The organism is Sphingomonas sp. Leaf62 (assembly GCF_001421915.1).
Lineage (GTDB): Bacteria > Pseudomonadota > Alphaproteobacteria > Sphingomonadales > Sphingomonadaceae > Sphingomonas.
Genome location: NZ_LMLN01000012.1, coordinates 156,430 through 212,939 on the forward strand (window position 1 = coordinate 156,430; position 56,510 = coordinate 212,939).

The 56,510-nt window shown below is 69.1% G+C and carries 37 protein-coding genes and 1 CRISPR repeat array; of the genes, 13 read left to right on the forward strand and 24 right to left on the reverse strand.

What is annotated here, in order from left to right; all coding sequences use genetic code 11:
- Nucleotides 1–87 precede the first annotated feature (87 nt).
- Nucleotides 88–3,289: a CRISPR direct-repeat array (repeat unit 29 nt; unit sequence GGGTCGATCCCCGCGGGTGCGGGGGAGAC).
- A 67-nt stretch (nucleotides 3,290–3,356) separates the two neighbouring features.
- The 12 genes from cas2e to drmD all read right to left on the reverse strand — a co-directional run bounded on the left by cas2e (nucleotide 3,357) and on the right by drmD (nucleotide 21,737).
- Complete coding sequence (gene cas2e, locus ASE91_RS07680) at nucleotides 3,357–3,683, reverse strand: type I-E CRISPR-associated endoribonuclease Cas2e (RefSeq protein ID WP_055996414.1); 327 nt, start codon at nucleotides 3,681–3,683, stop codon at nucleotides 3,357–3,359.
- Nucleotides 3,684–3,687: 4 nt separating this feature from the next.
- Entirely contained in the window at nucleotides 3,688–4,608 is a 921-nt protein-coding gene (cas1e, locus tag ASE91_RS07685) for a type I-E CRISPR-associated endonuclease Cas1e (RefSeq protein WP_056624539.1), read from the reverse strand.
- Nucleotides 4,609–5,379, reverse strand: a complete 771-nt coding sequence (locus ASE91_RS07690; RefSeq protein WP_056624542.1) for a type I-E CRISPR-associated protein Cas6/Cse3/CasE — start codon at nucleotides 5,377–5,379, stop codon at nucleotides 4,609–4,611.
- Nucleotides 5,376–6,107, reverse strand: coding sequence for a type I-E CRISPR-associated protein Cas5/CasD (gene cas5e / locus ASE91_RS07695; protein ID WP_200911214.1), 732 nt, complete (start codon nucleotides 6,105–6,107; stop codon nucleotides 5,376–5,378). The genes ASE91_RS07690 and cas5e overlap by 4 nt, the downstream gene beginning before the upstream one ends.
- A complete protein-coding gene (gene cas7e, locus ASE91_RS07700; protein ID WP_056624547.1) occupies nucleotides 6,104–7,315 on the reverse strand; it encodes a type I-E CRISPR-associated protein Cas7/Cse4/CasC in 1,212 nt (403 codons plus the stop codon). The genes cas5e and cas7e overlap by 4 nt, the downstream gene beginning before the upstream one ends.
- Nucleotides 7,316–7,325: 10 nt before the next feature.
- The gene (casB, locus tag ASE91_RS07705) at nucleotides 7,326–7,865 is read right to left on the reverse strand and encodes a type I-E CRISPR-associated protein Cse2/CasB (protein ID WP_082453887.1); all 540 of its coding nucleotides are present in this window, start codon (nucleotides 7,863–7,865) and stop codon (nucleotides 7,326–7,328) included.
- A complete protein-coding gene (locus ASE91_RS07710) occupies nucleotides 7,855–9,345 on the reverse strand; it encodes a hypothetical protein (RefSeq protein ID WP_056624552.1) in 1,491 nt (496 codons plus the stop codon). Before ASE91_RS07710 ends, casB begins: the two co-directional genes overlap by 11 nt.
- Nucleotides 9,346–9,463: 118 nt before the next feature.
- Nucleotides 9,464–11,323: a DUF1998 domain-containing protein gene (gene drmB / locus ASE91_RS07715; protein ID WP_056624555.1), complete on the reverse strand. Its 1,860-nt coding sequence runs from the start codon at nucleotides 11,321–11,323 to the stop codon at nucleotides 9,464–9,466.
- A complete protein-coding gene (gene drmA / locus ASE91_RS07720) occupies nucleotides 11,320–14,769 on the reverse strand; it encodes a DISARM system helicase DrmA (RefSeq protein ID WP_056624557.1) in 3,450 nt (1,149 codons plus the stop codon). The genes drmB and drmA overlap by 4 nt, the downstream gene beginning before the upstream one ends.
- Entirely contained in the window at nucleotides 14,766–16,775 is a 2,010-nt protein-coding gene (locus tag ASE91_RS07725) for an Eco57I restriction-modification methylase domain-containing protein (protein ID WP_443024526.1), read from the reverse strand. Before ASE91_RS07725 ends, drmA begins: the two co-directional genes overlap by 4 nt.
- Complete coding sequence (locus ASE91_RS20940) at nucleotides 16,657–18,600, reverse strand: hypothetical protein (RefSeq protein WP_056624564.1); 1,944 nt, start codon at nucleotides 18,598–18,600, stop codon at nucleotides 16,657–16,659. Before ASE91_RS20940 ends, ASE91_RS07725 begins: the two co-directional genes overlap by 119 nt.
- A complete protein-coding gene (gene drmD, locus ASE91_RS07735) occupies nucleotides 18,597–21,737 on the reverse strand; it encodes a DISARM system SNF2-like helicase DrmD (RefSeq protein ID WP_056624566.1) in 3,141 nt (1,046 codons plus the stop codon). The genes ASE91_RS20940 and drmD overlap by 4 nt, the downstream gene beginning before the upstream one ends.
- Before the next feature lie 160 nt (nucleotides 21,738–21,897).
- Here drmD and ASE91_RS07740 point away from each other — a divergent pair, with 160 nt between their 5' ends.
- The 3 genes from ASE91_RS07740 (at nucleotide 21,898) to ASE91_RS07750 (ending at nucleotide 26,991) form a co-directional block, all read left to right on the forward strand.
- The gene (locus ASE91_RS07740; RefSeq protein ID WP_056624569.1) at nucleotides 21,898–24,390 is read left to right on the forward strand and encodes a CRISPR-associated helicase/endonuclease Cas3; all 2,493 of its coding nucleotides are present in this window, start codon (nucleotides 21,898–21,900) and stop codon (nucleotides 24,388–24,390) included.
- 97 nt (nucleotides 24,391–24,487) lie between these two features.
- Complete coding sequence (locus ASE91_RS07745; RefSeq protein WP_056624573.1) at nucleotides 24,488–25,981, forward strand: hypothetical protein; 1,494 nt, start codon at nucleotides 24,488–24,490, stop codon at nucleotides 25,979–25,981.
- Nucleotides 25,978–26,991, forward strand: a complete 1,014-nt coding sequence (locus ASE91_RS07750) for a serine hydrolase domain-containing protein (RefSeq protein ID WP_056624576.1) — start codon at nucleotides 25,978–25,980, stop codon at nucleotides 26,989–26,991. Before ASE91_RS07745 ends, ASE91_RS07750 begins: the two co-directional genes overlap by 4 nt.
- Nucleotides 26,992–27,466: 475 nt before the next feature.
- On the opposite strand, the gene ASE91_RS07755 is transcribed toward ASE91_RS07750, so the two are convergent.
- From ASE91_RS07755 to ASE91_RS07780, 6 genes are all read right to left on the reverse strand, one after another.
- Nucleotides 27,467–28,351: a LysR family transcriptional regulator gene (locus ASE91_RS07755; RefSeq protein WP_056624579.1), complete on the reverse strand. Its 885-nt coding sequence runs from the start codon at nucleotides 28,349–28,351 to the stop codon at nucleotides 27,467–27,469.
- Nucleotides 28,348–29,586, reverse strand: coding sequence for a dicarboxylate/amino acid:cation symporter (locus ASE91_RS07760; RefSeq protein WP_056624582.1), 1,239 nt, complete (start codon nucleotides 29,584–29,586; stop codon nucleotides 28,348–28,350). Before ASE91_RS07760 ends, ASE91_RS07755 begins: the two co-directional genes overlap by 4 nt.
- Entirely contained in the window at nucleotides 29,586–30,578 is a 993-nt protein-coding gene (gene dgcA, locus ASE91_RS07765) for an N-acetyl-D-Glu racemase DgcA (protein ID WP_056624584.1), read from the reverse strand. Before dgcA ends, ASE91_RS07760 begins: the two co-directional genes overlap by 1 nt.
- The gene (dgcN, locus tag ASE91_RS07770) at nucleotides 30,536–31,573 is read right to left on the reverse strand and encodes an N-acetyltransferase DgcN (RefSeq protein ID WP_056624587.1); all 1,038 of its coding nucleotides are present in this window, start codon (nucleotides 31,571–31,573) and stop codon (nucleotides 30,536–30,538) included. The genes dgcA and dgcN overlap by 43 nt, the downstream gene beginning before the upstream one ends.
- A 126-nt stretch (nucleotides 31,574–31,699) precedes the next feature.
- The gene (locus ASE91_RS07775) at nucleotides 31,700–33,289 is read right to left on the reverse strand and encodes an N-acyl-D-amino-acid deacylase family protein (RefSeq protein WP_056624589.1); all 1,590 of its coding nucleotides are present in this window, start codon (nucleotides 33,287–33,289) and stop codon (nucleotides 31,700–31,702) included.
- On the reverse strand, nucleotides 33,286–35,595 hold the full coding sequence (locus ASE91_RS07780) for a penicillin acylase family protein (RefSeq protein ID WP_056624592.1): 2,310 nt from the start codon (nucleotides 35,593–35,595) through the stop codon (nucleotides 33,286–33,288). Before ASE91_RS07780 ends, ASE91_RS07775 begins: the two co-directional genes overlap by 4 nt.
- A gap of 442 nt (nucleotides 35,596–36,037) precedes the next feature.
- On the opposite strand from ASE91_RS07780, the gene ASE91_RS07790 reads away from it, so the two are divergent.
- Nucleotides 36,038–39,079 (forward strand): TonB-dependent receptor plug domain-containing protein, encoded by a 3,042-nt coding sequence (locus tag ASE91_RS07790; RefSeq protein WP_056624598.1) that lies wholly within the window; start codon nucleotides 36,038–36,040, stop codon nucleotides 39,077–39,079.
- Between the two features lie 256 nt (nucleotides 39,080–39,335).
- Complete coding sequence (locus tag ASE91_RS07795; RefSeq protein ID WP_056624600.1) at nucleotides 39,336–42,314, forward strand: ligand-binding sensor domain-containing diguanylate cyclase; 2,979 nt, start codon at nucleotides 39,336–39,338, stop codon at nucleotides 42,312–42,314.
- Here the strand turns inward: ASE91_RS07795 and ASE91_RS07800 are convergent.
- The 3 genes from ASE91_RS07800 to ASE91_RS07810 all read right to left on the reverse strand — a co-directional run bounded on the left by ASE91_RS07800 (nucleotide 42,311) and on the right by ASE91_RS07810 (nucleotide 45,013).
- Complete coding sequence (locus tag ASE91_RS07800) at nucleotides 42,311–42,688, reverse strand: hypothetical protein (RefSeq protein WP_056624603.1); 378 nt, start codon at nucleotides 42,686–42,688, stop codon at nucleotides 42,311–42,313. The two genes, ASE91_RS07795 and ASE91_RS07800, sit on opposite strands and share 4 nt — an antisense overlap.
- Before the next feature lie 121 nt (nucleotides 42,689–42,809).
- Nucleotides 42,810–44,309, reverse strand: coding sequence for a flavin-containing monooxygenase (locus tag ASE91_RS07805; protein ID WP_056624606.1), 1,500 nt, complete (start codon nucleotides 44,307–44,309; stop codon nucleotides 42,810–42,812).
- Nucleotides 44,310–44,347: 38 nt separating this feature from the next.
- The gene (locus ASE91_RS07810) at nucleotides 44,348–45,013 is read right to left on the reverse strand and encodes a DUF4197 domain-containing protein (RefSeq protein ID WP_162233636.1); all 666 of its coding nucleotides are present in this window, start codon (nucleotides 45,011–45,013) and stop codon (nucleotides 44,348–44,350) included.
- Nucleotides 45,014–45,185: 172 nt separating this feature from the next.
- Between ASE91_RS07810 and ASE91_RS07815 the strand changes: the two genes are divergently transcribed.
- The 6 genes from ASE91_RS07815 to ASE91_RS07840 all read left to right on the forward strand — a co-directional run bounded on the left by ASE91_RS07815 (nucleotide 45,186) and on the right by ASE91_RS07840 (nucleotide 49,927).
- Nucleotides 45,186–46,133 carry a DnaJ C-terminal domain-containing protein gene (locus tag ASE91_RS07815; protein WP_055996340.1) on the forward strand — a complete coding sequence of 316 codons (948 nt, stop codon included), beginning with the start codon at nucleotides 45,186–45,188 and terminating at the stop codon, nucleotides 46,131–46,133.
- A 30-nt stretch (nucleotides 46,134–46,163) separates the two neighbouring features.
- On the forward strand, nucleotides 46,164–47,105 hold the full coding sequence (locus tag ASE91_RS07820; protein WP_055996337.1) for a YihY/virulence factor BrkB family protein: 942 nt from the start codon (nucleotides 46,164–46,166) through the stop codon (nucleotides 47,103–47,105).
- A complete protein-coding gene (gene fabI / locus ASE91_RS07825) occupies nucleotides 47,102–47,905 on the forward strand; it encodes an enoyl-ACP reductase FabI (RefSeq protein ID WP_055996334.1) in 804 nt (267 codons plus the stop codon). Before ASE91_RS07820 ends, fabI begins: the two co-directional genes overlap by 4 nt.
- Nucleotides 47,906–47,910: 5 nt before the next feature.
- Nucleotides 47,911–48,426 (forward strand): GNAT family N-acetyltransferase, encoded by a 516-nt coding sequence (locus ASE91_RS07830; protein ID WP_156357729.1) that lies wholly within the window; start codon nucleotides 47,911–47,913, stop codon nucleotides 48,424–48,426.
- Nucleotides 48,423–49,490 carry a chorismate synthase gene (gene aroC / locus ASE91_RS07835; protein WP_056624612.1) on the forward strand — a complete coding sequence of 356 codons (1,068 nt, stop codon included), beginning with the start codon at nucleotides 48,423–48,425 and terminating at the stop codon, nucleotides 49,488–49,490. Before ASE91_RS07830 ends, aroC begins: the two co-directional genes overlap by 4 nt.
- Nucleotides 49,491–49,618: 128 nt before the next feature.
- Nucleotides 49,619–49,927 (forward strand): hypothetical protein, encoded by a 309-nt coding sequence (locus ASE91_RS07840; protein WP_055996325.1) that lies wholly within the window; start codon nucleotides 49,619–49,621, stop codon nucleotides 49,925–49,927.
- 72 nt (nucleotides 49,928–49,999) lie between these two features.
- Here the strand turns inward: ASE91_RS07840 and ASE91_RS07845 are convergent, their stop codons facing one another.
- Complete coding sequence (locus ASE91_RS07845) at nucleotides 50,000–51,289, reverse strand: adenylosuccinate synthase (RefSeq protein WP_056624614.1); 1,290 nt, start codon at nucleotides 51,287–51,289, stop codon at nucleotides 50,000–50,002.
- A 38-nt stretch (nucleotides 51,290–51,327) separates the two neighbouring features.
- Entirely contained in the window at nucleotides 51,328–51,774 is a 447-nt protein-coding gene (locus tag ASE91_RS07850) for a hemerythrin domain-containing protein (protein WP_056624617.1), read from the reverse strand.
- 135 nt (nucleotides 51,775–51,909) lie between these two features.
- On the opposite strand from ASE91_RS07850, the gene ASE91_RS07855 reads away from it, so the two are divergent.
- Together ASE91_RS07855 and treF are read left to right on the forward strand one after the other, a co-directional pair.
- A complete protein-coding gene (locus ASE91_RS07855) occupies nucleotides 51,910–52,911 on the forward strand; it encodes a fumarylacetoacetate hydrolase family protein (protein WP_056624620.1) in 1,002 nt (333 codons plus the stop codon).
- Between the two features lies 1 nt (nucleotide 52,912).
- Nucleotides 52,913–54,475 carry an alpha,alpha-trehalase TreF gene (gene treF, locus ASE91_RS07860; RefSeq protein ID WP_056624622.1) on the forward strand — a complete coding sequence of 521 codons (1,563 nt, stop codon included), beginning with the start codon at nucleotides 52,913–52,915 and terminating at the stop codon, nucleotides 54,473–54,475.
- A gap of 375 nt (nucleotides 54,476–54,850) precedes the next feature.
- Here the strand turns inward: treF and ASE91_RS07865 are convergent, their stop codons facing one another.
- Entirely contained in the window at nucleotides 54,851–56,122 is a 1,272-nt protein-coding gene (locus ASE91_RS07865) for an Hsp70 family protein (protein WP_056624625.1), read from the reverse strand.
- Between the last annotated feature and the right edge of the window lie 388 nt (nucleotides 56,123–56,510).

Sequence of the window (56,510 nt, forward strand, 5' to 3'; positions counted from 1 at the left end):
CGCCAGAAAACGTCTACAGAGTCTGAATTGAACATTCCCGGGTGCGGAGGGAGACTCGAGCTTGAAAAAGCCCGACGCCTTGGCCGCGGGGCGATCCCCGCGGGTGCGGGGGAGACCTTGATCGCGGCCAGCCGATCACGTTCCGCCTGGGTCGATCCCCGAGGGTGCGGGGGAGACTACGCGAACGTGCTCGACCTTGGCGTCGACGAGGGTCGATCCCCGCGGGTGCGGGGGAGACGCCGATCCGAACTTCGGCGGCTTGGGCGGACTGGGTCGATCCCCGCGGGTGCGGGGGAGACATAACGCCGTAACCCGCGAATTGACGGTCAATGGGTCGATCCCCGCGGGTGCGGGGGAGACCATCGTGGTTCGTCGGACCATAAGGCGGCCGAGGGTCGATCCCCGCGGGTGCGGGGGAGACCGCCCGTCCCGGGCGCGAAACCCGTAGCGGCCGGGTCGATCCCCGCGGGTGCGGGGGAGACTCGGTCGATGACGTGCCGGCGACGGTGACTGCGGGTCGATCCCCGCGGGTGCGGGGGAGACGACGTTGCGATGCCCTCGACTTCAATCGGAAGGGGTCGATCCCCGCGGGTGCGGGGGAGACCCGATGACCCGCCAGTGCGCGAGGTCGGGCGGGGGTCGATCCCCGCGGGTGCGGGGGAGACGACCGGTCAGCGGTCGCCGCGCCGCTCCTGCCGGGTCGATCCCCGCGGGTGCGGGGGAGACGAACCGGATCGCCCCAGCGCCCTAGAGCCTGCGGGTCGATCCCCGCGGGTGCGGGGGAGACTTCCTGAGCATTACGGGCATGGCCCCGACCCGGGGTCGATCCCCGCGGGTGCGGGGGAGACGCGATAGCGGCTTCTATGCGAGGGCCAGCCATGGGTCGATCCCCGCGGGTGCGGGGGAGACATGCCGCGGACCTCGGGCATGTCGGGGAAGTCGGGTCGATCCCCGCGGGTGCGGGGGAGACCCCACACAGTACGCGCTCATGTCGCTCCATCGAGGTCGATCCCCGCGGGTGCGGGGGAGACTCGACCGGAACCGGCTTGGCTTCGCGCAGGCACGGTCGATCCCCGCGGGTGCGGGGGAGACAAGCGCTCTCGAAGACTTCCTCCGCGAGCGGCGGGTCGATCCCCGCGGGTGCGGGGGAGACACCTACCCCGGTGGCGGCGGCCCGCAGAGGTGGGGTCGATCCCCGCGGGTGCGGGGGAGACATGGCAGGAGAGTTCACGGGCTTTGGCTCGACGGGTCGATCCCCGCGGGTGCGGGGGAGACTACACTACGCCGCTTGTGTCTCACCAATCCCCGGGTCGATCCCCGCGGGTGCGGGGGAGACAACGCCCCGAAGCCGGTCAGGTACTGCCCCCCGGGTCGATCCCCGCGGGTGCGGGGGAGACTCGAACATCGGGAAGTTGAACTTGATGTTCATGGGTCGATCCCCGCGGGTGCGGGGGAGACGCGATGGCCTTCGATAGCCCCGTACTGGCCGAGGGTCGATCCCCGCGGGTGCGGGGGAGACTGGATGGCGGATGCGGTTACGGGGGCCGACAACGGTCGATCCCCGCGGGTGCGGGGGAGACCCGCACTCCGCTGTAGCGCCTGCCGGGGATGGAGGGTCGATCCCCGCGGGTGCGGGGGAGACATGCTCGACGCCTCGCCAGCCCAGCTACAGCAGGGTCGATCCCCGCGGGTGCGGGGGAGACCAGGCAATCCTTGAGGGCACCGTCCCTGTATCCGGTCGATCCCCGCGGGTGCGGGGGAGACAAAGCCTCCGCCCCGGTGAGGCTGGCGCGAATGGGTCGATCCCCGCGGGTGCGGGGGAGACGAGCTGGAGTTGCTGTTCACGTCGCGCGAGGAGGGTCGATCCCCGCGGGTGCGGGGGAGACCGGCCGTCGCGCCCGGCCTGGCCATTCGAACCGGGTCGATCCCCGCGGGTGCGGGGGAGACCAACTTTAGGAAGGCGGGACAGATGAAGAAAAGGGTCGATCCCCGCGGGTGCGGGGGAGACAGGTACATGCTTTGGAGACGATCATGCAGACGGGGTCGATCCCCGCGGGTGCGGGGGAGACCTGTCGCGCCTGCCTCCGAATGCTCACGCATGGGGTCGATCCCCGCGGGTGCGGGGGAGACGTTTCCTGACGTTTTCAAGCTGTCGGAAGGGCAGGTCGATCCCCGCGGGTGCGGGGGAGACCCGGTCGGCGACGACGCCTTCATCTGCGCCAGCGGTCGATCCCCGCGGGTGCGGGGGAGACATCGTAGGACCATTGTGGCCGCCCTTGATCTGGGGTCGATCCCCGCGGGTGCGGGGGAGACACGAACCCGAGCCTCCAAGAGTGGCTGATGGGGGGTCGATCCCCGCGGGTGCGGGGGAGACGCCCCAGCTGGGACACCAGCGTTGCCCGTACCGGGTCGATCCCCGCGGGTGCGGGGGAGACAGGTTCGAGGAGACAGCGGTCAGCGCTGTGCCGGGTCGATCCCCGCGGGTGCGGGGGAGACCCCGACCTGCCGACGGACCCGATCGACGTGATGGGTCGATCCCCGCGGGTGCGGGGGAGACCTGCACCAGCGCGACTTGCGCGGCTACAGCTAGGGTCGATCCCCGCGGGTGCGGGGGAGACGGGCTTACGCGCCGCCGGGCTGCTGAGGCGTCGGGTCGATCCCCGCGGGTGCGGGGGAGACGCGAACCCGAAACTTGGGATGCAGTTTGAACAGGGTCGATCCCCGCGGGTGCGGGGGAGACCAGAACGCCATCCGCAACGCGCTGGCGGGCAAGGGTCGATCCCCGCGGGTGCGGGGGAGACGCTTGGCCTGGCGGATATTGAGAATGGACATTGGGTCGATCCCCGCGGGTGCGGGGGAGACAAACGATCTGTTCGGGGCCGGTGATCGGGCGAAGGTCGATCCCCGCGGGTGCGGGGGAGACGAGCCATCGCCTACATAACCCGACGAGGTGAAAGGTCGATCCCCGCGGGTGCGGGGGAGACGGGGTCTTTTCGTACGCGATGATGCGACCGGTGGGTCGATCCCCGCGGGTGCGGGGGAGACGTACGCCGCCGTCGTCGTTGGCAGCGGTGCCGGGGTCGATCCCCGCGGGTGCGGGGGAGACTGCCCTTGTTGCGGTGATCGCTGGTCAATCTGGGGTCGATCCCCGCGGGTGCGGGGGAGACGATGACCTGCGCGAAGTCGATCAGTTCGTCCCGGGTCGATCCCCGCGGGTGCGGGGGAGACATGCGGTCGAGCAGTACAATCCGACGCACATCGGGTCGATCCCCGCGGGTGCGGGGGAGACTCTGCCGGTCAACTGCCTCGTTTCGTTCACAATGTCAAAGATCGCCTGTCGCGCACCCTTCAGAACCTTACCCCGGCGGTTCGGGGATCTGGCGTCCCGACAATGCGCGGCGGACCAGGAGGATGCCGTCATGTGCGACCACGTCCTTGGGCGGTTCGCCAAGGACCGACAGGCCGAGACCACCCGCCGATGCCGGTTCGGCCCAGCACATGACGATGCTGCCTCGGCGCAGGCGGGTGTGCCATTCCTCGACGACGGTCCAGATGCGGCCGCGCACGCCGGCACTCATGCGGGGCTGGGCGTAGACGCCGGGGGCGAGTTCGAGCATCGCTGAGCCGAGGAAGCCGCGATAGCGGTCCTCGACGTCGCGGGTGATGACGACGGTCAGCGGCACGGCGTCAGCCGGGATCGGACGATAGCGGCGTGACGGCGGACGGGCCGGGCGGCTCCGTCGCGCTGGCCGGCATCAACAATGCCTTGATGCGGTCGATCATGCCGGGGATCACGCTGCGCTGGCGGAAGAGCAGGGCGGCGCGTTTGCGGACCAGCCGTTCGATCGGCGCCGCCCCCCGTGCCCGCGCTTCGCGCACCGCGCCGAAGGCGATGTCGAGCAGCACGTCGTGGCGATACAGATCGCCGATATCGAGCACGAAGCTCTGCCCCGAATCCTCGTGGACGAATCCCAGTTGCGGGATCGCGCCGGTCGCGGCGACGGCGACCGCGGCGGCGGCGGTCATCGCCGATCCGGCATGGTTGATCGCCTGGTTGGCGAGGTCGCCGGCCTCCGGGTTTTCGCGGTCGTAGCGGCGACCGTTCCACACGATGCCGTGGCGTTCGGCGGCAAGGACATAGGCGCGCTTGATCCGCGCGCCCTCCTGTCCGCGTAGCACGGCGATGTCACGGGTCCGAACGATCTCGCCGAAGCGCATCGCGTACATGGCGCGTGCGGTTTCCATCCTCAGCTTCGGATCTGCCCAGCGGCGGACCTGCGCGCGGGCCAGCGCCGAACTGTCGGGCATGAGCGGCGGCGCGGTGTAGAAGCGCACCGCCCCGTCGCCGATCGCCGCCAAGGCGCAGCCATGGCGGGCGAGCAGGCGCAGCGCGTCATGGGTAACGCTCGACCCTGGCCCCAGCAACACGATCGAGATGGCATGATACGGAATCTGGTAATCGCCCGCGCCCAGCGCCCCGCCGCCCGCCGTCACGAACCGCAGGCAGCCATCCTCTACCTCCAGCCGTCCGCGATCCAGCCATACCAGCCCCTGCCGGTCGGCATGGGGAATCCGAGCCTTTTCAAGGCCGAGGCGGCCGGACAGCATCTACCGGGCCCGGGTCGGCGGGGCGAGCAGCAACATGCCATAGCCGAAGCCGGAATGCCGCCCGATCCCCTTGGCCAGCAACCCGGCAAAGGCCGCCGGATCGGCGATGGTCAGCGTTCCGCCGATCAGCGCGTCCGGCCCCTCGACCCGGTGGGTGCGGCGTCCTTCGCTGCGGTGCGTATTGCGCAAGGCGCGCGTGCGGCGGAACAGCCGGAGGTCGGCATGGTCCAGCGTCGCGGTACCGGCGAGGCGCGTTGTCAGCCAGTCGATATAGACCGCCGCCCGGTCGACGGTGTCGGGGTCGCCGCCCGCCCGTTCGATCCGTTCGCGCGCGGCGACATGGGCGTCGATCTCGCCCGCGTTGCGCTGCCATGCGTCCGATCGGCCGGCACGTTCTGCGCGAACCGTCTTGCCGAACCGTACGACCGGGCGCACCCGCACTTCGAAGCCGTAGCGCGCGCCTTCCCGCCAGGTCCCGGGCATCGGCTGTAGCTGCGGCTCACCGTCGAACACCGCCTGGATATCGGTATCGGCCGTTGGCAGTGCTGCGGCGTCGTCGAACGCAGTGCGATCCCGAACATAGCCCAGCAGATGCGGCCCCTTCCCATGGTCGGGCAGGAACCGGAACGGGCGCGGCGCGGCATCCCCGAACCGTGCGAGGAGCGCCGCATGCAGCGCATAGCCGAGATCCTCGTCGCTCAGCCGCCGCGCCACTGCGAACGCCGCCAGCGCACGGACATCAATGCCGGTACGGGCGAGGTACAGGGTCATGGCATGAACCCCGGCCAGTCGAACCGACCAACCATCACCCGACGCAGTCCGGCATGAACCCCGGCGGGCCAGTGGCGTTCGTCGGTCAGTTCCTCGGTCTGCGCATCCTGTGCAACGACGCCGCCGGTCGGTTCGCCGAACGGCCATTGCGCGCGGATTGCGGCGGGGTGGCGAAGCTCGATCTTCGCGAACCCCAGCGCCAGCGCGTCAGGAATGGTATCGGCCTCCACCTCGCCCAGCAACAGCGGGCGCGACGGGAGGAACGGCTTGCGGCCGAGGAATAGCGGGCGTTCGGGGCGGCGCAGTGCCTCCGCCAACGCATCGAGATCGGGCGCGGCGTCCGCCGGTTCCAGCCGACAGGCGATCAGGACGCGGGCATCGGCGTCCATGTCGCGATATCGGATATGCGGCGATTTATAGGTGTCGGCACCGCCCGCGCGCCCCTCCACCCGGCCGCGCGTGGTCCAGCCGCGATCATTGGCACCAAGCTGGGCGGTCTGGAACTCGCGCTCGCGCCGCCCCTCGACCACCCGCGCCGATCCGATCACCATCCGCGCCTGCAACGCGGCATGGGCATCGACGTCGAAGCGTTCCCAGCCCAGCGCATTGGCGAACAGCCCGGCGACCATCGACTTCGACGGAAAATCGCGCACCACGCCATAGGCATCGACCAGATCACCGCCGAAGCTCATCAACGGCGCGTCGCAATCGAGCAGCAGATGTTTCACGCAGTCGCATCCCGTACGACCGATCCGGCCCATGCCGCCAGTTCGCGCAGGGGGCCGTTGGCGATGCCGGTCAGGGCAAGGTCGGGCATAGCGGTATGGCGGCGAGCTTCGCCGGTTTCGTAAAGAGTATCATAGTCGGTAAGGTGCTTTGCCATCGCCTGAGCCGTGCGTTGACCGAGCGAGCCTTCGGGATCGTGATCGGTCGTGACCGCGTCGCGAAAGGCGTTGGCCAGCGTACGCGGCTGGCGGTCGCCGGCCTCGATCAACACCAGTTCGGCGCGGCTATAGGGCGCTGTCGACCCCTTTTTCGCGCCGGGTGAGATTTCAGCGACGAGGTGGACGAGATGCTCGACCACTTGCGCGGCCAGCGTCCGGTCGTGGTCGCCGGTCCAGTCCTTGCGGTCGCAGCCGGTCAAGTTCGATACCAGCAAGGGCACGTCGACCACGACATAACCGTAATACAATCCGGAGGTTAGTTCGGTGTCGAATACGCCCGCGGCCCCGGCATCGTCACCTTGTTCCCGGTCGCTGAGGTCGTCGACGACGGTGAAATAATCGGTTTCGGCCTGCATCGCATGGACGGTGAAGGCATGGGCGACATGGATCGCCGCATCGCGATTGGCGCGGGTGTCACTGGTCACCATCCGCCCGAACAGCGCGGCCTCCAGCGATGCCGCCAGCAAATTCTGGTCGCGCAACTGGTTCAGATTATTCTTCTGTTCCTTGACCCAGATCTCGGCCGCCGCCTTCACCCCGGCTGCGCTGGCGCTTTCGGCGAGCAGGCGTTCGGCCTCGGACGCCAGCCATGCCAGTTCGGGGCGACCGAACAGCAACGCCTGCCGCTGCTGCTTGTCCTTGGCGTTCTTGCCATAGAATTTGGTGATGAACGCTTCCTCGACCGCATCCACCATGTCCTTGTCGAAACGGGCGCGCAGCGGGCCGGTGACCTCGCGCTCGATCGCCTGTTTCGAGCGGACGCCCTCGATACCGTTCCGTTTCGCCAGTTCGTGCAGCGCGCGGGGATCGTCGGCCATGCGCCAGTGGCGCTTCAGGCATTGCGACGATACGCGGGTGCGGGTGGCGGTGCCGAAGGGCAGGCGCTTGGCAAGGCCGGCATCGTCGCGGTTGAGCAAGGCACCCGGCCATGCCGCGAGGAAATGGATCTGGATGAATTTCGGCACGATGCCGTCGGTTGCGGTGGTCGTCATGCGAATCCCTTCAGTTCGATTTGGCCTGCGCGGCGTAATAATGCCGCGCCATGCGCAGCCGGGCGCTGTCCGATTTGACCGGATCGCCGCCCAGCAGGTGATAGATGTCCCACAGATTCACCGGCTGGCGCCCCCGCGACAGGATGCGGATGGCGAGCGCCAACTGATCGACCAGCGCCTCGCCACGGCTGGCGAGCAGGCGCAGCAGCCGCTTTTCGGAAAAACCAGCCTCGAACAAGGCAGCGCCGACCCCGCGTTTCTCGTCATGCGGATACAGCGCGGCCGTACCCGACAACAGTCCGGCGAAATGGCCGATCAGGCGCAGTCGGGTCCAGTCCTGCTCGATGCGCGATTGTGGTACCTTCGCACCGAGCAAAGCCTTGATCGCAACCGCATCGGCCGCGGGCGATTTCGTCAGTTCCATCCGACGCAATGCCGCGCGGTCGCCGCTCGACATGCCGTGCAGCTGGCGTGAGATCGACCGCATCCAGTCGTCGGGCGGTGTCGCCGTTGCCGGGGCTGCGCCCGTGGCGGCGGGGTTACTCGCCATATTCGGCCTCCTCGACCCATTTCTTCATCTCGTAATGGAGCAGCGATCCGGCGCGGGCGCGGGCCGGAATCCGGCGGACCTCGGTACCGGGCGCGGCTTCGGCGGCGACGGCGAAGGTGTCGGTCGCGATGTCGCGCAGCGTCGTCCGCCAGGCCATGCGGTGATTGTCGTCGGTCGCGGTGACCTCTGCCCAGAACGGTCCGTCGAAGAAGATGCCGTCGACCGTTTCGTTGAACCGGTTCATCCAGCGTTCGATCTTTTTCTTGGCGGAATCATCGTCCAGCCGCGCCTTGTCAGGCCCGCCCTGTACCAGTGAGATCAACGCGCGGCTGAGGCGGCGGCTGGCCTGAAATCCCTCTTCGGCGCGCTTGCCGGCGACCTCGCCGATTCGGTCGATCGGCAGCGGGCGGCCCTCCGCGTCGCGCAGCGCGCCGGGGGTGCGGATCGTGCGGCGGTGCAGTCCTTCGGTCTTGCCCTGTCCGCGCACCAGTGCGGCGGCGACGATCGCCAACCCTTCCCGGTCGTCGGCGGGATCGGCCTTGGCGAGGCGGGGGAGGGTGATCTTCGCCTTGTCGAGCAGCGTCGCCATCTGTCGATAGCCGAAGCCCGCGCCGCTGGGGGTGTGGCTCGTCGATCCGTCCGCCTTCATCGGTGCCCATGGGTCGAGCGTCGCACCCTTCAGTTCGGAAGCCGCGACGCGGGCGCATTTCGACCCGGCGGCCAGCGCTTCGATACTTCCGGCGCTGCGCCGCAACCGTACCCGGCGGCAAATTTCGACGTAGAGTTCGTCGAGCCCGTCATAGGCCAGCGACAGGGTGCCGTCCCACGGCGCGGTCCATAGCAGCATGGTGCCGGCCCGCCGGTCGGGTCGCGCGCGGGCATCGGCGACCAGCCGCGCGACGTCGCGCCGGAACGCCCGCGCCGCACCGCCAAGCGGCCGGATGCCGAGGCTCATGCGCGACGCGAAGCCGCCGTTCATGCGCGAGATGCCGTAATTGCCGGCACCCAGAAACCCTTCGGTCGTCTGCAACGTCACCAATGCGAACAGCCAGTCCTCCTCGCTGGCACCGATCATGCGCTCCTGTTTCAGGTCGTGATTCTTCGCGGTCACCAGCATGTCGAGCGCGTCGGGCGTGGGGATGCGGTTCTTGTACGCGGCGCGGTCGGTCGGGGCGACCGTCGGTGGCTGGAGCAGCGCCGGCTTCGACCAGTCGTCGACGACCAGTTCCCATGCCTCGGGCACGTCGGGGGTCATGCCCATCAGCAGGTCGCGCCATGTCGCCTCACCCGTCGGCAGCGTGTCGGAACCGGCATGGATCAACGCCATCGCCGCGACCTGTACCGTGAACGCATGCCATGGCTCGCGCTGGTGCGGGCGCAGTGCCGGAAAGCTCCACGCGTGCCCGTCCGCCAGCGCCGCGAAGGCCGCGAACAGTGAACCGCACTGCACCCGGCCGTCTTCGTCCTCCCAACCGATCATGCCGCCCTCCCGGCGCCGAACATGGCCGATGGGGCCGGGCAGTCAAGCGCACGCGGATAATTGCCGCCGCATCGGTTCCATTCCTGTAGCGGCAGTAGCCTGTGGGACGGCGGCATGGTCATGCGCCGAACAATGCCGCCGCATCGGTCAGCACCGTGGGCGCGGTCAGCGCGCGGTCGAGGTACAGGTTGCGCGCTTCGCAACTCGTTTCGGCAACCAGCAGGCAGCTATGGCAGGCCGCGCCGCTCAGCGCGCGTTCGTCGGCATGGGCGTCGGGATCATGTTCGGCACAGATCGGATCGCCGCTGCACAATGCCAGCCGGTCGAGCGCGCGCTCGGCGATCGCCCCCAGACGCGGCAACACCGCGACCAGCCCGCCCAGCGTCCCCTGCGTACCGGTCGAGGCGGTGTAGAGCAGCAGGCCGAAGCGTTCGCCGTCTTCGTCAACGATCGCATACAGCCGTTCCTTCAGCGCGGTCGCGGGATAGCCGCAGTCGAGGGCGATCTCGGTCATCAGCGCGTGGCTGAAACCGTGCATCGCGTAATAGGCGAGGCCGGGAAAGCGCAGCTTGTCGCCATAGGCCTGACCGCTGCGCCAGCGGTCCCATCCGCTCAGCAACGCTTCGCCCCGCGCCGCCACCGCCGGGAGGGCCAGCCACGAACGGATCGCCTGTGGATCGAAGCGCAGGAAGATGCCTTCCCCCAGTTGCTCGACGGCGGGCAGCCATTCGAGATCGACGGCCAGCGCCGCGCCCTCGACCGCGATATAGAGTTCCTCCAGATCGCCGTCGATCGCGGTCGGCGCGGCTTCGAACCGGGTGAAGCCGTACAGGCAGGCGACCTCGCGCAGCCGGTGGACCGTGACCGCCGTGGCGATCGGTGACAGGCGCGGCCGATCGCCGTCCCATTCGGCGCGGGTCAGGGTGCGGGCGAACAGCCGGGCGTCGGGGGTGTCGCTGCCGATGGCGGGCAGGCCGGAGGCGAGCAGGTCGAATTCGGCGACCTTGGGGGCTTTGGCCAGGGTCTGATGGCCGGTGCTGCGCAGTTGCGCGACACGGGCGACGATGTCGGCATCGCTCCATCCGGCCAGCGCCGCGCGCAACGCCGGGTTGGCGCGGCGGGCGATCGCGATCTCCGCTTCGGTCGTTACCCAGTCGATCGCGTCCATATGCGCCTCGACCAGTCGGGTCAGTTCGTCCTCGCCGGCGGGCAGCGAGATGACGGTCAGCACCTGCGGGAAATAGGCATTGGTCGCGGTACGGGTCAGGAAGCGCAGATTTTCGCCGCAGTCCGCGTCGTCGGTCGGCAGCCATGGCCGACGACCCCGGCATTTGCCGAACCGGCCATCGGCCTGTGCATCGCGCAGCGACAGCGCCGCACCGCATCCGCAGACGATCCGGGTCGAGGCGGGATCGCCCGACGTCCCGCGCTCCTCCAGCCAGAGCGGTTGGACGCAGCGCCCGGGCAGGTCGACATGCACGGCATAGGCCCAGTCGATGTCCTGCAAATGCCCCTTGTGACAGCCAGCGACGAAGCGGATCGGCGTCACGGCCAGACGGCGCCCGTCATCGTCGATCAGCTCGGCCCGGCCGCGCGGGTTCAGGTCGCGCCAGCGGACCAGCCGGCGGCGGCGGACGTCGCCCGCGTCCTCGGCATCGCGGGCGACGAACCATGCGGGGAAAATGCGCGCCTCGATGCCCGGCGGTTCGCCGGGGCCAGTGCGATTCTCGTCATGCGCCGGCGGGGTGCGCAAGCTCAGGCGGACGCCATCGGCCAGCCGCCCGTTGCCGCGCAGCAGCGCCTCCAGCACTGCCGCCGCGCGCGGTTCGTGGATCGGACGCCAACTGCCGCGTTCGCGCATATGCCACAGGTCGAGGCCGCCGATGACCACCGACCGTGTCGGCAGGTCGACCATCGCGCCGGGACCGAAGCCCAGCACCAGTTGCGACTGGCGCAGCGTCACGGGTTTGCCGGTCATGCCATGTCTCCTGCGCCGCTCACCCGTTCGCCGGTCGGTCCGCGCGGCCGGACCAGCACCGCCGGTTCGACGTCGCGCATGCTCCATCCGGCCTGAAACCGCCGGTGTGCGGGCGACAGGTTGCCGAGCACGGGGTCGAGCGGAGGATGGAGCAGGCGTTGCGGGCGATCCTCGTAGCTGAACCTTCCGCCCGCGCCGGTCTGTTCGCCGGCGATCGCGATCCAGTCGTCGAGCAGCCCCTCGATCGTCACCCCCAGCCGGTCGCGGCCGCCATCGATTCCGGCGGGCGCGCGATCCACCAGATGCGCGACCACCGCCGCACGGGTGGCGGGTGCGCTCGCCAGCGCCGCGACTGCGTCGGAGGGTGTCAGCGCCGGATCGAGATGGCGGGCGATCGCCACCACCACCGCCGCCAGCGACCGGTCCAGCGCGCGCGCCGACCATGGCGTGACGCTGGTCGCCTCGACCGCGCGATAGAAGGTGTCGTGGAAATGGCTGAATTGTTCGAAATGCATGCGGTCGCGCGGGCGGTGGATGTTCAACACCGCCACGACCAGTCCGGGACGCGCCGGATTGCGGCCGACGCGGCTGGTCGCCTGGATATATTCCGCCGCGGTCTTGGGCTGGCCCTGCACCAGCATCAGTCCCAGCCGGTCGATGTCGAGACCGACCGAGATCATGTTGGTCGCCAGCGCCACATCGACCGGGTCCGGCCCGTCGAAGCCGGTTTCCAGCCGCCGTTTGGCCGCCGCGACCTGATCGGTCGACACGCGCGAGGTCAGTTCGACCGGTTCGCCCAGCAGCCGGTCGCCGAACGGCCGGTCGACCGGCTCGATCCGCCGTCGCTGCGTGCCATAGCCAGCCAGCCGGTTCGCGACCTCGTCCTCGACGATGCGACGCGCACCGCCCAGTTCGCGCAGCGCGTTGAAATAGCACAGCGCCGTGCGATAGGCATCGGCGTCGCCGCCGTCATCGGCCAAGCCCTGCGCCGCGCCGAGCAGGGTCACCAGCGCCTGGAGGAACACCAGCTTCGGCCCGCGCCCGGCGGCGGCGATGCCGACATACCAGCGCGCCGGATCGGTCGCGCTTTCGCGACAGGTGCGCGCGAAGAAACTGTCGCGGCGATTGATGCCGGGCGGGGGAAAGATGCGCGTTTCGCCGCGGTCGAACAGCGCGCGGATCTGGTCGCCGGCGCGGCGGACGGTGGCGGTCGACGCGATGATCTTCGGCCGGACCCGCTGTCCGTCGACGCTACGGCTGGCGAGGCGGTCGATCGCGGCTTCGTACAGACCAGCGACGGTGCCGAGCGGGCCGGAGATCAGATGCAGTTCGTCCTGCACGATCAGGTCGGGCGGGTCGAGCCGATGGCCGCCGTCCAGCGCGCGACCCCGGCCGGGTTCGGCCGCACCGTAAAAGCCGCTGTCGTCGGCACGGTCGACATGGCCGAAAAACGCCCCCGCCGCCCCGATCCATGGCAGCGCCGCGAATTTGTCGACGGTCGCGATCAGGAACGCGGGCAGGCGGCGATAGATCGCTTCGTCGACCGTCACCACCGGCAACGCCCGGTCGCCGGTGAAGGGGCAGGCCAGGTTGACGCAGCGCAGTTCGAGATTGGTCGGCGCATCGGCATGGGGCACGCAGCGGAAGCTTTGCGGGGTGAAGGCAGTGCCGCACCACGGACATGCCTTGATTGGGGCGGGCGCGCGGCTGTCGCGGCCGCTGGTATAGGCGCGGACGCGGCGGACGGCGGTGCCCTCGATTTTGTCGCCCTTGCGCCCCAGCCGGTTGGGGCTGGCGTCGGAGCCGACCCACAACCCGATCTCGATCGGCCAGTTGCCGAGCAGCGGACGGCCGCCGCCGTCGCGGTATTCGGCCCCGGTGCGCAGCAGTTCGAGCGCGCAGACCAGCCCCGCCGCCCGGCCCAGCTGGTCGAGCGTCAACAGCCGCAGCGTATAGCGCATGATGACCGATACGCCCGCGCCGAGCAGCCCGTCCCCCGACAGGCGACGCAGCGCGATGGTGAAGGCGGCAAGGCCCAGATACGCTTCGGTCTTGCCGCCGCCGGTCGGGAAGAACAGCAGGTCGGCGATCTCGCGGTCGGCATGGCGGCGGTCGGCCATGCCGGACAGGTTGAGCAGAAGGAAGGCGAGCTGGAACGGGCGCCATGCCGGGCGAACGTCGCCCGGCCGACGGGCGCGGGTCGCGTCGGCGACGGCGCGGTTGGCGATCTCGAACGCCTGTCGCACGCGCGCATCGGTCGCCAGCAGGTCGATGCCGGCGGCGATCCGGCCGCGCGCTTCGTGTTGCGCGGCGATCAGCGCGGCGGCGGTGCGGGCCCGTTGCGGTGCCCCGGTGATATCGGTGGTGGCAGCGGCGGCGTGCTGGCCCTCCGTCCAGCCGGCATAGGCGGCAGGCAGCGGTTGCAGCGCCGCCTGCAACGCCGCACCGTCGCCGCGTGCCAGTTCGGCGAGCCGGTCCATGCCGAACGGCACCGCATCGACCCCGGCGGCGACCGTGCGTTCCACCGAGGCCAGTGGCATATGGGTCGTGTGGACCTGGCGGACCGTGCCGTCGTCGTCCACGCAGTGTGCCGCCGCGCAGCCGAGCCCGGCGGCATAGGCGGCGCTGTCGCGATAATGGAGGTCGGCGAGCTGGTCGTCCCAATCGTTGCGGGCGATCCGCGACAGGTCGTGCTGCGCGACGAACCCCGCTTCGCAGCGGAGCGTCAGGCGGACCTGATAGGCATAGGCAAGGTCGCGATAGCGCGACGGCGGTTCGAGCCGTTTGTTGACCAGGAACACCGTCACGACCTGTACCGCGCGCGTCGTGCCATCGGGCAGTGTCAGCGCGAACGGTCGCGCCCGCACCGCCAGTTCCAGCGCGCCGCCGGGCCGGGCGGTCGCGGCGGTGCCGGGCAGGGGATGGTGGGCGATGCCGTGGTCGACCGATGGCAGGGGGAGTGCGATGCCATGGCTGCACGGCACCCGCCGCCAGCCGATCGGCTGGCCATGCGGTTCGCCGCCGCTGTCGAGCATATCGGGCGGCAGCGGCGGTTCGGGGACATAATCGCCCCAGTCGACGGTGACATCGATCGTGCGAACAGCGGCATCGACCATGGTCGACAGGCCGATACTGCTCGGCAGGTAGCGGCGACGCGTGGGTGGCGGATCGGGTTCGTCATGATCGCCCGCCGCCCCGCCGGCGCCGAATCCGGCATCGTCGAACAGATAGCGCTCGACATCGTCGGGTTCGGCATCGGCGGGAATTTCCGGCGCCACGGTCAATTCGCCCGAAGGCGCGATGTATCCCGCCAGATACCAGCGCGACGGGTTTTCACCGGGCGGCAGCCGTTCGGCGGCAAGGTTGGCATCGTCGCGTTCGCACGGGCCGATCAGATTGCGTCGCAGCCGCCGGACCAGTTCGGCGCGCACCCCGTCGGCATTCACAGCAGTCGCTCCATCGCCGCGCGTTCCTCGTTCAGTCGCAACAGTCGCCCCAGCACCGCGTCGCGAAACGGCGCGGGCCAGAACAGGCGGTCGTGGTACCGGTGGTCGTCCTCGCGATCGGTATCGAGCGGGACCGGTGCCGCTTCGGCGGCGAGATCGTCCCAGCCATAGGCGGCAAGGACCGCACGATCCAACGCCGCGTGCAGGTTGCGCAACGTCGCGATGTCGGGCGCGGTGTCGGCGGCGCGGTGGAACCGGTTGTAGGTCGGCGTCAGCCCCTCGCCACGCGCGACCATCATCGCCGCGCGGTGATCGTGACAGGCTTGCCCGACTGCTTCGAGCGCGGTGTCGGCGGCGTGGTCCGGGGGCAGCGGAAAGGTGTCGAAGCAGTCGGACGGGGTGTAGCGCAGCCGGTCTTCGAGCGTCGACGCGAAGAACCGGGTCCAGACTTCGTGAACGCGCGACTGCAGGACTGCGAACGAGGCGAAGGAGGGCAGGGCGAAGACCGCGAGGGTGTTGCCGAACAAACCACCCGTCGGCACGCGTGCCAGCGCCCAGTGCGGCGTGGCGGCGCAACTGGTGACCAGTACGAACGGCAGCCCGTGGATGGCTGCGTACAGGCCGGGCCGCGCCTCTTCGAACAGCCACCAGTGATCGCGGGTCCGCGGGCGCGACACCGTGTCGCGATAGGGTTTCACGACGTCCCGCACCAAAGCGACCAACGCGGGGTAGCGTTCGGTCGCCTGTGCCAGCGACAGGCCGGTCAGGTCGATCGCGTATCGGAAGGGCAGGTGCAACGGGTCGTTATAGACCTCTTCACCGCCGAGGAACGGCCGAACGGCTTGCCGCGCGTCCGGATGCGCCCGGAGCAATCGATCCATCGCCCCGAGCGTGTTGTCGGTGCTGGCCGGCTTGTCGTCGCGGAACAGGAAGCCGGCGCCATAGACCTTGCTGCCCTCGAACACCTTGCCCGCGTTGGCGCGCAACGACGCCGGCGACCCATCCAGATCACCCTCCATCAGATACGCCGAGATCCGCCGCACCGGTCGTCCGTCGAGCATCGGCGGACCGTCATCGTGCCCGCCGCGCCGGACGAAGACCTGCGCGACCACCACCGCCGCCTCACCCTCCCAGACATGGCGGCTGACGGCGCGGTAGATGACGCCGCCGTCGTGCAGGATCCGGGTCAGGCCGGTCTCGCGCGTATCGCCCTGCCGGATGGTGTTGGTCGCGATCAGCCCGAAGCTGCCGCCGGTGCGCAGCAGTCCGAACGCGCGGCGGAAGAAATGCGCCGACAGGTCGGCATTGCCATGCGCCCCGGCATGCAGCGTCTTGAGCCAGTCGGGATAGGCGGCGGCATGGCCGGCGGCGATGGTGTTCTTGCCGGCAAAGGGCGGATTGCCGATGATCGCGTCGAACCCCGGATCGGGGCGGGCGAACACATCCTCGAACGCCAGTTCCCAATGGAAGCTGGTGATGCCGATCGGTGACGCGCGCAATGCCGCCTGCCATTCAACGAGTTGTGCCCAGCTGGCCGCGCCGGGGGACAGCACGCATTGCTGCACCTCGGCCAGCCGCGCATCGCGGTCGCGTGCGCCGGTCCCGGTAAAGAACGACCACAGGACCGCATCGGCGACCAGTTGCGCGCGTTCGAGCGCGATGGTCGCGGCAAGGTGGCGACGTTCCTGCGCGGCATAGGGCGCGATTTCAGCCTCGCTGCGCATCAGGCGGCGCAATTCGGCGGCGGCGTCGATCCCGTCGCGCACGATCGCCTCGACGAAGCTGTGCTGCCCCGACACCTTGTTCCACGTCACCGCGACGATCTTGGGATTGGGCAGGCCGACCAGACTGTCGCCAGCGCGCAGCACTGCGTCGAGAAAGGTGAATTCATGCGCGCTCGCCAGCGTTTCCAGCCATAGCGACAGCTTGGCGAGATCGATCGCGAGCGGGTTGCGATCGACGCCGCGCAGGCAATGCTGCGCGACCAGCCGCTTGGCGTGGAGCAGTTCGTCCTCGTCGGTCGGGATCGTCGGGCGCTGCGCCGGCCAGCGGCTCCATGCCGCGACCAGCCGTTCGCCCAGTTGCCGGCATGCCTCGACCAGAAACGCGCCCGATCCGGCGGCGGGATCGCAGACCTTCAGGTCGAGGATGTCGGCCGGGCCGGCATCGGGTCCGATCCGGGCGAAAGCGGGGGCGAGCGCGTGGGCGACGATCGGGCGCGTCAGCGCGGCGGGGGTGTAATGGCTGCCGGTGCGGCGGCGTTCGTCGGTCGGTTGCAGGATCGGCGTTCCCGCCACGACCGGTTGCCCGCGCGGGCAGGCGCGACGGTCGACGATGGGGGAAAGGGCGGTGGCGAAGGGCATCGGCATCGGCCGCCGATCGGATCGCACGGGCGACGGGGGGCGCGAAACTCCCGCGTCCGGTCATGGTCTTCAGCCGCTTTTCGCGCTCGCTGCCGGAAACGCCCGCCAATGCATCGAGATCGACCCATACCGGCACGCGGTTGCCCTTGCCCGCGCGGATCGCCAGCGCTGTGCCACTCGCGCGCTCGACGGTAAAGCCCATCACCGTTTCGTACACCGATCCGATCTGTTCGACGCTGAGCGAGCGATAGGCGACGCGCTCGCCGCCCAGCATCAGCAGTCCGTCGAGCACGCGCAGCACACAGCCGTCGCCGACCGGCAGCACCGTTTCCGGATCGCCCGGCGCGTTGCGGCCGAGCAGGAAGGGAAAGGCCGCCTCGCTGAACAGCTTGCCGCCGCGCGCCTGCATGAATCCCGACGGATGGCCGCGATCGACCAGCCGGAACAGCGCGATCAGCCGCCCCCACGCACCGCGCCGGTCGTCGATCGTGTCGGGATAGAGCGCGGCATCCTCGCGCAGTCGCAGGTGCAGCGCGCCCAGCGCATAGCCCTGTTCATACAGTGCCGCCGCCGCGCCGCCGGGGGCCGACGGCATCAGCGCGCGATCCTCGGCATAGAGGATGAAGATCAGCCGCAGCAGCACCGTCAGCAGCGCTTCGTAGAGATGTTGCGGGCGGTCGCCGGCCAGCGCGCGGACCCGCTCGGGCGCGGCGGCGTCGAGACCGCGCAGCAGTTCGTGCAGGCTGGCCAGCACCTGCCCGGCGAGCCGCGCCGACACATCGGCCTGTGCGGCGCGGCTTTCGGCGAGGAGCGCGGGCAGGCGGTGCGAGGGCGGTCCGGTGAACAGCGCATGGGCGTCGAGCAACAGTTTCAGCCCGGCGAGCATCGCCCGCCCGCCGACGCTCCCCAGCGCGTCGAGCGGCCAGCTCATATGCCCCGACACCTCGCCGCGCGGCGCGACCACCAGCCGCAGGACGCGTTCGGTCGGGGCATCGTGCCGCCCCGTCTCGCGCAGGCCGATCAGCACGCCGGCCAGAATGCCGGTTTCGCGTAGCAGCCGTTCGAAGCGCTGTTGCGCGGTCGCTTCCCACCCGTCGAGCGTGGCGCGCCGGTCGAGGATCACGTCCTCGATCCGCACCAGCAATTGCGGCGCGCCGTCGGCGGTCAGCACGACGCCATGCGGTTCGAGCAGCGTGTCCTGTTCGGGAAAGGCGATGCGCAGCGTGTCGGGGATCGCCGGTCCGCCGGGTACGCCCGCCACCCGGTCGGCGGGCCAGCCGAGGATGTCGTGGAACAAGCGCCACGGATCGGCGTCCGCCAGCGCCTCAACCACTGCCGTGGAATCGCGGGCGTGCTGCGGTGCCGGCCATGCCCCGATGCGGGCAAGCGCGGCGGGGGCGACGACCAGCCCGACCGGCTGGAGATAGCCGATCCAATCGTGCAGCCCATGGGCATCGGCCCGGCTCATGCGGCGGGCCAGAGATAGACGAGACCGATCGGTTCGACGCGGGTGGCATGGATCGTCGCGGCACCGCGCAGTCGATCGGGCTCGCGCACGCGCTCCTCGGCGAGCCGGGCGGTGGCGCGTTCCCAAGAGCGGCGGTCGGCGGCGCGCTGTCGTGCCTCGGCCGGGTCGAGCAGCAACGTCAACTGCGCGTCGTCGGTGCCGCGTTCGCGTCCGATGCGGGCGAGCCGCGCGTCGAGCAGCGTCTCCAGCCCGCGCGCTTCCGCCGCCGCGCGCCGGGCGAGTTCGGTGGCGACCCGCTCGTGACGCGCCGCCGCCCGCGCCAGCAGCACCGGACGCAGCCCGGCGATGTCGCGGGCCGATCGTGCGGTCGCGTGGGTCGCGATGGCGGGGTCGGCATCCTCGGCGGTCTTCAGCGCGGCGATCAGGTCGTCAAGGACCCGTCCCTCCGCCTCGCGCCCCTCGGCCAGTATCCGCAACGGGCCATCGTCGCGCCACTCGGCGGCGACGCTCAGCACTTCCTCGTGCAGTCGCGCCGCCTTTTCCCCGTAGAGCGCCAGCCGGCCGATCAGGATCACGCGGGGTGCCGATGCGGCCGGCGTGCGGATCACACAGGCGCGCTCCAGCCCCTGCCGGAACCCCGCCGACAGGAACTGGCTAAGCAGGCGGCGGACGAGGCGGTGTTCGAGATGCAGTTGTACAACGTCGCCGGCATCGCGACCGTCGGGCAGGATCGCCGGCGCGAAGCTGACGCGCCGGACCCCGGCATCGGCGCGCCAGTCGCCGGGGCGTTCGCCGGGCCGGGCCGGGCGGGCGCGCAGCTCGTCGAGCAGGGGTGCCCAGCTGGCATCCTGCGCCATCCGCCCCTCGTCGAGCGCGAACACCGGCGTGGTGCCGATCGTTGCCGGGCGGTGCCAGCCGCCGCCCGACCGTGCCAGCGCCAGCCCGACCACCGACTGCAATTCGTCCGGATCGATGCCGACCCGCTCGCGCGCCTTGTCCAGTGCGGCGGCAAGGTCCGCCTGTTCGCGCCGCAGCCGTGCCAGCCGTGCATCGGCCCCGTCGTCCAGATCACGCACCGCCGCGCGCACGCGGTCGTCGGCCTCGGCATCGCGAATGCGTCCGGCCAGCGTCGCCGCCGCCGCGCGGTCGATGCCGCCGCCCGCCAGCCGGTCGGCGATCCGGTCGCCCAGTACCTGTCCGGCCGATCCCAGCTGCCGCCGGATCAATTCGGTCTTGCGCACCAGTGCGTCGAGCACAACGTCCTCGGGCCGCTGTGCATAGACGAAATAGCGGCAGGTGACGGTGGCGCTTGGTTGCAGCTTGCGGTCGATCCGCCCGTTGCGCTGTTCCAGCCGCGACGGGTTCCATGGCAGGTCGACATGGATCAGGTCGTGGCACTGCGTCTGCAGGTTGATGCCCTCGCGCGCGGCGTCGGTGCAGATCAGGATGCGCAGCGGATCGTCGGGATCGTTGAAGGCACGCTTCACCGCCTCACGCCGTTCGGTCGAGGTGACGCCGGTAAAGCTGTCGATCCGCCGCGCCTCGAGCGCATCGGTCGGGTCGAGCAGTACCGACAACTGCCGCTGCAACCAGCGGCGCGTATCCTCATATTCGGTGAACAGGATCAGCCGCCGGTCGCGCCACCGCCCGTCGTCGTCGAGCAGGTGCGACCGTGCCCAGTCGATAATCCACCGCACCCGCGCATCGGGGCCACCGCGCGCGGCGTCGGCGATGGCCAGCATCGCCAGCGCATGGTCGCGCTCGGCGGCGAGCGGGCCGGCCTCCACCGCGATCGCTGCCTCGCGCTCAGCGAGCAGGTCGAGTGCGGCGGCTTCGTCCTCGGCGCGCTCGGGCGCGTCGACCGCCTCGACCATTGCCCGGTCGAGCCCGTCGAGATGCACCCGCAACGTGCGCGCAAAGGCCGGGATGGAGGACAGCAACCGCTGCTGCAACCCGACGAAACCCAGCCGCGCCCGCGCCGCCTGTACGCCGGGCAGCGTCGCAATCCGCGCCTCGCGCAAGGCGCGATATTCGGCCAGCATTGCCGCCAGCACCAGTTCGGGCGCATCGGCGGGCAGGTCGCGCAAGCCGACCGGTTCGACCACCCGCTGCGGAAACGCCTCTCCCAGCGCGCGCAGGTCGCTTTTCAGCCGGCGCACCATCACCGGTTCGAGATCGGCGGGCCGCACCGGCACCCCGCGGGTGAAACGCTGCGGATCGAGCAGTTCGAGCAGCGTCGCGAAACTGTTGGGATGGCCGTTATGCGGCGTCGCCGACAGGAACAGCCGGTGTTCGAACCGGTCGGACAGGTCGCGCAACGACCGGGTGAACTGGCTTTCGATCGCATAGCGTCCGCCGCCCGCCGGTGCCGCATGATGCGCTTCGTCGAGGATCAGCAGCGAGCGCGCGCGAAACCCGCCGAGCAGGTCGCGCAGCCCGGCGACATAGGCTTCCTCCCCCAGCAACCGGTGCGACAGGATGAACCGCGACCCCGCCGCCCACGGGTTGGCACCGTAGCCGCGCCGCCGCCGCAGCGCCTCCAGATGCGCAGCGTCGACGATCTCGAACGCCAGCCCGAATTTGGTCTGCAACTCGTCGCGCCATTGCAGCGTCATCGCCGCCGGCGCCAGCACCACCGTATAGTCGACCCGCCGCCGCAGCAGCATCTCGCGCAGCACCAGCCCGGCCTCGACCGTCTTGCCGAGGCCGACATCGTCGGCGATCAGCAGGTTCACGCGCGGCAGGCGCAGCGCCTTGCGCAACGGCAGCAACTGATAGGGATCGAGGCGGATGCCGGCGCGGAACGGGGCCTGGAACAGGTCGCGCTCGGCGGCGGTCGCGGTGCGCCAGCGGACCGTGCGCAGATAGGCGGAAAAGCTCGCCGCATCGCCGCCGCCACGGGTCAGCGCGTCCCATGCCTCTTCGTCGTGCAGGCGTGCATCGACCTCGGCGCTCCACAGGATGCGCGCTTCCTCGCCGCTGGCATCGTCGTCGATACAGGCGAGCAGATGACCGTCGAGCGGCCCGTCGGGTTCGGCTTCGACCATCCACAGCCGCCCGCGTAGCGACACGAACTGGCCGACCCCCGGCGGTCCGGCGCGCGGGCGTCCGCGGCCGGTGGATTGCGTGTCGGCCATGCGGAGCGCCCCCTTTCCTGCCGCCAAGACTGCGGGCTGACGGGCGCGCTGCCAACGAAAGTTGCATCCGCTTTGCTGGCGGCTTCTATCCGTTTCGGATCATTTGGGGTCGGGCTATCGAGCGACTAGGGTGCAGTATGGGCGGGGGCAGGGAGCGGCGATGGTCTGGGCGAAGCTGAAGAAGGATGCCGAAGGCCGGGTGGCTGCGGCGCTGCCGCTGGTCGATCATTGCCTCGACGTGGGTGCGGCGATGGCGGCGGTGTTGCCGGCATGGACCCCGGCGCTGACGGCGGCGGCGGGACGGTCGCTCACCGATCAGGATATCGCGCGGCTGGTGGCGCTGGCGGCGCTGCACGATCTGGGCAAGGCCAATCGCGGGTTTCAGGCGCGGATCGACCCGAAGGCGGATCAGCGGATTGGCCATACCAAGCCGGTCGCGGCGCTGCTGTTGCAGTCGAAGCTGCGGCGGCATCCGGCGGCGGTCGCGATTGATTCGATCCGAATCGACTGGGGCGCGGAACAGCATTTCGCGGCGGTTATGGCGCATCATGGCAAGCCGCTGGCGGTGTTCCGTGACGATCCAAAGTTCGATGACTGGACGGGATACACGAAGCACTGGATGCCCGGTCCTGACGGTGACCCCGCCGCCGACGTCCTGCTACTGATCGACGCGGTGCGGGCGCGCTGGCCGCTGGCGTGGGGGGCGGGGGAGCGGCTGCCGTCCGCCCCGCGTTTCGTCGCGTTGTTCGCCGGGCTGGCGACGCTGGCCGACTGGCTGGGGTCGGATACGCAGCGCTTTCCGGTCGACGGGCCGCAGGGCGCGGAGCGGGTGACGGTACGGGCGGAAGCGGCGCTGGCGGCGGCCGAGGCGCGGGGGTTCCGCCCGCTCGATACCCCGCCGGGCGATTTCGTCGCCGCATTTGGCTATGCTCCGTTCGATTTCCAGCAGGCCGCCGCCGGCGATCTGGGACCGGTCGCGCTGATCGAGGCGGAGACGGGATCGGGCAAGACCGAGGCGGCGCTGTGGCGCTGGCTGGAATTGCGGCGGCAGGGGTTGGTCGACGGGTTGTTCTTCGCGCTGCCCACGCGGTCGGCAGCGGTGCAGTTGCAAGCGCGGGTCGATGCGATGCTCCGGCGCGTCTGGGGACCGGACGGCCCGCGCGCGGTGCTGGCGGTGCCGGGCTATCTGAAGGCCGGCGATGCGAGCGGGCAGGCGTTGCCGGGCTATGCGGTCCGCTGGGACGACGGGGCCAAGGGTGAGGAACGTTGGGCGGCGGAGCGCGCGAATCGCTTCCTCGCGGCGCGGGTCGCGGTGGGAACGATCGACCAGGCGCTGCTGGGGGCGCTGCCGGTCAAGCACGCGTTGTTCCGGTCGAGCGTGCTGGCGCGCAGCCTGCTGGTGGTCGACGAGGTCCATGCGTCGGACGCTTATATGACCGGGCTGCTCGACCGGTTGCTCGACCAGCATGGGGCGGCGGGCGGGCAGGCGTTGCTGTTGTCGGCGACGCTGGGCGCGGCGGCGCGGGCGAAGCTGTTGCGCCAGCCCTGCCCGTCGCCCGAAGCGGCGGAGGCGGTGCCCTATCCGGCGCTGTCGGGACGCGGGGTGCCGCCGCGTGCTGCCTGCGGAGCCACCGGGCGCGACAAGTGCGTGTCGATCCAGATGGCGCCGATTCTCGACGACGCGCAGGCGATCGCGATGCGGGCGGTCGAGGCGGCGCGCGCCGGGGCGGCGGTGCTGGTGGTGCGCAACAGCGTGGCCGGCGCGGTCGCCGTCGCGCAGGCGGTGGCGGCGATGGATCAGGCCCTTGCCTTTGCGGTAGCGGACGTGCCGACGGTCCATCACGGCCGGTTCGCCGCGCAGGACCGCCGGAAGCTGGACGATGCGGTGACGGCGGCGTTCGGGAAGGAGCGGACGGGCGGCGGCCGGGTGCTGGTGGGCACGCAGACGCTGGAACAGTCGCTCGACATCGATGCCGACCTGCTGATGACCGATTTGGCCCCGATCGACGTGCTGCTGCAACGCATCGGGCGGCTGCACCGCCATTCGGCGCGGGCGCGGGGCGGGTTCGTGGAGGCGCGCGCGATCGTGCTGCGGCCGGCGGATCGCGACCTGACGCCGCTGCTGAAAGGGCGGGCGCTGCACGGGCTGGGCGGGGGGAAGCGGGTGGCGCCCTATCCCGACCTGCTGCCGGTCGAGGCGACGCTGGCGCTGCTGGAGGCGATGCCGTCCATCGTCATCCCGCGCGACAACCGCCTGCTGGTCGAGCGCGCGCTGCATCCGGTGGTGCTCGATGCGCTGGCCGAGCGGCTGGGTACGGCATGGCGGAACCACCGTAGCGAACGCAGCGGCGGGGCGGCGGTCGATGCGCAGGCGGCGGGGCAGGTCGCGCTGGACCTGCGGCAGCGGTTCACCGAATTGCCGCCGTTCGACGGGGGAGAGGCGGTCGCCACGCGGCTGGGCGCGCGCGACCTGCTGGTCGACCTGCCCGAGCCGCTGGACGGGGCGTTCGGCGGGACGATCGACCGGATCGCGATCCCGGCGTGGATGGCGCAAGGAGCGAGTGGCGCAGAGGTCGAGCGGATCGATGGACGGCAGTTTGCGCTTGGCACGCACCGCTTCCGCTACGACCAATGGGGACTGGACCGCGCCTGAAGCAAAAACGGGGGGCGGGTATAACCGGCGACCATGGGCAGGTTGACGCGGCGTCCGGATCGCTTGAGGTTCGCGCTTTGTCACGACCGGAGCCGCCATGACCGCATCCGCCGCCGCTGCGGTTCCTTCCCCTCCGACGCTGCCGGGACGGCGGGCGATGCTGGTGTACGGGCTGCTCGGCTTTGCCGCCGGGTTGCCTTTCTACATGTTTTCGACGGTGCTGGTGCTGCGGTTGCAGGCGCATGGCGTCGCGCTGACCGTGCTGGGCTTTTTTGCGTGGGTACAGTTGCTGCCGACGCTGAAGTTCGTGTGGGCGCCGCTGCTCGACCGCTATGACGTGCCGGGGTTCGCGCGCTTCTGGGGCAAACGGCGCGGGTGGATCATGCTGGCGCAGCTGGGCATCGTCACCGCGATGGCGGCGATGGCGTGGACGTCGGACGATGCGTCGCTGCCGCTGACCGCGTTGTTCGCGGTGCTGCTCGCCTTCTGGACCACGACGCTGGAGGTGGCGGCGGATGCGTGGCGGATCGAGCTGTTCCCGACGCAGGACCAGCAGGGGCCGATCGTCGCCGCGAACCTGTGGGGATATCGCAGCGCGATGGTCGCGGCGGGCAGCGGGGCGCTGTTGCTGGCCGACCATGGCGGCTGGGCGTTGGCCTATCTGGCGATCGCGGTGGCGGCGTTCCTGCCGTTTCCGATGCTGGTGGCGATGCGGCCCGATGCGGCGCGCGGAGGCGGGCGGATGGTGGCGCTGGCGACCGGGTTGCTGGGCGGGGCGATGATTCTGAGCGTGGTCGCCGCGGTGACGGCGGCGGTCGGCTATGCCCTGTTGCAGGCGGCGGCATCGATCGGGATCGACGCCAGGAGCAACGTGACGCCATGGGTGCTGGGGCTGTGCATGGTGCCGTTCCTCGCCATGGCGGCGGCGGTGCCGTGGATCCGGACGCTGCCGGCCACGCACCGGGCGCGGACCTCGACCGCGATCGGGCCGTATGTCGATTTCTTCTGGCGGTATCAGACGGCGGCGATCGTGCTGATGGCGTTCGTGTCGCTGTACCGGATGGGCGACGTGCTGGCGCTGAACCTGTCCAAACCGATGATCAAGGGGCTGGGATATTCGCTCAGCCAGATCGGGCGCGCCGATGGCGTGGTGGCGTTGGTGGCGAGCATGGTCGGCGTTGGGCTGGGCGGCTGGATGGTGACGCGGCGGGCGATGGCATGGGCGCTGGCGGTCGGCGCGGTGGTGGCGGCGATCGGCAATTTCGGCTTCGTCTGGCTGGCGCACCAACAGGTCAGCGAGGCGATGCTGTATGTCGCGACCGGGCTGGACCAGTTCGGCAACGGGTTCGCGGGGGCGGTGTTCGTCGTCTACCTCTCGCTGCTGGTGAACCCGCGTTATCCGGGCGCGCAATATGCGTTCCTGACGGGGTTCGCGTTCCTGTTGCCGCGGATGCTGGCGGGCGCTGGCGGGTCGATGGTCGGGGTGATCGGCTATGACGGGTTCTTCCTGTTGTCGGGCGCGCTCAGTCTGGCGGCGATCCCGATCCTGCCGGCGCTGACCCGCATCCGTGCGCGGAAGGACGACGCATGATCGACCGCGCCTTTGCCCTCGCCGCCGCCCATGTCGCGGACGGGCGGATACCGGGCGCGACGCTCGGCATCGTCACCGCCGACGGTACGCGGTCGGTGCGGGTCGCCGGACTGGCGCAGCGCGTGCCGACGGTCCAGCCGTTGACCCGCGAGCACTGGTTCGACCTCGCCTCGGTCAGCAAGGTGATCGCGACCACTCGCTTCGTCCTGCAACTGGCGGAGGCGGGGCGGATCGATCTCGACCGGCCGCTGACCGATGCGATCCCCGATCTGCGGCAATATGACGTGGCGGGCGCGGCCGAGCGGCGGCTGACGTTCCGCGACTGTCTGGTCCATCGTACCTTCCTGCCGGCGGTCGAGCCGATCTATACCTATGGCGACGATCCCGCCCGGCTGCGCGCGTTCGTGTTGCAGCGGGCGTGGCGGCAGGGACCACCGGTCTATTCGGACATCAACTTCATCCTACTGGGGATCGCCATCGAGCGGATCATCGGCGCCGGGCTGGACGCGCTGCCGCTGGGGTCTGGCCTGAGTTGGGGTCCGCCGCCGGGGCCGGCGGTCGCGACCGAGCATTGCCAGTGGCGCGGGCGGGTGCTGGTCGGCGAGGTGCATGACGAGAATTGCTCGGCGATGGGCGGGCGGACCGGTCATGCCGGGCTGTTCGGGACGGTCGATGGCGTGCTGGATTTCGCGCTCGGGCTGCTCGACGGGAGCGGGGCGTCGGCGGCGATGCTGGATGCGATCCGGACGCCGGTCGAGGGGCATCGGACGGCGGGCTGGGAAATCCGCTTTCCCGGCTGGTCTGGGGGGCAGGCGTGTTCGGCGGAGACGATCGGCCACACCGGCTTTACCGGGACCGGGCTGTGGATCGATTTCGAGCGTGGGGTGGCATGGACGCTGCTGACCAACCGGGTGCATCCGACGCGGCATTTCGACAGCGGGATTTTCGCGTTGCGGCCGGCGACGGGGGACGCGGTGGTGGCGGGGTTCGATGCGGTGGGTGGTATCTAGTTTTTTCGTTTGGGATCAGGCGGTTGGGTGGTCCTGCCGGTTTCAAAGGTCACAAAGGCCACACTTGCCGCGTTTTGGTGTGACGTTTCGGGTTGGGGTGCGGAAGGACGGGGATGGCGATGGGAATGAGCCTTGCGACGGTAGCGGGGTGGGGTGGTGTAGGAAAGCGCTCCGGTCCGTCTGATCGTCACCCCGGGCTTGATCGAGGCCTTTGCGAACGTCGCAAGCTTGGCCAAAAATGCGCCGTACCCCCGCGAAGGCGGGGGTCCAGAGCCAAGCAAAACAACGGCTTGTGCGTGGAACCCTGGACCCCCGCCTGCGCGGGGGTACGGCAGGGGGCGGGAATCGGTACTTCCGCAGGGGTCTCGCAGAAGCCCGGGTCCTGCCTCCCGACCTGCATTCCCCGGCAAGTAGGATCACCCTCACCCTTCCGCGGCTTTGCCGCTCCCTCCCTCTCCCGCCGGGAGAGGGGAATTTACGGCCCTTCGATCACGTCGCGCAACACGCCCAGAAACTCGCTGGCCAGTGCGCTGGGCGGGCGGTCGAGCAGGTGCATGGCGTGGAGGTCGAAGGTCAGCGACGGCTTCAACGGCCGCATCGCGAGACCTTCGGAGAGGGACGCTTCGGCGGTGAAATTGTCGACCACGCTCAACCCCACGCCGGCCCGGACCAGCGCGGCTGCGATGTAGAAGGTGCGGGCGGAGGCGATCTCGTCCAGTTCCAGCCCCAGTCGGTCGAGTTCGTGCGCGAACAACTGGCCGATCGGGCCGCTGGCGGCCAGCGTGATGAACGGCCGCCCGACCAATTGCGGCAGATCGATGCGCGGCGGCGCGTCGGGCAGGTCGGCTTCGCGGTACAGCACGACCAGTTCGCCCTCACCGAGCCATACCTTGCCCAGCGGTGCGCCGCGCGGCACTTCGGCGGCAATGGCGATATCGGTCTCGCGTTCGTAGAGTTTGCGCAGCAGGTCGTCATGATGGACGGTCTGCAAGTCGAAGCGGACGTCGGGGCGCTTCGCCATGAACCGTGCGACGGCGGTCGGCAGCGCGCCGAGGGCGAGGCTGGGCAGCGCCGAAATACGCAACGTCGCGCCGCCGCCGCTGCGCAGGTTGCGGCCCGCCTCGCGCAGCGCGCGGACCCGCTCCTGAATGTCCGCCACATCGCCGAACAGGGCATGGGCGTCCTCGGTGGGCACGAGGCGGCTGTTGGTCCGCTGGAACAGCTCGAAGCCGAGCAGCGTCTCGGCATGGCGCAGCGTCTTCGACACGGAAGGCTGCGAGATGTTGAGCGCGCGGGCCGCCGCGCTGACCGATCCGTTGACGTAGACGGCGTGGAAGATTTCGATGTGGCGCAGGTTCATGGGGCTGCCTGCCCGCGATAGCGCGCTTCGTCCAGCCCGTCTTCGGCGCGCGCCACCAGCGTCGCGACGGTCAGGTTGGCGCTGGCCGAGGGGACCGTCCGCGTCATGTCGAGCAGCCGGTCGAACGGCAGCACCAGCCCGACGACCAGCGCGGTTTGTTCCGCGCCGACGCCGACCGCGCCCAGCATCGCCGCCAGCATGAACAGCGAGGCGGACGGTACCGGGGCGGTACCGAACGCGGCGAGCGCACCGGTCAGCAGCATGACGCCCAGCATCCATGCGTCGGGGACGATGCCCAGCGCCTGCAACGCGAACTGGCCAAGCAGCCCGACATACATCGCCGTCCCGTCCTTGCCGATGCTCGCCCCCAGCGGCAGCACGGTCGAGGCGATCGGGCGGGCGATGCCGAGATGGTCCTGCGCCACGCGCAACGCGACCGGGAGTGTCGCCGAGGAGGAGGCGGTCGAGAAGGCGACGACCAGCGCATCGACGATTCCGCGAAAGAAGCGCGCCACCGGCAACCGCGCGACGAAGCGCAGCAGCCCGGCATGGACCAGCATCTGCGTGCATGAGGCGAGGATCACGCACAGCGCCAGCCAGCCGACATGGACGAACACCGCCATGCCGTTGGCCGCGACGGCGTTGGCGATCAGCGCGAGCACCCCGAACGGCGTCACCTCCATGACGATGCGGACGAGGTGGAGAAGGACGGCGGCCAGCCCCTGCAACAGTGTCACGACCGGCTTGCCCGCTTCGCCCGACACGACGCTGGCGATGCCGAGCAGGACCGCGACGAAGATGATGGCAAGCATGTCGCCCTTGGCCAGCGCATCGACGATGTTGACCGGCACGATGCCGAGCAGCTGGTCGGCGGGGGTCACCGCCGGTCCCGGCACATGCGGCGCGACCCCGGCCAGCACGATGCCGTCGCCCGGCTGCAGCAACAGGCCGAAGCCCATGCCGATCGATACCGCGAGCAGGGTGGTGAAGGCGAACAGCGCGACCGTCCGCCCGCCGATCCCGCCCAGCCGGCGCGGATCGCCGAGCGATGCGATGCCGGCGGCGATGGTGATGAGCACCACCGGCACGACCAGCATCTTGATGAGGCGGACGAACAGGTCGCCGATGATCTTGATCGCCGCCGCGCCCTGCGGCCACAGCAACCCGATCGCGATGCCGAGCAGGAGCGCGCCGACGACGCGCTTCCACAACGGAATCGCGAACCAGCCGCGCATCAGGCGGGGTTGCCCCAGAAGCCGGGGGCGGGCGGTGCCAACATGCCGCCGCGATCGGTGACGCCGCCGGGGCGGTCTTCGCTGAGCCAGAGCGGCCCGTCGAGATCGACGAACGCGGCCTGTGCCCCGAGCAGCATCGCGGGGGCGATCCCCAGCGACGAACAGACCATGCACCCGACCATCAACCCGAACCCCTTTGCGCGTGCCGCGTTCGCCAGCGCCAGTGCTTCGGTCAAGCCGCCGGTCTTGTCGAGCTTGATGTTGACCACGGCGTAGCGGCGGGCGAGTGCGTCGAGATCGGCGGCGGTGTGCAACGCTTCGTCGGCGCAGACCGGGACCCGGCTGTCGAACCCGGCCAGCGCGCCGTCCTCGCCCGCCGGCAGCGGCTGTTCGAGCAGGTCGATGCGCCATTCGGCGAGACGGGGGCGGAGTGCTTCCAGCGTGTCGATCGTCCAGCTCTCATTGGGGTCGACGATCAGCCGGGGATCGGGTGCAGCCGCACGGACGGCGGCGATCTGCGCGGCGGGGTCGGTGCGGTCGACCTTGATCTTGAGCAGCGGGACGTGCGCAACCTTCGCCGCCGCGCGTGCCATCGCGTCGGGATGGTCGAGGCCGATGGTGATCGTCGACGGCAGCGCGACCGGCTCGGCGATCCCGGCCAGCGTAGCGACGCTGGTCCCGGCGAGGCGCGCTTCGAGATCCCACAGCGCACAGTCGACCGCGTTGCGCGCCGCGCCGGCGGGGAGCAGCGCGGCAAGGTCGGCACGGGTCGCTCCGGCGGCGATGTGCGATCCGATCGTGCGGATCGCAGCGAGGGTGTCGTCGATGGTCTCGCCGTAGCGGGCATAGGGAACCGCCTCCCCGCGCCCGACCGCTTCGCCCTGCCGTACCGTCACCGTGACGACATCGGCCGCCGTCTTGACCCCGCGCGAGATGCGGAACGGGGTGCTCAGGCCGAAACGGTCATGGGCGAGGTCGAGATGTCGAAGCATGTCTGCATCCAGTCGATGATCGGGTCCGCGCCGAAGCGATAGGGGTCGGTGCACGGCAGACCGAGCGCCGCGCCGGTTTCGGCGCACAGCGCGCGCGCTTCGTCCTCGCCCAGCTTCGCGGTGTTGAGCGCGATGCCGACCGCCTGCACATCGGGACTGGTCAACCGCGCGACCGACAGGTTGGCGGCGAGGCAGGTGGCGAGGTCGGGCAGCGCGTAATGCGGCAGGCCGCGCATGTGGTCGCGCGACGGATCATGGCACAGCACCAGCGCGCGCGGCTGTGCGCCGTGGAGCAGCCCGGTCGACACCCCGGCAAAGGACGGGTGGAACAGCGATCCCTGCCCCTCGATCAGATCCCAGCCCTCATCGCCCCGCGCCGGGGTGATCGTCTCGATCGCGCCCGAGATGAAGTCGGCGACCACCGCATCGACCGGTACGCCCGAACCGGCGATCAGGATTCCGGTCTGTCCGGTCGCTCGGAAATCGGCGCTGATCCCGCGCGCGACCATCGCATTACGCAACGCCAGCGTCGTGTACATCTTGCCGACCGAACAATCGGTCCCGACGGTCAGCAACCGGTTGCCCGCGCGGCGCCTGCCATTGCCGACCGGCAGGTTGGCGGGCGGATCGCGCACGTCGAACAGCTGCACGCCGGCTTGCCGCGCGGCGCCCACGATCTCCGGCACGTCGCGCAGCCGCTGGTGCAGGCCGGAGGCGATGTTCATGCCCACCGCGATCGCCGCCAGCGCGTCCTCGATCAGCGCGTCGCCCATCGTCCCGCCGGCATTGGCAATGCCGAGGATCAGCGTATTCGCCCCGGCTGCGCGCCCCTGCGCCGCATCCATGCGCGGCAGGCCCAGCGTCAGCGGGCAATCGTCATGCCGCCATTCCCCGACGCAATCGTCCGGCCGGAACGCCGCGACGCCCCGCGACGTCTTGATGCCGACCGCGTCGTCGGAATGGCCGAGATAGAGGAGAAAGGGTCCGGGGATCATCGCGCACCTGCTGACTGTCGGAACGATGGGATAGGGCCGGGGCGGGCGGATCGCCGTATCGCGCGAAAATGTCGACCTATAGATGGAAGCTATGGTGAGCTTTCCCCTCGCCGGAAGCGAGGGGAGTCAGGTCGCCGGACAGTGCGCGGGCGTCGGGCGCAGCAGCACCCGTCCCGGCGCGGCACCGGTGGTCGCCCCGTCCTTCAACGCCATCCGCCCGTTCACGAACAACGCCTTGACCCCGACGCTCGGCACCCGCGGGTTCACGTAATCGGCGCGTGGCGCGTAGCCTGCGGGATCGAACACCACGACATCGGCATAGCGACCGGGCTTCAGATACCCGCGCCCCGCCATCCGGTACATGTCGGCGGTGGCACCGGTCGACTGGCGGATGAACTGGCCTAGCGTCAGCACCTTCCGCTCGCGGACATAGACCTGATATTTGCGGGGAAAGGTCGCGTACTGGCGGGGATGGCCGTTCGATCCGTCCGAACTGGTCACTACCCATGGCTGGCGCATGATCCGGTCGACATCGGCGTCGATCATGTTGAAGCTGGCGACCGAGACGCCGGCGGGTTCCTTTCCGGTCTCATCGGCCACGCGCAGGATGCGGATCGCGGCGTCTACGGGATCGATGCCCCACAGCGCCGCCATCTGCCCCAGCGTCTTGCCGGTCCATGGCATGTCCGCGCTGGTCAGCAGCAGCGATTCCTTGCCGCCGCGCCGGCGCAGATTTTCGGCCATCTCGATCTTGATCTTCGCCAGCGTCGCCGGATCGTCGAACCGCGCGATCAGCCTGGGATAGCCGCCGTCATTGGCCCAGCGGGGGACGAGCGAGGCGTCGACGCTCGACCCCGATGCCAGCCACGGATATTGATCGGCGGTGACGTTCTGCCCGGCGTTGCGCGCCGCCTCGATCACCGCGATCAGCTCGGGTGCTTCGCCCTGCACGTCGACGCCGAGGGCTTTGAGATGCGCGAAATGGACCGGCATCCCCGCCTGCCGCCCGATCTCGATCGCTTCCTTCGTCGAATTGAGCAGGCCGATCGTATAGTTGGATTCGTCGCGCTGGTGCGTGTCGTACATGCCGCCCCGGATCGCCGCCTCGCGCGCGACCGCGACCACTTCGTCGGTCTTGGCGAAGCTTTGCGGAGCATAGAACAGCCCGGTCGACAGGCCGTACGCGCCTGCGCACATCGCCTTTGCCACCAGCGCCTTTTCCTGTGCCAGTTCGGCGGGCGAGGGGGCGCGGTCGTCCTGTCCCAGCACGCGTCCGCGCACCGCGCCGAAGCCGACGAACGGCGCGACGTTGGTGCCGATGCCCGCCTTGGTCAGCGCGGCGGCATCCTCCGCGACGTCGGGGGTGCCGTATCCGTCGACGCCGATCACGATCGTCGACACCCCCTGCGCCAGCCACGGCAGGTTAAGCCGCGCGGTGGCGTCGGGGGAGCGGATATAGCTGTCGGGATGGGTATGCGCGTCGATGAAGCCCGGCGCGACGATCGCCCCGCGCGCATCGACGATCTGCGCCGCCCGCGTGCCGCGTGACCGCCCGACATAGACGATGCGGTCGCCCCTGATCTCGACATCGCCGGTGATCGGCTGGCCCTCGCCACCGTCGTAGATAGTGCCGCCCCGGATCACGACATCGACGCCGGGCGCCGGCGCGGCCCCGATCAGCAGCGCGCACAGCGCGATCGGCGGCAGGCGGGTCATCGGTTCTTCCCCTTCAACGTCATCCGCCGCGCGACCTTGCCATCGATCGCGGCACGACTGAACAGCAGCGGCAGCATCCGCCCTTCGATCCATGGGCGATACTGGTCGCGATAATAAGGCGAGCGCGGATCGTTCGACTGGCCGGGCAGGTTGAGGAACAGCGAATTGTCCCACGCACCGACATCGATGACCTGCATATAGCTCGCCCCGCCGCCGACCCGCCAGCCGGGGCCGTCGCCCAGCCAGCGCGCCATGACCGTGAAGCTGTCGCCGCCCGATCCGCTGCCCTCGATCGGGGGAAAGGCGGCGGCGATCGCCGGGATGCGCGACAATGGATGCGCGATCCGCACCTGATGCAGCCGCCCCCAGCGCCACGCTGCCGGATCGGGACCGAGCAGGCCCTGCGCCGTCTCCCACGACGACGCCAGCGCATCGCGCACGATCGCCGGATGCCGGGGCAGCAAGTCCAGAAGCACCGATGGATCGATCTCGGGCACCAGCGCCTTGGCCCGGGTGGGGACGATCGCCGCCAGCATCCGTTGCGACAGGTCGCGCCACAGGATTTCGAACAACGCCGCCGGACCGCTGTCCGCCGCCAGCCGCCCGTCCCAGCGGCGCAGTATGTCGCCGGCGGGCGAGGGGCTGGCGGGCAGCAACGCCACCAGTTGTCGCGCGGGGGTCGACAGCGTGTCGAATTGCAGCGTTACGCTGTCGGCGATGCTGTGCCTTGGCTGGCGGGCCAGCACGTCGGCGATCCGTTCGTAGCGATAGGGCGCGCGGAACGAGAAGGCGGGGATGCGGTCTCGCGGCCAGTCGGTGGGCAGGTTGTTCTGGTTGGCCGATGCGAACCAGCCCTTCTTCGGATTATATTCGTTGGGTAGCGCGGTGAAATCGGTCATGCCGGTCCAGTCGAACCGCCCGTCGCCCGGCACCGGCAGCAGGCCGTCGCCCTGTTTGCGGACCGGCGCGAAGCCGATCACCTGCCACCCGGTATTGCCGTCGATATCGGCATAGTGGAAATTGGTCGGCGACGGATGCAGCCGGAACGCCTTGCGCAGCGATGCCCAGTCGCGGGCAAGGTTGATCGCGATCATCGCGAACGATCCGCCCCCGCCCGGCAACATCGCGATCGACGCCAGCACGCTCGCCCGCCGCTTGCCCGGATCGTGCATCACCACCGGTCCCTGCACCGAATAGCGCAGCGTCGCGACATAGGGTGCGCTGCCCTTGACCGGGATCGCCACCTCGACCCGCTCGAACCTTTTCCAGCCGCCGCCATGGCGGTAGCGTTCGGGATCGGCGGGATCGAGGTCGAGGATGAACAGGTCCTGCTGGTCGATATGGAAATTGGTCCGGCCGAACGCGAAGCGATCGGTATGGCCTTGCATGATTCCCGGCAGGCCGGGCGCGCCACCGCCGATCACGTCCAGTCCCGGCGCGCTCAGATGCACGACATGGCGCGGGCCGAACCCGCCAATGCCCAGATGCGGATCGTTGGCGAGGATCGGCCGTCCGGTCGCGGTACGGCTGCCCGCCACGGTCCATGCGTTGCTGCCGGCATTTGCGCGCTCGGCTGGTCCCTCCGCCGGTTCGCGCACCGGGGTATCGGGACCGAAGGGCAGGCCGCCCTGTCGCAACACGCCGAGATCGGCGGGCGACACGGCGGTCACGTCCAGCCCGGCGGGGACGGTCATCCGCCACGCCGGGCGCAACGGCGCGACGATCGCGTCGAGGTCGAGCATCCCGATCGCCGCCAGCTGCGCGCGGCGGACCTCGTCATCGGCGTTGCCGATCGCGCTGCCGCGCGCCAGCACCATATCCTCGATCGCCCATTTGATCGGGGCCACGCCGAGGATCGCATATTCCTGCGGCAGCAGCGTGCGATCGGCCAGCACCTCGTCGATGCGGGCGTTGATCCCGGCAATATAGGCGCGGGCGCAGGCCAGGACGTCGCCGGGCACGCGGCGCAGTTCGGCATGCAGGTCGCCGCGATAGTGGAACAGTCGCGCGGTCGCGTCGTGCTTCGCGAAATCCTCGCCGAACGCCTCGGCCAGTCGGCCCAGTTCACGGCGATGCGCCAGATCGATCTGGAACAACCGGTCGCGCGCGACGACATAGCCCTGTCCGTAGAAGGCGTCAGGGATCGTCGCGGCGCGGATATGCGGCACGCCATGCACGTCGTCGACGATCTCGACCGGTGCGGTGAGCGTGTCGCCTCGCGGCGGGAAGCCGCGTGCCTCCAGCGCGAACGGGGTCAGCGCCAGTGCGGCGGCCGATCCGGTCAGAAAGGCTCGGCGGTGCATCATCGGCGTCCCTTGCGTTGTGCCGTCCCTCGTCCGACGGCGACGGGCCGATCCTATGTCAGCGTACCGGCGACCGGGTATGACAACCACTGTCCGCGCCATAGGGCATGTTTATGGCAGAGGCATCGTTGGCCTCTCGTAATCCGCCAACTTCATCGTCACGCCGGCCTTCGCCGGGGTACGGCTCGGTTTGGTTTGGCGCGCGACGTTCGCTGAAGTCTCGGTCATGCCCGGGGTGACGACGACGAAGCCGGTCACCAAACCATAACACCCGTCTATGCCCTGCCGAAACGATAGCATCACGTCTCGCTTGACGCGCATCCCTGCCGACGCGCAGCTTCGCCGCTGTCCGACACGACCGGCGCGCGAACGACCGGATCGGCGGATGCCGCAGGAAAGCGCAATGTCAATATATCGGCCCGAACCGGGGCCATAGGGGGCCATTATGACGACTTCGATGCACTTTCGGCGGTACCTGCCTGCCCTTGCCCGCGCCTCCAGCCTCGTCGCGCTGTGCGTCGCCGTGCCGGCCTTTGCCCAAAGCGCCGATCCGGTCGCGGTCGAGCAGGCCCCTTCCGGACCGCAGGCCGATGGCGGTCCCGACATTCTGGTCACCGGATCGCGCGTCGTCCGCGACGGGTTTCAGGCACCGACGCCGCTGACCGTGCTGACGCAGCAGGACATCCAGAACGGTTCGCCGTCGAACAACATCGCCGATTTCGTGAACCAGCTGCCGGCGCTGGCGGGTGGTTTCACGCCCGCCAACTCGCGGCTCAACCTGTCGAGCGGGCAGGCGGGCATCAACACCATGAACCTGCGCAATCTGGGGTCGGAGCGGACGCTGGTGCTGCTCGACGGTCGCCGTTCCGTCGGCTCGACCGTGACCGGACTGGTCGACGTCAACACCATCCCGCAGGCGCTGGTGAAGAGCGTCGAGGTCGTCACCGGCGGCGCGTCGTCGGCCTATGGCTCCGACGCGGTCGCGGGCGTCGTGAACTACGTCCTCGACAAGGACTATACCGGCCTGAAGGTCGCGATCGACAGCGGCATCACCGACAAGGGCGACGGCGGCAATTATTCAATGAGCGTCGCGGGCGGCTGGTCGTTCGGTGGCGGGCGCGGGCACCTGCTGCTCAGCGGCGAAGTCGCGCACCGCGACGGCATCTTTCAGGTCGATCGCGACTGGAACGCGACCGGCTATGTCCGCATCCAGGACCCCGCCTGGACCACCAGCAGCACGACGCCGCGCTATCTGATCCGTCGTCAGGTGGGTGCCGCCAACTCGACGCCCGGCGGCCTGATCACCGCGTCGGCGGGCACCACCGCCAACAGCCTGCGCGGCCTGTATTTCGGCGATGGCGGGCAGGTCCTGCGCTACCAATATGGTGCGCTCACCTTCCCGTCGCCCACCGGCAGCGCCCCGCCGACGCTGACGCAGGGGGGATCGTGGCAGGTCAATGATTCGGGCCGCCGCATCGGCCTCGACCCGCGCGACGATCGCCACGGCGTGTTCGGGCGGCTGAGCTACGAAGTCGCCGACGGCGTCGAGCTGTTCGCGGAAGGGGCGTATAACCAGCAGAAGATCTTCTTCAACGCCGGGCCGAACCTGTCGACCGGCATCGCGCTCAACGCCACCGGTTGCGGTGCCGCGGCGACGTCGGCCGCAGCACCGCTGACCTGCAACGCCTTCCTCTACAACGCGCTCGGGCGCGCGGCGCTGACCGGCGTTACTGGCGTCACGCTGGCCACGACCGCCGCCGACCTGCCGTTCCGCGCCGTCGACAACGAGCGGGAAGTGCAACGCTACGCGATCGGGGCGGAGGGCTCGACCGAAGTGTTCGGCAAGCGCGCGACGTGGAACCTCTATGGCCAATATGGCCGCACCGACCAGCATTCGCAGCTGCGCAACATCATGAACAACGCGGCGATGAACAACGCGACCGCCGCCGTCTTCGCGCCCGCTGGCAATGCCGCCGGCTATGCGGCGGGGTCGATCCAGTGCCTCATCAACGTCGACGCCAACCCGAACAACAACGACCCGGCCTGCGTGCCGCTGAACCGGCTGGGCGTGGGCGTCGCGAACCCCGCCGCCTTTGCCTATATCCTCGGCAATCCGTATCGCGACGAGCTGATCGAGCAATATAACGCCGCCTTCAACGTCTCGGTCACGCCGTTCGCGACCTGGGCGGGCGATGTCAGCGTCGCGCTGGGCGCGGAATATCGCAAGGAAAAGATCCGCGGCTCGGTGCCGGCCGAGTTCCAGCCGGTTTCCTCGACCGACGCCAATGGCCGCCCGATCACGTCGAACCGCTGGTCGGTCGGCAATTACCTGCCGACCAATGGCGAATATGACGTGAAGGAAGCCTATGTCGAAACGGTGGTCCCGCTGGGCATGGGGCTCGAATTCAACGGTGCCGCCCGCGCGACGCGCTATTCGACCGCCGGCTATGTCACGACGTGGAAGGCTGGCGCGACATGGCAGCCGATCGAGGATATCCGCTTCCGCGCCACCCGCTCGCGCGACATCCGCGCACCCAACCTCAACGACCTGTTCCAGGGCGGGTCGGCCAACAGCGACGCGATCCGCAACCCGATCTACACCGCCGACGGTGCCAACGGTCCGGCGACGTTCAGCTATTCGGGCTTCGTCACCGGCAATCGCGCGCTGGGCCCCGAAAAGGCCGATTCGTGGAACGCGGGCGTCGTCATCGCGCCGCGTTTCCTTCCCGGCTTCAACCTGTCGGTCGATTATTTCCGCATCGACGTGAAGCAGGCGATCACGACCTTCAGCGCGCAGCAGATCGCGGACCTGTGCTATTTGCAGGACCAGCAATCGTTCTGCGACGCGATCTCGGTCGATCCGGTTCGCACGCAGAATCCGGCGCAGCCCTATCTGCTGATCCGCAGCCAGCCGTTCAACGCCGCGAGCCAGCTGGTGAAGGGCGTCGATATCGACGCTTCCTATCGCCTCGCGCTCGATGAATTGTTCGCCAGGGCGGAGGGCAATTTCACGGTGCGCGGTATCGCCACACGTTATATCGACAATCTGCTCGACAATGGCGTGCCGGGAACGGTGGTGCTGAATTCGGTCGGGGTGAATGGCGGCCAGTCGAGCACGCCCAAATGGATCTACCGCGTCAGTGCCGCCTATGACACGCCCGACTTCTCGATCACCGCGGTCGGTCGTGGGGTGAGCGCCGGACGCTATGCCGCGAACGGCATCGAATGTTCGACCGCCTGCCCGCCAAACGACGCCAATTTCTTCACCTATGACGACAACCACGTGTCGGGCACCTTCTACGCCGATCTCAACCTGACCCAGAAGATCCGTTGGGGCGGGGCGGGGGCGCAGTTCTTCGTCAACGTGACCAACCTGTTCGACCGCTGGCCGCTGCTGCTGCCGGAAACCGGTCTGGCGGCGAACCCGACCTATTCGGACCTGCTGGGTCGCCGCTTCCGCGTCGGTATCCGGATGCAGACGCGCTGAACCACGTTGCCCGACCGCCGGGTGTCGGCGGCGGTCGGGTGGCGTTCCTGCTCGGGCGGCCACGCTGCTGCGTCAGTCGCGCGCCGTCGCGGTTGCCATGATTGGTTCCAACGGTTCGTCGCAAAGTTCCAGAATGTTGTACCCGTGTTAAGCAGGTCGCAATCACGCGTGGATACAGACACGCGCAGGAACTTCGATGCGACATTTTCTCGTTCATCTTCTGCTTCTCGCAGTCCTTGCGGTGGCCCGGCCAGTCATGGCGGCCGCGCCGGCGGATGCGTGGGACGGCTGGCGCACCGCAGGGTTCCTGACGCTCGATGCGACCGCCGGACTACCGCATGCCACCACGACCGCGATCGTGCAGGGCAGCGACGGGCTGATGTGGATCGGCACGCGGGGCGGGCTTGCCCGCTATGACGGCCAACGGCTCAAGGTCTTTCGACAGGTCTTGCGCGACCGGGCCAGCCTGCCCGACAATTATATCCGTGCGCTGCTCCCACTGCCCAATGGCGGCATGCTAGTCGGCACCAATGTCGGCGGTGCGGTCCGCTTCGATCCCGTTTCGAACGCATTCGTCGCGTTGCAGGGCGCGTCGGGGGTCGGCATCGGCACCCGCATCCTCGCGCTTGCCCATGATGGACAGGGCGGGGCGCTGATCGCGTCGGATCACGGCGTGTTCCGCTACGACGCGCGGCGCAACCGCGTGGTGTCGCTGACGGAACCCGGCAGCGATCTGGCCGGCGGTGCCCTGGCGGTCTTTCGCGATGCCGACGGCACCATCCATGCCGGCGGGGAAAAGGGACTGTTCGTCCGCCGGACACGGGACCGCGCCTTTTCCCGCGTCGCGACCCCGACGATCGGCGATGTGTGGGCGATCCAGCGCGGGCCGTTCGGCCGGTTGTGGATCGGGACCGGCGCGCAGGGCATCATCGTACAGCTGACCGATGGCCGCTTCGTCCGGCCGCGCGCGCTGTCGGGTGATGCCCCGCTGATCGGTCACCGCACCATCCGCGCCTTTGCGACCGGGCCGGACGGGACGCTCTGGGCCGCTACCGATGGCATGGGCCTGTTGCGCATCTCGACGCGTGCGCCGTTCTCGGTCAGCGCGGTGCGCAACATCCCCGCCAATCACGCCTCGCTGGCCGGCGACACGGTCCGCGACGTGACCATCGACCGTACCGGTCGCCTGTGGGCGGCGACCGATGTCGGGGCGTCGCATACCGACCCGGCGCTCGATTCGATCTTCACCGTGACCAACGCCATGCCCGATCCGCGCCGGTCGCTGGCCGATCGCAACGTACGCGGGCTGATGGTCGATAGCCACGACCGGATCTGGGCCGGCTTCAGCAACGGGGTGATCGACCGGATCGATCGTGTCGCCGGTACCATCCGCCATCTGCGCCTTTCGGGCGAACAGGCCGGACAGGATGTGACGGCGTTTCTCGAACAGCCTGACGGGACGGTGCTGGTCGGTGCGCGCGGCATCGTCGCCATCGATCCGGCGACGATGACGCCCCGGTCGCTGGCGGTGCCGCTGCCCGGCGACCTGCCGGTGATCTCGCTGGCGCGATCGGGCGACCTGCTGCTGATCGGCACCTACAAGGGGCTGTTCGTCTGGCACGCACGCACCCGGCAACTGCGCCAATATCGTCATGTCGATGGCGACCCGACCACGATCGCCAACAATGAAGTCATCAAGATCGTCGATCCGGGCGACGGCCGGCCATGGATCGCGACGCCCGGCGGGCTCAGCCGGTTCGATCCGGCGACCGGACGCTTCGTCGTCTATCGCAACGATCCGGCCGATCCGGCCAGCCTGCCGCAAAACTATACCGGTTCGATCGTGCAGTCGGGCGGCGCGCTGTGGGTCGGCACCTATGGCGGCGTCGCGCGCGGCACGGCGACGCCGGGCGGTCTGCGTTTCCGCGCGATTACCGAGGCGCAGGGACTGGCCAGCGATAACGTCGCAGCGGTCCTGCCCGACCGGCGCGGCCGGGTGTGGGCGACGGGGGCCAGTGGCATCTCGGTGCTCGATCCACAGGGGCGCCGGGTGCGCGTGGTCAGCCGGCGCGACGGTCTTCCCCCCGATACGTATAATCAGCGCGTCGCCGCGATCACGCGCGACGGCGACCTGCTGTTCGGCGGGACCGGCGGTTTGCTGGTGCTGCGGCCCGACCGGATGCTGACCGCGCGATCGGTGCGATCGCCGACACTGGCCCCGACCGATATCGAACAGGACGGCCGCACCCTGCCGTTCAACCCGTTTCCCGGGCAGCAGGCGATCCGCAGCGATGGCCATGCGCTGCGCGTCGCCTTCGCCCTGACCGATTATGCCGCGCCGCAGGAGGTGCATTACCGGTACCGGTTGCAGGGGTTCGATACCGATTGGGTCGGACTGCCCGATCCGGTGCCGGCGACCGCAATCTATACCAACCTGCCCGGCGGCGAATACGTGTTGCAGCTTCAGGCACAGATTCCGGGCGTGCATCCGCGCACGGTCACGACGTCGGTCGACCTGATCGTCGCGCGCGCGTGGCATGAACGATGGTTCGTGCGGCTGGCGATGGCGGTCGTCGGGCTGGCCGGCGTGTTCGGCATCGTCCACGTGCGGACCATGGTACTGCGCCAGCGGACCCGCGCGCTCGAACGGATGGTCGAACAGCGGACCGGCGAACTGCGATCGGCCAACGTCACCCTGTCGCAACTGGCCAGCACCGATCCGCTGACCGGCCTTGCCAACCGCCGCACGCTGCTGGCGCGGCTGGAGGCGGCGCGCGAGACGGCGATGCGCAGCGGGCGCGGCTATGCCGTGGCGATGCTCGACATCGATCATTTCAAACGCGTCAACGACGGCTATGGCCATCACACCGGCGACATCGTGGTACAGGCGGTCGCCGCGCGCGTGGCCGGCGGGGTGCGCGCCGTCGATTGCGTCGCGCGCTATGGCGGCGAGGAACTGGCGATCCTGTTCGCCGACAGCGGTCTGGGCGATGCGGCGACGATCACCGAACGCTTGCGACAGGCGGTGGCGCGCGCCGTCATCGACGTGGACGGCGTGGAGATCCGCGTCACGATCAGCGGCGGGGTCGCGGCGGCGACCGGGGACGAACCGCCCGCCGCCGTGTTGCACCGGGCCGACCTCGCCATGTACCGGGCGAAGCGCGCCGGCCGTGACCGGATCGAACTGGCCGACGACCGCGACGTGACCGCGTTCGAACAGAGGGTTGTTCTCTAAAGCACTGCCATCCGGCGCCGGTCGTCGATGGCAAGGGTCAACATGATCCGCGTGGAACAGATCGCGCAATCCAGCGCGGATGCCCTGCCGGCATCGCATTGCAGGCAGTCGCGGCGCGGGCGCGTGCCATCGAGCATCCCCAGCACCAGCCGTTCGTCCGCCGATGCGGACCCGCGCCGTCCGGTCGCGATCGGCCGGCCCAGCGCGCTTTCGTACATGCTGAACAGGCTGTCGAACACCGGTGCCAGCACGTCCAGCCCGACCGGCCGCAGCAACGCGTACAGGCAGTTCTGCGCATTCTCCCGCTCGTCCCGCGCGGTCCGCCAGCAGCGCGCGATCGTGGTGACCAGCGCCGAACGGATCGGCGACCGCATGCTGCCGGCGGGTGCTGCGACGGTGCGGGGTGGGGATGGGGCAGGGGCCATGATCCGTCTCCAATCGTGTGACCGGACAGTCATGCGTTAAATGCAAACGACTCGCAATAGTAATATGGGGTCAGCGGGGTGCGGTATGTGTAACCTTCGTCACCTTCCGAAACTGCAACACCCCGTCGTCCAGCCGCCCGAACCGGAACGCCGCGTAATCAAGGAAGTAATTCTGCCGCAACCGCCACGGACTGCGTGATCCCTGTCCCGGCAACCGCGCCTCCGCCCGCCGGACATAGCCCGAACTGAAGTCGAGCAATGGTCGCCGCTCGATCTCCGCGCCCGGCGCGGCGGGCACGCAATAGTCATCGCCCCGCCGCCGCAAATGGTCGAGCACCCGGCACATGCGCCGTGAGACGAGGTCGACCTTCAACGTCCACGATGCGTTGGTATAGCCCATCGCGAACACCAGATTGGGTACGCCCGACACCATCATCCCGCGATAGATCATCTGGTCCTGCGCCGCGAACGGCACGCCGTCGACCGTGATCGCGACCCCGCCCATCAGGTGGAGCTTCAGCCCCGTCGCGGTGACGATCACGTCCGCCGCCACCCGCTCACCCGATCCCAGTTCCAGCCCCTCGGGGGTGAAGCGCCGGATGATATCGGTGACGACCGCCGCCGATCCGTCGTTCAGCACCCTGAACAGATCGGCATCCGGCACGAGGCATAGCCGTTGGTCCCACGGGTCGTAGCTCGGGGTGAAATGCCGGTCGACGTCCGCCATCTGCGGCAGCGCGGCGCGCGTGCCCTTCAGGATGAACGCGCGCATCCGCTTGGGCCAGGCCCGCGAAAACTGGAACGCGGCCAGCCCCATCGCGACATTCTTCCACCGCGCCAGCCGTCCCGCCGCCGCGACCGGCAGCCAGCGATACAGCAAGTCGGCGAGCGCATCCTGCGACGGATGCGCGACGATATAGCTTGGCGACCGCTGGACCATGGTCACCTGTGCGCCCTGTTCGGCGAGCGCCGGCACCAGCGTTACCGCCGTGGCACCGCTGCCGATCACTGCGATCCGCTTGCCCGCGACCGTCAGATCGGCGGGCCATTGCTGCGGATGGACGATCCGTCCGGCGAACGTCTCCTGCCCCTCGAACTGCGGAGCGTAGCCGCCGGCATAGTTGTAATAGCCCGATCCCATGAACAGGAACCGGCAGCGGACGACATGCTCGCCGCCCTCCGCCTGACAGCGCAGCGTCCAGCGCGCATCCGCCGACGACCAGTCCGCCGCGACGATGCGGTGGTGGAAGCGGATATGCCGGTCGATGCCGAACATCCGCGCCGTATCCTCGATATACTCGCGGATATCGTTGCCGGCGGCGATCGTCTTGCGGTCGCGCCATGGCCGGAACGGAAAGCCCAGCGTGTGCATGTCGGAATCCGACCGCACGCCCGGATAGCGGAACAGGTCCCATGTCCCGCCGATCGCCCCCCGCGCCTCGAAGATCGCGTAGCTCTCGTCGGGGCAACGCGTTTGCAGGTGATAGGCGGCATCGATGCCCGACAGCCCGGCGCCGACGATCACGACGTCGAGTTCGGTGGCGGGCGGGGTGGGGGCGGGCGCGGTCATCGCGCGCTTATCCGCCCGCCCGCGGTCCTTGCCAAGCGTCAGCGCGTGCCGAGCAGCAGCGCGGTCAGCACCGGATCGCCGGTCCGGCGCGGATCGGCCCGGATCGCCGCTTCCTCACGGCCGATCGCGCGGAAGATTGCGTTGCCGGCCTGATCGGCGGCGCTGCGCGCCAGCGCGCCGTAATCGATGCCGGTCTGCGCCGCGACGATCGCCGACAGGATTTCGGCGGTATCGGAGCGAAGGCCGCGCGAAAATTCGGGGAACATCGCGTCGATCACCGCGCCCCGCGCCGATCGCGCGAGCAGATCGGTGGCGGCGGTCGGTCCGCCGCGCAGCAACGCCACCGCATCGGCCAGCGTCAGGCCGCGGATCGAATCGAGCACCACCGGCGTCGCACGATCGGCCGCGTCGACCGCGATATCGTTCAGCGCCAGTGCGACCCGCGAGCGCACCGCATTAGTCCGCAACACCGCCGCCAGCACGTTGTTCTGCCCGGCGGTTTCCGGCAGCGTCAGCCGCGTCAGCTGGTCGTCATAGAAGCCGCCGGGCCGGATCAGCCGTTCGAACGCACGCTGGCTCGACAGGGTCAGCAGCCGCCGCACGCCCTCCTCGACGCCATAGCTGCCGAGCGGGGTGGCGCAGCCGCCGAGGATGGCGACCGGCAGCATCAGCGCGGTCGCACCGAGGATGCGGCGACGGGACATCGGGGCATGGATCATGGGCAGGTTCTCCGGGGGAAGATCGCGCTGCCAACGCAGCCGGATGCTCCCGGTGCCGCCACCGGCGTGAACCGACGTTGAACCGGGGGTCGTTTTGCTTCCGTTTCGCGGGTTTGGACCATTGCCGAGCGCCGCGTAGCGCCCTAGCTACCGGACCATGGCTGATCCCTATGCAACGCTTGGTGTAGCGCGCGACGCGACCGAGACGGATATCAAGAAAGCGTATCGCAAGCTCGCCAAGGAGCTGCACCCCGATCGGAACAAGGACAATAAAGCCGCGTCCGACCGGTTTTCGAAGGTCACGCAGGCCTATGACCTGCTGACCGACAAGGACAAGCGCGCGCGCTTCGACCGGGGGGAGATCGATGGCGACGGCAATCCGGCGTCGCCGTTCGGCTATGGTGCGGGCGGCGGCGGGGCCGGCGGATTTCGCGCCGGGCCGGGCGGGCGCGGCGGTTTCGACATGGGCAGCGATGCGCAGGGTGGCGACTTTTCGGATATTTTCGAAGGGCTGTTCGGCGGACGGACGGGTGCCTCCGGCGGTGGCGGCTTTGCAAGCGGGTTCGGCAGGCGGCCGCAGCCCAAGGGCGGCAACGTCGCCTACAAGCTGAAAGTGCCGTTCGAGGATGCGGCGACGCTCAGCCCGCAGCGGATCACGCTGGCCGATGGCAAGACGATCGACCTGAAACTTCCCGCCGGGGTCGATGGCGGCACGCAGATGCGGCTGAGCGGCAAGGGCGATCCGGGGCCGGGCGGGCCGGGCGACGCGATCGTCACCATCGAGGTCGAGCCGCATCGTTTCTATACCCGCGACGGCGACGATATCCGCATCGACCTGCCGATCAATCTGGCCGAGGCGGTGCTGGGGGCGAAGGTGCGCGTGCCGACCGTCGAGGGCGCGGTGATGCTGAGCGTGCCCAAGGGCGCGACCTCGGGCAAGACGCTGCGGCTGAAAGGGCGCGGTTTCCACCGCAAGGACGGGACGCGGGGCGATCAGTTGGTGACGCTGATGGTCGATCTGCCCGCCGACGACGCCGCGCTGACGGCGTTCGTCGAGGATTGGGACGGGCGGACGACGGACCCGCGCGCACGCTTCGGCGTTTGATGCGGTCCTGACCCGGCCGGAGCGCATTGCATGAATCAGCCGTCCCCGGAAAGTCCCGAGGTCCGCCGCCATCGGGGCCGACCCGCCCTGTCGCGCCTGCGTCCGTCGGCACGGGCGATCGAGGTGGTGAAGCGTGTCGCGATCGGGACGTTCAACGACGGCTTCACCCATGCCGGAAATCTCGCCTATCTCTCCCTGCTGACGCTGTTCCCGTTCTTCATCGTCGCCGCGGCGATCGCGCGCGCGGTCGGGCGCAGCGGCGACAGCATCCACGCGGTTACCGCCTTCCTAGAAACCGTGCCGCGCGACGTGGCGGTGGTGCTGGAGCAGCCGATCCTCGACGTGTTGCAGGCACGATCGGGATCGCTGCTGTGGCTCGGCGCGCTGGTCGGTCTGTGGACGACGACCGGCTTCATCGAAACGGTGCGATCGATCCTGCGCCAGGCCTATGGCATCCCGTTTTCGCGGCCCTTCTGGGAATATCGGCTGGGATCGATCGGACTGATCGTCGGATCGGTGCTGATGCTGATGATCGCGTTCAGCCTTCAGGTCGTGCTGGTCGGCGTCGAGCAGCTGATCTACCGCGTGCTGCCGTTCCTGCAGCCCTACGCGGCCTATCTGTCGATCGCGAAGCTGTTTCCGGCACTGGCGCTGTTCGTGGCACTCTACACGCTGTTCTATTCGCTCAGCCCCAAGAAATACCGGACGTCGAATTGTCCGAAATGGCCGGGGGCGGTGGCGACGGCGACGGTGTGGATCGGCACGACGCAGCTGCTGCCGCTGGCGATCGACGCACTGGGCGGATATGACCGCACCTATGGCAGCCTTGCCGGCGTCATGATCGCGCTGTTCTTCTTCTACATCGTGGGACTTGGCGTGGTGATCGGCGGCGAATTGAACGCGGCGCTGGCGGAAACGCCCGACCCTGCGCTAGAGGGTGCGGCTACAGACGAAAAAGGGAAAGTCGCGTGAACGGTTTGATGCAGGGCAAGCGCGGGGTCATCATGGGACTCGCCAATGATCGGTCGCTGGCCTGGGGCATCGCCAAGCAGTTGGCCGCGCAAGGAGCCGAACTGGCCTTTACCTATCAGGGCGAGGCGCTGGAGCGGCGCGTCCGTCCGCTGGCGGGCGAACTGGGTTCCGATTTCCTGATCGAATGCGACGTCGCCGATATGGGTGCGCTCGACACGGCGTTCGACACCATCGCCGCGCGCTGGCCGACGATCGATTTCGTCGTCCATGCCATCGGCTTTTCGGACAAGAACGAACTGCGCGGGCATTATTACGACACCAGCCTCGACAATTTCCTGATGACGATGAACATCAGCGTCTATTCGTTCACCGCCGTCGCGAAGCGTGCGCGGGCGTTGATGCCGAACGGCGGATCGCTGCTGACGCTGACCTATTACGGGTCGGAAAAGGTCGTGCCGCATTACAACGTCATGGGCGTGGCCAAGGCCGCGCTCGACATGTCGGTCAAATATCTGGCGATGGACATGGGCCCGGAGAATATCCGGGTGAACGCCATTTCGGCCGGTCCGATCAAGACGCTGGCCGCCAGCGGCATCGGCGATTTCCGCTATATCCTGAAGTGGAACGAGCTGAATTCGCCGCTGCGCCGCAACGTCACGATCGACGATGTCGGCGGGGCGGGGCTGTATCTGTTGAGCGATCTGGCGAGCGGCGTCACCGGTGAAATTCATCATGTCGACGCCGGCTACAACGTCATCGGCATGAAGGCCGAGGACGCCCCCGACATCGCGCTGGCCTGACGGTCGTGAGCGTCATCCGCGCGGCGACCGGTGCCGACGCACCGGTGGTCGATGCGCTGTTGCGCACCTGTTTCCCGCGCGATCAGGAGGCGCGGCTGGTCCAGCAACTGGCGATCGACGGTGATCTGGTGCTGGTGCTGGTCGCCGAGGATGGCGACGCGGTGGTCGGCATGATCGCCGCCAGCCGGATGCAGGTGACCGCCGACACCCGCGAAGTCGCGGCCGTCGCCATCGCGCCGCTGGCGGTGGCGAAGACCGCGCGGGGGCAGGGCGTGGGCGAGGCGCTGGTCGCCGCCGCCATCGCCCATCTGCGCAGCGCCGGGGTCGAACTGGCGTTCGTGCTCGGCGATCCGGCCTATTATGGCCGGTTCGGGTTCGAGGCGATAACGGCATCGGGCTTCGACAGCCCCTATGCCGGGGAATATTTCATGGGCATCCGGCTGAACGACGGGCCGTGCATCCACACGCCCGGTACGGCTGCCCATGCACGCGCCTTTGCGGCGCTGGGGGAGGACGCATGAGCCACAATAGTTTCGGCCACCTGTTCCGCTTTACGACGTGGGGCGAGAGTCATGGTCCGGCGCTGGGAGCGGTCGTCGACGGCTGCCCACCGGGATTGTCGCTGAGCGAAGCCGATATCCAGCCGTTCCTCGACGCACGGAGGCCCGGGACCAGCCGATTCACCACCCAGCGGCGCGAGCCGGATTCGGTGCGGATCCTGTCGGGCGTGTTCGAGGGGCGGACGACGGGGACGCCGATCAGCCTGATGATCGAGAATGTCGACCAGCGGTCGAAGGATTATTCGGACGTCGCCAAGGCGTATCGGCCCGGCCATGCTGATTATGCCTATGACGCCAAATACGGCTTTCGTGACTATCGCGGCGGCGGGCGGTCGTCGGCGCGCGAGACCGCGGCGCGGGTCGCGGCGGGCGCGGTGGCGCGGTTGGTGATCCCCGAAGTGACCATCACCGCGTGGGTCGAATCGATCGGCGGCGATACGATCGACCCGGCGAACTTCGATGTGGCAGAAATCGGTCGCAACCCGTTTTTCTGTCCCGATGCGGCGGCGGCAGCGCGCTGGGAAGCGTTGGTCGACGGCGCGCGCAAGGCCGGATCGTCGCTGGGCGCAGTCGTCGCCTGTCGTGCCGAGGGCGTGCCGGCGGGTTGGGGCGCGCCGCTCTACGCCAAGCTGGATGCCGAATTGGCGAGCGCGGCCATGTCGATCAATGCGGTAAAGGGCGTGGAGATCGGCGACGGCTTCGCGGCGGCGGCGCTGTCGGGCGAGGCCAATGCCGATCCGATGCGGCCGGGCGAGGGCGGGCCGTCGTTCCTTGCCAACCATGCCGGTGGCATCGCTGGCGGCATCTCGACTGGCCAGCCGGTGACGTTGCGGGTCGCGTTCAAGCCGACCAGTTCGATCCTGACGCCTGTCGAGACGATCGGGCCCGATGGGCAGGCGACGACGATCGCGACCAAGGGGCGGCATGATCCCTGCGTCGGCATTCGCGGCGTACCGGTGGTCGAGGCGATGGTCGCACTGGTGCTGGCCGATCAGAAACTACGGCACCGCGGGCAGATCGGGTGATGGCCGGCCGCCGGTGAGCCGCGGTCCGGCGCAGGAATGACCATATTTTACGATGGGTTGAGTGAAGCGGACGGACCCTTCGGGCCGTTCGCGACTTGAGTCCCCTGCTTGATGCAAGGAGACACTCGATGCGCAAGACCATTTTCGCGAGCCTGCTGATCCTCAGCGGCGCGACCACCGCCATCGCGCAGGTACCGACCACCCGGAACCAGCCGACTTCACCGAACAGTACCCCCGGTCCGGTCGATCCGGCCCGTCCGACCCAGCCGTTGCCGCAGACGACCGGCCCGACCAACCCGGTCCCCGAAAGTCCGGCCCGACCCGGCGAATCGACGACGGGCGACACGACGACGACCGACGACACGACCCCGCCGACCACGACGGGCGATGCGCCGACCACGACGCCGCCGGCCGGAACGACCGGCACGCCGCGGTAACAGCCAGCCGCAAAAAAAGGCCCGTCCGGAGCGATCCGGCCGGGCCTTTTGCCGTGTGCCGTCGAGGGGCGATCAGTCGGCGAAAGGATCGCGCACGAGTATCGTGTCGTCGCGTTCCGGGCTGGTCGATACCAGCGTCACCGGGCACTGGATCAACTCTTCGATGCGGCGGATATATTTGATCGCCTGTGCCGGCAGTTCGGCCCAACTGCGAGCGCCGGCGGTCGATTCCGACCAGCCGGGCATGGTTTCGTAGACCGGCTCCACCTTCGCCTGATCGGCGGCGTGCGGCGGGAAATAGTCGAGCACCTGATCGCCCAGCCGATAGCCGGTGCAGATCGCCACTTCCTCGAACCCGTCGAGGACGTCGATCTTGGTCAGCGCGATGCCGGTGATGCCGCCGACCGCCGCCGCCTGTCGCACCAGCACGCTGTCGAACCAGCCGCAACGACGCTTGCGGCCGGTCACGGTGCCGAATTCATGCCCGCGCACGCCGAGGCGCTCGCCGGTTTCGTTCTCGAGTTCGGTCGGGAACGGCCCGGAGCCGACCCGGGTGGTATAGGCTTTGGCGATGCCCAGCACGAAGCCGACCGCGCCCGGCCCCATGCCCGAACCGCCGGCGGCGGTGCCGGCGATGGTGTTGGACGAGGTGACGAACGGATAGGTGCCGTGGTCGATATCGAGCAGCACGCCCTGCGCCCCTTCGAACAGGATGCGCTTGCCGGTCGCCTTGGCCTGCGCCAGCACGCGCCAGACCGGCTCGGCATAGGGCAGGACGAAATCGGCGATCTCGCGCAGTTCGGCGATCAGCCGTGCCCGGTCGACCGGAGGCTCGCCGAAGCCGGCGCGCAGCGCGTCGTGATGCGCGGTCAGACGGTCGAGCTGCGCTTCGAGATCGTCGAGATGGGCGAGATCGCAGACGCGGATCGCGCGGCGGCCGACCTTGTCCTCATAGGCGGGGCCGATACCGCGACGGGTGGTGCCGATCTTGCCGGACCCGCTCGCATCCTCGCGCAGGCCGTCGAGATCGCGGTGGAAGGGCAGGATCAGCGCGCACGTCTCGGCGATCATCAGCGTGTCGGGCGTGACCGAGACGCCCTGTTCGCGCAGGCGTTCGATTTCGGCCTTCAGCGCCCACGGATCGAGGACGACGCCGTTGCCGACGATCGACGGCGTGCCGCGGACGATGCCCGAAGGGAGCAGCGACAGTTTGTACACCGTGCCGCCGACGACCAGCGTGTGGCCGGCGTTATGGCCGCCCTGGAACCGCACGACCATGTCGGCGCGCTCCGCCAGCCAGTCGACGATCTTTCCCTTGCCCTCGTCACCCCATTGGGCGCCGATCACCGCTACGTTCGCCACGTCCTGAAACCCTCATGCCTGTCGGTATCGGCGCTGCACTAGGCCCCTCGCGCGGCTACGTCCACCTTGGCGACGGATCGCGTGTCGGGAATGTGACGATAGAGTTCGGCTTCCTCGCGCCGGATGCGTTCGCCCAGCCGGGCGTACAGCGTGCGGGTGTCGCGTTCGAAGCCGTCGGGATCGCGCTGAATCCGTTCGGCGTTCCAGTCGAGCATATAGCCCCTGAACGTGTCGGCGAGGCCACCGAGTTCGGTGGCGAACCGGTCGGCCAGTTCCGCCGTTCTCCGGTCCGCGCTGCGCCGGAGCATGGGGTAGAGGACGCGGTCCTCGGTCGCGAGATGGGCGAACAGTTGTCGGCTGAGCGACCAGCGTGTCGTCGCGATCGGTGTTGGATCGATCGGTCGCGCTTCTGCATGGCGGAGGAGATTGGCCGCCACCGACGCCAGTTGCAGATGTTCGAGGATCAAGTCTTCGGCACGGAGCATGGCGGCGGTCCTGCGAATGGGCGAGCGGTTTCGATATGCCCAACTGGTTAAGAAACGGTGCGGCCCGGCCCTCGACATCGCTGGTGCGGGCGCGCAGAACCGGGACAGAAGAACAACGATCAGGAGAGCGCATCCATGAAACTCGCCAGCCTCAAGCACGGCCGGGACGGTCGGCTGGTCGTCGTGTCGAGCGACCTTGCCTGGTATGCCGATGCGAGTGCGATCGTGCCGACGTTGCAGGCGGCACTGGACGATTGGGACCGGGTCGAGGGCGATCTGCGCAACCTCGCCACCGATCTCGACCATGACGTGATTCCCAAGGACCGGTTCCACGAGCGCGAGGCGGCATCGCCGCTGCCGCGGGCATATCAGTGGGCGGACGGATCGGCGTATGTGAACCATGTCGCGCTGGTGCGGCAGGCGCGCGGGGCGGAGATGCCCGACAGCTTCTGGCACGACCCGCTGATGTATCAGGGCGGGTCGGACGGCTTTCTCGGCCCCCGCGACCCGATCCCGGCGGGCGACGACGGCTGGGGTCTGGATTTCGAGGGCGAGGTGGTGGTGGTCACCGGCGACGTCGCCATGGGCGCGTCGCGCGACGAGGCGCTGGCGGCGGTGCGGCTGGTCGGGCTAACCAACGACGTGTCGCTGCGCGGGCTGATCCCGCAAGAACTGGCCAAGGGGTTCGGATTTTTCCAGTCGAAGCCGGCATCGGCATTTTCGCCGGTGTTCGTCACCCCCGACGCGCTGGGCGAATGGTGGCGCGACGGCAAGCTGCACCGCAAGCTCAACGTTGACCTGAACGGCCAGCCGTTCGGGCGGGCGGACGCGGGCGAGGACATGACGTTCGATTTCGGCACGCTGATCGCCCATGCCGCCAGGACACGGGCGCTTGGCGCGGGGACGATCATCGGGTCGGGCACGGTGTCGAACCGCGATGCCGATGGCGGACCGGGCAAGCCGGTGGCCGGCGGCGGGGTCGGATATTCGTGTCTGGCCGAGATCCGCACGGTCGAAACGATCCACGGCGGCAAGGCGGAGACACCGTTCCTGAAGGCCGGCGACACCGTCCGCATCTGGGCCGAGGACGATCGGCATCACCCGATCTTCGGCGTGATCGAACAGACGGTGGCGTGAGATGCTGCGCCGGTATCGCCTGTTGACGCCGTTCCTGCTGGCCGGATGCGCTGCGTCCGGTCCGGCGCCGCCGGTCGCCGTCACGGCCCCGGCGGCGGGGGTGGCGACCCCGGCCGACCGGTTCGGGCCGTTGTTCGAGGCGGTGCAGATGCGGCGCATCTTTCCCGACGGCAAGACCTTCGTCGATGCGGTGCCCAAACGCGCCGATGCCGCGATCCTTGCCGATTTCCGGCGCGGAGATGTCAGGGACGATGCGGCGCTCAGGGCGTTCGTGCTGGCCAATTTCGACGTGCCGAGGCTGCTGCCGGTCCCCGAGTCCGATCACGGCCCGCACCTGCCGATCGAGCGGCATATCGCCGGTCTGTGGCCGCATCTGACCCGCGATCCGGTGGCACCGCCGCCGGGATCGAGTGCGCTGGCAGTGGCCGACCGGTTCGTCGTGCCCGGCGGGCGGTTCCGGGAAATGTATTACTGGGACAGCTATTTCACGATGCTGGGCCTTGCCGCCGACAACCGGCAGGACCTGATCGAATCGATGGTCGCGGCGTTCACCGATCTGGTCGAGAGGTACGGCCATGTGCCCAACGGCACGCGCAGCTATTATCTCAGCCGGTCGCAGCCGCCGTTCCTGTACCTGATGATGGGGCTGTCGAAGGAAACCGACCCGGCGGTGCTGGCGCGGCGGGTGGCGGCGCTGAAGCGCGAACATGCGTTCTTCACCGCGCCCGAACGGTCGGTGACGCTGCCCGACGGGGCGGTGCTGCAACATTATTGGGATGCGCGGACCACGCCACGGGACGAATCGTGGCGCGAGGATGTCGAAACCGCAAAGGCCAGCGGCCGGCCGGTGGCGGAAGTGTATCGCGAGCTGCGCGCTGGCGCGGAGAGCGGTTGGGACTTTTCGTCACGCTGGCTGGCCGATGGCACCACGCTGACGACGATCGACACGACCAACATCCTGCCGGCCGATCTCAACAGTTTGCTGTTGGGCATGGAGCGCGCAATCGCCGATGGTGCGGCCAAGACCGGCGACGCGGCGACGGCGCGGGACTTTGCCGACCGGGCGGCAAGGCGCGGCGCGGCGATCGAGCGCTGGCTGTGGAGCGAGGCCGAGGGGCGCTATGGCGATTACGACGTCAAGCGGCGGCAGCTTCGTGGCGGGGTGACGGCGGCGACCGCCTATCCGCTGTTCGTCGGGCTGACGACGGGCGCGCGGGCCGACCGGGTGGCGGCGACGATCGAGCGGCAATTGCTGGCGCCGGGCGGGCTGCGATCGACGCTGGTCGATACCGGACAGCAATGGGACAAGCCCAATGGCTGGGCCCCGCTGCAATGGATCGCGGTCAGCGGGCTGGACCGTACCGGCCACAAGCCATTGGCGGACACGATTTCGCAGCGGTTTCTGGCAAGCGTCGCGCGCGAATATGCGGCGTCGGGCAAGCTGGTCGAGAAATATGACGTCGAGGAGGTCCGGCCGGGCGGGGGCGGCGAATATCCGCTGCAGGACGGGTTCGGGTGGACCAACGGGGTCACGCGGGCGCTGATGGTGCGGGCCGGGCGGTAGGTTTTCGGCCAAAGGTCACAAAGGTCACACTTGCGACGTGGTTGTGGTGGGTGTGGTTGACGATTGTTGTGAACGTCGCGCGCTCAGCCACAGATTGGCGGTACCCCCGCGCAGGCGGGGGGCCAGGGACACATGCGCAAGTCGTTGTTCTGCTTGGCTCTGGACCCCCGCCTGCGCGGGGGTACGGTGGATTGGTGGCCCAGCGCACGGTGTGCGCGGAGGTCTCAACTTGACATGGAGCGATGCTGTCCACGCGGCCGCGAAAAAAGAAGCGGGACCCCGGATCAAGTCCGGGGTGACGTTGTGGGTTGGGTTGGGGGCGGACCTGTCAAAGAGCGGTTCAGGCCTGGCAGTCTGCGTCCCTGTAGGAAAGGCCTACGCCGTCCACGCGGCGGCGTCGTCCTGTTGGCCGATCAGCGCGAGGCCGTGGGCGACAGAGGTCAATTCGTTGCCCGAGGCCAGCCGGTCCTGCCCGAACCGGTCGGCGAAGGCGCGACGGATGGCGGGGGTGAGCGAGGTGCCGCCGGTCAGGAACACGCGGTCGATCGCGCTGGCTGCCAACCCGGCGGCGTCGAGCGCGCGGTCGACGGTCGCCATGATGCGGGCGAGGTCGTCGGCGATCCAGTGCTCGAACTGGTCGCGGGTCACCTCCGCCTCGATCGCGATGCCGCCCCCTTCGAAGGTGAAGGTGGCGGCGTTGCCCTTCGACAGGGCGCGCTTCACCTGTCCGACCGCGTCGTACAGGGGATAGCCCTGTTCGCCCTCGATCACCGCGATCATCCGTTCGATGGCGTCGGGGTCGGTCGCGGCGCGGCGCAATTTGTCGAGTTCGGCCATGGTCTTGCGGTTGCGCATCAGTGCGAGGCGCGACCAGTCGGTGAAGTCGGTGAAATGGCCCGCCGGAATTTCCAGCACCTTGTCGAACGAGCGATAGGTGCCACCCTTGCCGAGCAGCGGCAGGACGAGTTTGTCGAGGATGCGGCGGTCGAACTGGTCGCCGGCGATGCCGATACCGGCATGGCCGAGCGGCTGGGCGCGCCGGTCGGCACCGGGCGCTTCGAGGCGGACCACCGAAAAGTCGCTGGTGCCGCCGCCGAAATCGGCGACGAGGATGGTGGCGGCTTCGCGCAGGGTCGCGGCATGGCTGAACGCGGCCCCGAGCGGTTCGTAGACATAGAGGATTTCAGCACCCAGCGCAGCGAACATCGCGTCGTAGCGCTGACGGGCGAGCGCTTCGTCGGGGCGGTGGCCGGCATAGGTGATCGGGCGGCCGACGACGATCCGCTTCGCGTTGGTGAGGGCACCCTGCGCGCGGGCCGCCAGCCGGTCGAGAAAGGCGCGGCCGAGATCCTCGAACCGGTAGCGTTTGGTGAAGATCGGTGCGGTGTCGAAGCTGGGGCTGGCTGCGACCGATTTGAACGATTGCAGGAAGCGGCAACCTTCCGGAAAATGGAGATATTCGTCGATCGCCCATGGACCGGCTTCGACCGCGATGCCGCCGGGAACGTCGTCCTGCCAGAAGCACAGCGCCGAGCGGAAGACCGGATCGGCACCGTCGGGACCGTCGAGCGGGACCAGCTGCGCATCGTCGGCCGTCGCGCGGGCGAGGACGGAATTGGTCGTGCCGAAATCTAGGCCGAGGGACATGGGGAAGCTCCGGGCAGCGGCGGGCCGCCGTACACCGGTTGCGCGGGTTTGTCTCGGGGGTGTTGGGGGTCGCCCCCGTCTCGCACCGTCGCCACGGACCAGGACCAATCCACAGTCAGCGATACCCAAGGAATTTTGTCATTCCCGCGCAGGCGGGAATCCATGGACGCCGACGGTTTGGCTGGATTCGCGACCTTGGCGTATCATGGACTCCCGCCTGCGCGAGAGTAACGAAAGGGGATGGAACGCTATTCCTGCGCCCAACGAACTCCATATCGATCCGGCTTGGGTCATGGGCCTGTTGGACAGGCTGATAGCCGCCAAGCGCTAGGGTCAGGACTCGTTGATTACAGCCAGAAGATGATGGTGGCAGCCAGGGCGATGGCGG

Coding starts and splice junctions, on each gene's coding strand:
- cas1e (WP_056624539.1), bottom strand. CDS start 4,608: ATGCTGTCCGGCCGCCTCGGCCTTGAAAAGGCTCGGATTCCCCATGCC.
- ASE91_RS07690 (WP_056624542.1), bottom strand. CDS start 5,379: ATGACCCTGTACCTCGCCCGTACCGGCATTGATGTCCGTGCGCTGGCG.
- cas7e (WP_056624547.1), bottom strand. CDS start 7,315: ATGACGACCACCGCAACCGACGGCATCGTGCCGAAATTCATCCAGATC.
- casB (WP_082453887.1), bottom strand. CDS start 7,865: ATGGCGAGTAACCCCGCCGCCACGGGCGCAGCCCCGGCAACGGCGACA.
- ASE91_RS07710 (WP_056624552.1), bottom strand. CDS start 9,345: ATGATCGGTTGGGAGGACGAAGACGGCCGGGTGCAGTGCGGTTCACTG.
- drmB (WP_056624555.1), bottom strand. CDS start 11,323: ATGACCGGCAAACCCGTGACGCTGCGCCAGTCGCAACTGGTGCTGGGC.
- ASE91_RS20940 (WP_056624564.1), bottom strand. CDS start 18,600: ATGAGCCGGGCCGATGCCCATGGGCTGCACGATTGGATCGGCTATCTC.
- drmD (WP_056624566.1), bottom strand. CDS start 21,737: ATGGCCGACACGCAATCCACCGGCCGCGGACGCCCGCGCGCCGGACCG.
- ASE91_RS07740 (WP_056624569.1), top strand. CDS start 21,898: ATGGTCTGGGCGAAGCTGAAGAAGGATGCCGAAGGCCGGGTGGCTGCG.
- ASE91_RS07745 (WP_056624573.1), top strand. CDS start 24,488: ATGACCGCATCCGCCGCCGCTGCGGTTCCTTCCCCTCCGACGCTGCCG.
- ASE91_RS07750 (WP_056624576.1), top strand. CDS start 25,978: ATGATCGACCGCGCCTTTGCCCTCGCCGCCGCCCATGTCGCGGACGGG.
- ASE91_RS07755 (WP_056624579.1), bottom strand. CDS start 28,351: ATGAACCTGCGCCACATCGAAATCTTCCACGCCGTCTACGTCAACGGA.
- ASE91_RS07760 (WP_056624582.1), bottom strand. CDS start 29,586: ATGCGCGGCTGGTTCGCGATTCCGTTGTGGAAGCGCGTCGTCGGCGCG.
- dgcA (WP_056624584.1), bottom strand. CDS start 30,578: ATGCTTCGACATCTCGACCTCGCCCATGACCGTTTCGGCCTGAGCACC.
- dgcN (WP_056624587.1), bottom strand. CDS start 31,573: ATGATCCCCGGACCCTTTCTCCTCTATCTCGGCCATTCCGACGACGCG.
- ASE91_RS07775 (WP_056624589.1), bottom strand. CDS start 33,289: ATGACCCGCCTGCCGCCGATCGCGCTGTGCGCGCTGCTGATCGGGGCC.
- ASE91_RS07780 (WP_056624592.1), bottom strand. CDS start 35,595: ATGATGCACCGCCGAGCCTTTCTGACCGGATCGGCCGCCGCACTGGCG.
- ASE91_RS07790 (WP_056624598.1), top strand. CDS start 36,038: ATGACGACTTCGATGCACTTTCGGCGGTACCTGCCTGCCCTTGCCCGC.
- ASE91_RS07795 (WP_056624600.1), top strand. CDS start 39,336: ATGGCGGCCGCGCCGGCGGATGCGTGGGACGGCTGGCGCACCGCAGGG.
- ASE91_RS07800 (WP_056624603.1), bottom strand. CDS start 42,688: ATGCGGTCGCCGATCCGTTCGGCGCTGGTCACCACGATCGCGCGCTGC.
- ASE91_RS07805 (WP_056624606.1), bottom strand. CDS start 44,309: ATGACCGCGCCCGCCCCCACCCCGCCCGCCACCGAACTCGACGTCGTG.
- ASE91_RS07810 (WP_162233636.1), bottom strand. CDS start 45,013: ATGTCCCGTCGCCGCATCCTCGGTGCGACCGCGCTGATGCTGCCGGTC.
- ASE91_RS07815 (WP_055996340.1), top strand. CDS start 45,186: ATGGCTGATCCCTATGCAACGCTTGGTGTAGCGCGCGACGCGACCGAG.
- ASE91_RS07820 (WP_055996337.1), top strand. CDS start 46,164: ATGAATCAGCCGTCCCCGGAAAGTCCCGAGGTCCGCCGCCATCGGGGC.
- aroC (WP_056624612.1), top strand. CDS start 48,423: ATGAGCCACAATAGTTTCGGCCACCTGTTCCGCTTTACGACGTGGGGC.
- ASE91_RS07840 (WP_055996325.1), top strand. CDS start 49,619: ATGCGCAAGACCATTTTCGCGAGCCTGCTGATCCTCAGCGGCGCGACC.
- ASE91_RS07850 (WP_056624617.1), bottom strand. CDS start 51,774: ATGCTCCGTGCCGAAGACTTGATCCTCGAACATCTGCAACTGGCGTCG.
- ASE91_RS07855 (WP_056624620.1), top strand. CDS start 51,910: ATGAAACTCGCCAGCCTCAAGCACGGCCGGGACGGTCGGCTGGTCGTC.
- treF (WP_056624622.1), top strand. CDS start 52,913: ATGCTGCGCCGGTATCGCCTGTTGACGCCGTTCCTGCTGGCCGGATGC.
- ASE91_RS07865 (WP_056624625.1), bottom strand. CDS start 56,122: ATGTCCCTCGGCCTAGATTTCGGCACGACCAATTCCGTCCTCGCCCGC.